This is a genomic window from Microbispora triticiradicis (assembly GCF_005864065.1).
GTDB lineage: Bacteria > Actinomycetota > Actinomycetes > Streptosporangiales > Streptosporangiaceae > Microbispora > Microbispora triticiradicis.
In genome coordinates this window covers 1-55,974 of record NZ_VANP01000007.1, presented here as the reverse complement: position 1 = coordinate 55,974, position 55,974 = coordinate 1, and the positions used below count along the sequence as shown (strand labels likewise).

At 72.0% G+C, this 55,974-nt stretch carries 54 protein-coding genes, 1 tRNA gene and 1 pseudogene (1 of these 56 only partly in view); 29 read left to right on the top strand and 27 right to left on the bottom strand.

Annotated features, from left to right (window positions below; genetic code table 11):
- Together FED44_RS19325 and FED44_RS19320 are read left to right on the top strand one after the other, a co-directional pair.
- A protein-coding gene (locus FED44_RS19325; RefSeq protein ID WP_167521525.1) for an IclR family transcriptional regulator crosses the window boundary here: on the top strand, positions 1–773 show its 3' portion. 1 nt of this gene lie to the left of the window's left edge; the window shows 773 of its 774 coding nt (coding positions 2–774); the start codon is cut by the window's left edge — 2 of its three bases fall inside, at positions 1–2; the stop codon is at positions 771–773.
- Positions 774–940: 167 nt separating this feature from the next.
- The gene (locus tag FED44_RS19320; RefSeq protein WP_138461535.1) at positions 941–3,709 is read left to right on the top strand and encodes a caspase family protein; all 2,769 of its coding nucleotides are present in this window, start codon (positions 941–943) and stop codon (positions 3,707–3,709) included.
- A gap of 412 nt (positions 3,710–4,121) precedes the next feature.
- Here the strand turns inward: FED44_RS19320 and FED44_RS35860 are convergent.
- Positions 4,122–4,215, bottom strand: a tRNA-Sec gene (locus tag FED44_RS35860).
- A gap of 93 nt (positions 4,216–4,308) precedes the next feature.
- On the opposite strand from FED44_RS35860, the gene selD reads away from it, so the two are divergent.
- The 3 genes from selD to FED44_RS35850 are packed head-to-tail and all read left to right on the top strand — an operon-like array spanning position 4,309 to position 5,644.
- Positions 4,309–5,322, top strand: coding sequence for a selenide, water dikinase SelD (selD, locus tag FED44_RS19310; protein ID WP_138461532.1), 1,014 nt, complete (start codon positions 4,309–4,311; stop codon positions 5,320–5,322).
- 29 nt (positions 5,323–5,351) lie between these two features.
- Positions 5,352–5,495, top strand: a complete 144-nt coding sequence (locus FED44_RS35855) for a hypothetical protein (RefSeq protein WP_167521524.1) — start codon at positions 5,352–5,354, stop codon at positions 5,493–5,495.
- Entirely contained in the window at positions 5,495–5,644 is a 150-nt protein-coding gene (locus tag FED44_RS35850; RefSeq protein WP_167521523.1) for a hypothetical protein, read from the top strand. Before FED44_RS35855 ends, FED44_RS35850 begins: the two co-directional genes overlap by 1 nt.
- On the opposite strand, the gene FED44_RS19300 is transcribed toward FED44_RS35850, so the two are convergent.
- Positions 5,641–7,014, bottom strand: coding sequence for a sensor histidine kinase (locus FED44_RS19300; RefSeq protein WP_138461531.1), 1,374 nt, complete (start codon positions 7,012–7,014; stop codon positions 5,641–5,643). The two genes, FED44_RS35850 and FED44_RS19300, sit on opposite strands and share 4 nt — an antisense overlap.
- Position 7,015: 1 nt before the next feature.
- Complete coding sequence (locus FED44_RS19295) at positions 7,016–7,729, bottom strand: response regulator transcription factor (protein WP_279633890.1); 714 nt, start codon at positions 7,727–7,729, stop codon at positions 7,016–7,018.
- Positions 7,730–7,838: 109 nt separating this feature from the next.
- On the opposite strand from FED44_RS19295, the gene FED44_RS19290 reads away from it, so the two are divergent.
- Positions 7,839–8,450 carry a hypothetical protein gene (locus FED44_RS19290; RefSeq protein ID WP_138461530.1) on the top strand — a complete coding sequence of 204 codons (612 nt, stop codon included), beginning with the start codon at positions 7,839–7,841 and terminating at the stop codon, positions 8,448–8,450.
- A 165-nt stretch (positions 8,451–8,615) separates the two neighbouring features.
- Here FED44_RS19290 and nrfD read toward each other — a convergent pair whose 3' ends face one another.
- The 3 genes from nrfD to fdh are packed head-to-tail and all read right to left on the bottom strand — an operon-like array spanning position 8,616 to position 13,509.
- On the bottom strand, positions 8,616–9,539 hold the full coding sequence (gene nrfD, locus FED44_RS19285; protein WP_167521522.1) for an NrfD/PsrC family molybdoenzyme membrane anchor subunit: 924 nt from the start codon (positions 9,537–9,539) through the stop codon (positions 8,616–8,618).
- Between the two features lie 54 nt (positions 9,540–9,593).
- The gene (locus FED44_RS19280) at positions 9,594–10,343 is read right to left on the bottom strand and encodes a 4Fe-4S dicluster domain-containing protein (RefSeq protein ID WP_138461528.1); all 750 of its coding nucleotides are present in this window, start codon (positions 10,341–10,343) and stop codon (positions 9,594–9,596) included.
- The gene (fdh, locus tag FED44_RS19275) at positions 10,336–13,509 is read right to left on the bottom strand and encodes a formate dehydrogenase (protein ID WP_154956582.1); all 3,174 of its coding nucleotides are present in this window, start codon (positions 13,507–13,509) and stop codon (positions 10,336–10,338) included. Before fdh ends, FED44_RS19280 begins: the two co-directional genes overlap by 8 nt.
- A 175-nt stretch (positions 13,510–13,684) precedes the next feature.
- Between fdh and FED44_RS19265 the strand changes: the two genes are divergently transcribed.
- Complete coding sequence (locus FED44_RS19265; protein WP_111701192.1) at positions 13,685–13,987, top strand: hypothetical protein; 303 nt, start codon at positions 13,685–13,687, stop codon at positions 13,985–13,987.
- 69 nt (positions 13,988–14,056) lie between these two features.
- Here the strand turns inward: FED44_RS19265 and FED44_RS19260 are convergent, their stop codons facing one another.
- Both FED44_RS19260 and FED44_RS19255 read right to left on the bottom strand, forming a co-directional pair.
- Positions 14,057–15,037 (bottom strand): alpha/beta hydrolase family protein, encoded by a 981-nt coding sequence (locus FED44_RS19260; RefSeq protein ID WP_138461527.1) that lies wholly within the window; start codon positions 15,035–15,037, stop codon positions 14,057–14,059.
- 47 nt (positions 15,038–15,084) lie between these two features.
- Positions 15,085–15,441: a hypothetical protein gene (locus FED44_RS19255; protein ID WP_138461526.1), complete on the bottom strand. Its 357-nt coding sequence runs from the start codon at positions 15,439–15,441 to the stop codon at positions 15,085–15,087.
- A gap of 85 nt (positions 15,442–15,526) precedes the next feature.
- Between FED44_RS19255 and FED44_RS19250 the strand changes: the two genes are divergently transcribed.
- The 6 genes and pseudogenes from FED44_RS19250 (at position 15,527) to FED44_RS19220 (ending at position 21,526) form a co-directional block, all read left to right on the top strand.
- Positions 15,527–16,060: a helix-turn-helix domain-containing protein gene (locus FED44_RS19250; protein WP_138461525.1), complete on the top strand. Its 534-nt coding sequence runs from the start codon at positions 15,527–15,529 to the stop codon at positions 16,058–16,060.
- 170 nt (positions 16,061–16,230) lie between these two features.
- Entirely contained in the window at positions 16,231–16,569 is a 339-nt protein-coding gene (locus FED44_RS19245) for a YciI family protein (RefSeq protein ID WP_111701188.1), read from the top strand.
- A 146-nt stretch (positions 16,570–16,715) separates the two neighbouring features.
- Positions 16,716–17,897 (top strand): annotated as a pseudogene (locus tag FED44_RS38495) (RNA polymerase sigma factor); the annotation flags it as partial.
- Between the two features lie 12 nt (positions 17,898–17,909).
- Complete coding sequence (locus tag FED44_RS38490) at positions 17,910–19,133, top strand: tyrosine-type recombinase/integrase (protein ID WP_416360972.1); 1,224 nt, start codon at positions 17,910–17,912, stop codon at positions 19,131–19,133.
- Positions 19,134–19,221: 88 nt separating this feature from the next.
- Complete coding sequence (locus FED44_RS19225) at positions 19,222–20,808, top strand: sensor histidine kinase (RefSeq protein ID WP_208759067.1); 1,587 nt, start codon at positions 19,222–19,224, stop codon at positions 20,806–20,808.
- A 55-nt stretch (positions 20,809–20,863) separates the two neighbouring features.
- On the top strand, positions 20,864–21,526 hold the full coding sequence (locus FED44_RS19220; protein WP_279633889.1) for a response regulator transcription factor: 663 nt from the start codon (positions 20,864–20,866) through the stop codon (positions 21,524–21,526).
- On the opposite strand, the gene FED44_RS19215 is transcribed toward FED44_RS19220, so the two are convergent.
- The 4 genes from FED44_RS19215 to FED44_RS19200 all read right to left on the bottom strand — a co-directional run bounded on the left by FED44_RS19215 (position 21,489) and on the right by FED44_RS19200 (position 26,762).
- On the bottom strand, positions 21,489–22,265 hold the full coding sequence (locus FED44_RS19215) for a phosphatase PAP2 family protein (protein WP_138461523.1): 777 nt from the start codon (positions 22,263–22,265) through the stop codon (positions 21,489–21,491). The two genes, FED44_RS19220 and FED44_RS19215, sit on opposite strands and share 38 nt — an antisense overlap.
- Positions 22,266–22,375: 110 nt before the next feature.
- Positions 22,376–24,574 (bottom strand): discoidin domain-containing protein, encoded by a 2,199-nt coding sequence (locus FED44_RS19210; RefSeq protein WP_138461522.1) that lies wholly within the window; start codon positions 24,572–24,574, stop codon positions 22,376–22,378.
- Between the two features lie 151 nt (positions 24,575–24,725).
- Positions 24,726–25,910 (bottom strand): ROK family protein, encoded by a 1,185-nt coding sequence (locus FED44_RS19205; RefSeq protein ID WP_138461521.1) that lies wholly within the window; start codon positions 25,908–25,910, stop codon positions 24,726–24,728.
- Between the two features lie 216 nt (positions 25,911–26,126).
- Positions 26,127–26,762, bottom strand: a complete 636-nt coding sequence (locus FED44_RS19200; protein ID WP_111701184.1) for a mycothiol-dependent nitroreductase Rv2466c family protein — start codon at positions 26,760–26,762, stop codon at positions 26,127–26,129.
- A 223-nt stretch (positions 26,763–26,985) separates the two neighbouring features.
- Here FED44_RS19200 and FED44_RS19195 point away from each other — a divergent pair, with 223 nt between their 5' ends.
- Positions 26,986–27,774: an isocitrate lyase/PEP mutase family protein gene (locus tag FED44_RS19195; RefSeq protein ID WP_138461519.1), complete on the top strand. Its 789-nt coding sequence runs from the start codon at positions 26,986–26,988 to the stop codon at positions 27,772–27,774.
- Positions 27,775–27,802: 28 nt separating this feature from the next.
- Here the strand turns inward: FED44_RS19195 and FED44_RS19190 are convergent, their stop codons facing one another.
- A complete protein-coding gene (locus tag FED44_RS19190) occupies positions 27,803–28,252 on the bottom strand; it encodes a TIGR03668 family PPOX class F420-dependent oxidoreductase (RefSeq protein ID WP_111701182.1) in 450 nt (149 codons plus the stop codon).
- 76 nt (positions 28,253–28,328) lie between these two features.
- On the opposite strand from FED44_RS19190, the gene FED44_RS19185 reads away from it, so the two are divergent.
- Entirely contained in the window at positions 28,329–28,733 is a 405-nt protein-coding gene (locus FED44_RS19185) for a ClpX C4-type zinc finger protein (protein ID WP_165900714.1), read from the top strand.
- 92 nt (positions 28,734–28,825) lie between these two features.
- Here FED44_RS19185 and kynU read toward each other — a convergent pair whose 3' ends face one another.
- Positions 28,826–30,070: a kynureninase gene (kynU, locus tag FED44_RS19180; protein ID WP_138461518.1), complete on the bottom strand. Its 1,245-nt coding sequence runs from the start codon at positions 30,068–30,070 to the stop codon at positions 28,826–28,828.
- Between the two features lie 256 nt (positions 30,071–30,326).
- Here kynU and FED44_RS19175 point away from each other — a divergent pair, with 256 nt between their 5' ends.
- Positions 30,327–31,079 carry a GntR family transcriptional regulator gene (locus FED44_RS19175; RefSeq protein WP_111701179.1) on the top strand — a complete coding sequence of 251 codons (753 nt, stop codon included), beginning with the start codon at positions 30,327–30,329 and terminating at the stop codon, positions 31,077–31,079.
- 127 nt (positions 31,080–31,206) lie between these two features.
- Positions 31,207–31,425 carry a hypothetical protein gene (locus FED44_RS19170; protein ID WP_111701178.1) on the top strand — a complete coding sequence of 73 codons (219 nt, stop codon included), beginning with the start codon at positions 31,207–31,209 and terminating at the stop codon, positions 31,423–31,425.
- Between the two features lie 69 nt (positions 31,426–31,494).
- On the opposite strand, the gene FED44_RS19165 is transcribed toward FED44_RS19170, so the two are convergent.
- Positions 31,495–32,610, bottom strand: coding sequence for a hypothetical protein (locus FED44_RS19165; RefSeq protein ID WP_133306020.1), 1,116 nt, complete (start codon positions 32,608–32,610; stop codon positions 31,495–31,497).
- Between the two features lie 157 nt (positions 32,611–32,767).
- On the opposite strand from FED44_RS19165, the gene FED44_RS19160 reads away from it, so the two are divergent.
- A complete protein-coding gene (locus FED44_RS19160; protein ID WP_111701177.1) occupies positions 32,768–33,298 on the top strand; it encodes a gamma carbonic anhydrase family protein in 531 nt (176 codons plus the stop codon).
- Here the strand turns inward: FED44_RS19160 and FED44_RS19155 are convergent.
- Positions 33,204–34,181: an endonuclease/exonuclease/phosphatase family protein gene (locus FED44_RS19155; RefSeq protein WP_167521521.1), complete on the bottom strand. Its 978-nt coding sequence runs from the start codon at positions 34,179–34,181 to the stop codon at positions 33,204–33,206. The two genes, FED44_RS19160 and FED44_RS19155, sit on opposite strands and share 95 nt — an antisense overlap.
- 25 nt (positions 34,182–34,206) lie before the next feature.
- Positions 34,207–35,451, bottom strand: a complete 1,245-nt coding sequence (locus tag FED44_RS19150; RefSeq protein ID WP_133306019.1) for a mannosyltransferase family protein — start codon at positions 35,449–35,451, stop codon at positions 34,207–34,209.
- Between the two features lie 184 nt (positions 35,452–35,635).
- On the opposite strand from FED44_RS19150, the gene FED44_RS19145 reads away from it, so the two are divergent.
- Positions 35,636–37,078: a hypothetical protein gene (locus FED44_RS19145; protein WP_138461515.1), complete on the top strand. Its 1,443-nt coding sequence runs from the start codon at positions 35,636–35,638 to the stop codon at positions 37,076–37,078.
- A gap of 175 nt (positions 37,079–37,253) precedes the next feature.
- A complete protein-coding gene (locus FED44_RS35845) occupies positions 37,254–37,415 on the top strand; it encodes a hypothetical protein (RefSeq protein WP_165900712.1) in 162 nt (53 codons plus the stop codon).
- A gap of 106 nt (positions 37,416–37,521) precedes the next feature.
- Here FED44_RS35845 and FED44_RS19140 read toward each other — a convergent pair whose 3' ends face one another.
- Positions 37,522–37,803 carry a metal-sensitive transcriptional regulator gene (locus tag FED44_RS19140; protein WP_111701172.1) on the bottom strand — a complete coding sequence of 94 codons (282 nt, stop codon included), beginning with the start codon at positions 37,801–37,803 and terminating at the stop codon, positions 37,522–37,524.
- Positions 37,804–37,978: 175 nt separating this feature from the next.
- Between FED44_RS19140 and FED44_RS19135 the strand changes: the two genes are divergently transcribed.
- Positions 37,979–38,362 carry an anti-sigma factor antagonist gene (locus FED44_RS19135; protein WP_111701171.1) on the top strand — a complete coding sequence of 128 codons (384 nt, stop codon included), beginning with the start codon at positions 37,979–37,981 and terminating at the stop codon, positions 38,360–38,362.
- A gap of 19 nt (positions 38,363–38,381) precedes the next feature.
- Here FED44_RS19135 and FED44_RS19130 read toward each other — a convergent pair whose 3' ends face one another.
- The 6 genes from FED44_RS19130 to FED44_RS19105 all read right to left on the bottom strand — a co-directional run bounded on the left by FED44_RS19130 (position 38,382) and on the right by FED44_RS19105 (position 44,999).
- Entirely contained in the window at positions 38,382–39,458 is a 1,077-nt protein-coding gene (locus tag FED44_RS19130) for a glycosyltransferase (protein WP_111701170.1), read from the bottom strand.
- On the bottom strand, positions 39,455–40,249 hold the full coding sequence (locus tag FED44_RS19125; protein WP_111701169.1) for a hypothetical protein: 795 nt from the start codon (positions 40,247–40,249) through the stop codon (positions 39,455–39,457). Before FED44_RS19125 ends, FED44_RS19130 begins: the two co-directional genes overlap by 4 nt.
- A 160-nt stretch (positions 40,250–40,409) precedes the next feature.
- Positions 40,410–42,518: a (Fe-S)-binding protein gene (locus FED44_RS19120; RefSeq protein WP_138461512.1), complete on the bottom strand. Its 2,109-nt coding sequence runs from the start codon at positions 42,516–42,518 to the stop codon at positions 40,410–40,412.
- A 245-nt stretch (positions 42,519–42,763) separates the two neighbouring features.
- The gene (locus FED44_RS19115; protein WP_208759066.1) at positions 42,764–43,378 is read right to left on the bottom strand and encodes a TetR/AcrR family transcriptional regulator; all 615 of its coding nucleotides are present in this window, start codon (positions 43,376–43,378) and stop codon (positions 42,764–42,766) included.
- Positions 43,379–43,380: 2 nt separating this feature from the next.
- Positions 43,381–44,172 (bottom strand): class I SAM-dependent methyltransferase, encoded by a 792-nt coding sequence (locus tag FED44_RS19110; RefSeq protein WP_138461511.1) that lies wholly within the window; start codon positions 44,170–44,172, stop codon positions 43,381–43,383.
- Between the two features lie 11 nt (positions 44,173–44,183).
- On the bottom strand, positions 44,184–44,999 hold the full coding sequence (locus tag FED44_RS19105; RefSeq protein ID WP_111701166.1) for a sugar phosphate isomerase/epimerase family protein: 816 nt from the start codon (positions 44,997–44,999) through the stop codon (positions 44,184–44,186).
- A 163-nt stretch (positions 45,000–45,162) separates the two neighbouring features.
- Here FED44_RS19105 and FED44_RS19100 point away from each other — a divergent pair, with 163 nt between their 5' ends.
- From FED44_RS19100 to disA, 7 genes are all read left to right on the top strand, one after another.
- Positions 45,163–45,861 carry a class I SAM-dependent methyltransferase gene (locus FED44_RS19100; RefSeq protein WP_111701165.1) on the top strand — a complete coding sequence of 233 codons (699 nt, stop codon included), beginning with the start codon at positions 45,163–45,165 and terminating at the stop codon, positions 45,859–45,861.
- Between the two features lie 76 nt (positions 45,862–45,937).
- Complete coding sequence (locus FED44_RS19095) at positions 45,938–46,318, top strand: MerR family transcriptional regulator (protein WP_111701164.1); 381 nt, start codon at positions 45,938–45,940, stop codon at positions 46,316–46,318.
- On the top strand, positions 46,315–46,629 hold the full coding sequence (trxA, locus tag FED44_RS19090; RefSeq protein WP_111701163.1) for a thioredoxin: 315 nt from the start codon (positions 46,315–46,317) through the stop codon (positions 46,627–46,629). The genes FED44_RS19095 and trxA overlap by 4 nt, the downstream gene beginning before the upstream one ends.
- 60 nt (positions 46,630–46,689) lie before the next feature.
- Positions 46,690–47,094, top strand: coding sequence for an ArsR/SmtB family transcription factor (locus FED44_RS19085; protein WP_111701162.1), 405 nt, complete (start codon positions 46,690–46,692; stop codon positions 47,092–47,094).
- Positions 47,091–47,729 (top strand): SRPBCC family protein, encoded by a 639-nt coding sequence (locus FED44_RS19080; RefSeq protein WP_111701161.1) that lies wholly within the window; start codon positions 47,091–47,093, stop codon positions 47,727–47,729. The genes FED44_RS19085 and FED44_RS19080 overlap by 4 nt, the downstream gene beginning before the upstream one ends.
- 95 nt (positions 47,730–47,824) lie before the next feature.
- Positions 47,825–49,252, top strand: a complete 1,428-nt coding sequence (gene radA / locus FED44_RS19075) for a DNA repair protein RadA (RefSeq protein ID WP_111701160.1) — start codon at positions 47,825–47,827, stop codon at positions 49,250–49,252.
- A 193-nt stretch (positions 49,253–49,445) separates the two neighbouring features.
- Complete coding sequence (gene disA / locus FED44_RS19070; RefSeq protein ID WP_182875130.1) at positions 49,446–50,534, top strand: DNA integrity scanning diadenylate cyclase DisA; 1,089 nt, start codon at positions 49,446–49,448, stop codon at positions 50,532–50,534.
- Between the two features lie 17 nt (positions 50,535–50,551).
- Here the strand turns inward: disA and FED44_RS19065 are convergent, their stop codons facing one another.
- Positions 50,552–51,247 carry a hypothetical protein gene (locus tag FED44_RS19065; protein WP_138461510.1) on the bottom strand — a complete coding sequence of 232 codons (696 nt, stop codon included), beginning with the start codon at positions 51,245–51,247 and terminating at the stop codon, positions 50,552–50,554.
- 175 nt (positions 51,248–51,422) lie between these two features.
- Between FED44_RS19065 and FED44_RS19060 the strand changes: the two genes are divergently transcribed.
- Positions 51,423–52,289, top strand: coding sequence for an A/G-specific adenine glycosylase (locus FED44_RS19060; protein WP_279633888.1), 867 nt, complete (start codon positions 51,423–51,425; stop codon positions 52,287–52,289).
- Positions 52,290–52,317: 28 nt separating this feature from the next.
- On the opposite strand, the gene FED44_RS19055 is transcribed toward FED44_RS19060, so the two are convergent.
- The gene (locus tag FED44_RS19055) at positions 52,318–53,253 is read right to left on the bottom strand and encodes a TIM barrel protein (RefSeq protein ID WP_111701156.1); all 936 of its coding nucleotides are present in this window, start codon (positions 53,251–53,253) and stop codon (positions 52,318–52,320) included.
- A gap of 414 nt (positions 53,254–53,667) precedes the next feature.
- The coding region (locus tag FED44_RS19050) for an ATP-dependent Clp protease ATP-binding subunit (protein ID WP_138461506.1) at positions 53,668–55,974 on the bottom strand (2,307 nt) is incomplete at its 5' end.

Sequence of the window (55,974 nt, the reverse complement as noted above, 5' to 3'; positions counted from 1 at the left end):
TGCGGGACCACGCCGGCGCCGGTTCCGGCCGGGAGCCGGCGGACCTGGCCGGGGCGCCGCCCGGACGCGGCGTGCTCGAAGGGGCGTTCCACCTGCTCGATGTGCTGGCGGCGGCCGAGGAGGGGGCCGGTCTGTCGGAACTCGCCCGCGACGCCGGCCTGCCGAAGGCGACCACCTACCGGCTGCTCCGGCAGCTCGCGGCCCTCGGCGCGGTGCAACGACATGGGCAGCGTTACTTCGTGGGCCGGCGGCTCGCCCGCCTGGCCGACGCCTGGCAGCCCGACCCGCGGCTGCAGGCCGCCGCCCGCGAACCCGTACGCCTGCTGTCCGCGCTGACCACGACCGTCGCGTTCCTCACCGTGCTGGAAGAGGACCGGGTCAGGGTCGTCACGGCGACACGGGGAGACATCACGGAGGTGCCGCCGGTCCTGCCGGGCTCCGAACTGGCCGAGGCGACCGCCGCGGGCCGGGTGCTGCTCATGCACAGGCCGGACGACGACGACGCGCCTGCGGGGTTCACTCCGGCCGAGTGGCGGCGGTCCCGGACGTCCTTCCGGCGGTCGGGCGCCATCGCCGTCGATCACCAGGACGTCCTTCCCGGGATCTGCTGCGTGGCCGTACCGGTGCGGCGGCCGGACGGCGAGGTCGTCGCGTCGGTGAGCGCGCTCACGATACGGCCGGCGGTACCCGCGGGGCTCTCCGAACTCGTGCTGCGCGCGTCGAGGGAGATCACCCGCAACCTCGGCCGTATCGACGCGCGGTCCGCTGAGTGAACCGCGCTGTTCCCTCCGCCGGGTCGCCCGGCCGACACTGCATCGAGCCGGCACCACGTGCGGCCGGCCCGGTCGGGGGCCGGGGTGCGGGTGCCGGGACGAACCGGCGCACCGGCCCCCGTACGGACACGTCCGCGTGCCGGGAACAGTAAGGGGGGATCCGCGACATGGCCGCTGAGACGACCCGGCTGACCATCCGGATCACCGGGGCAGGCGCCCAGGGGGACGCCCAGGGAAACGCGGACCCCCGCGAACTGGAGGACCTGACGGCGCGGCTCCGGGCGGAGCTGCTGGAGATCGACGTGCTGGCGGCCGAGAACGAGGCGGGGGCACCGCCGCCACCCGGAGCCAGGGCCGTCCTGTCGTTCTCCCTCGGCGGCCTGGTGGTCTCTCTTGCGGGTACCGAGCTGCTCGCCGCGGTCGTGAACGCGGTGACGGCCTGGCTGACCCGCAACCAGCACCGTTCCGCGAAGCTGACGATCGACGGCGACGCGATCGAGCTGACCGGTGTGCCGTCCGGCGAGCAACGCCGGCTGACCGATCTGTGGGTGCGGCGGCACGAGGGCGGACGGCAGGGGGACGCCGGCGCCCCCGCCGCCAAACGGACCGCCCTCATCGTGGCCGGAGACGAGTACCGCGATCCAGGGCTGCGCCGGTTGCGCGCACCGGCGCGCGATGCCGAGGCGCTGGCCCGCGTGCTCGGCGATCCCGCGATCGGCGGCTTCCAGGTGAGGACGCTGCTCAACGAGCCCACGCACGTGGTCAGCGAGATGGTCGAGGAGTTCTTCGCCGACCGCGCTCCGGACGACGTGCTGCTGCTGCACTTCTCGTGCCACGGCGTGAAGGACGACAACGGAGAGCTGTACTTCGCCACGCCCAGCACAAAGCTGAACCGCCTGGGGGCGACCGCGGTCTCGGCCGAGTTCGTCAACCGCAGGATGAGCCGCAGCCGGTCGAGGCGCATGATCCTGCTGCTCGACTGCTGTTACGCGGGAGCGTGGGCACGGGGCGCGCTGCCCCGCGCCGGCACGGGCGTACACGTGGAGGAGCAGTTCGGCGGCCGCGGCCGCGTGGTGATCACCGCGTCGAACGCGATGGAGTACGCCTTCGACGGCACCGAGCTCGCCGACACGCAGGAGCAGGCGCCGTCGGTGTTCACCCGTGCTCTCGTGGAAGGGCTGGAGTCGGGGGACGCCGACCACGACCAGGACGGCTACGTCGGCATCGACGAGTTGTACGACTACGTCTACGACAAGGTCCGGAGGACGACACCTGGTCAGACCCCGGGGAAGTGGGCGTTCGACCTGCAGGGCGATCTCTACGTCGCGCGGCGCGCCCGCCCGGTCACCGTGCCCTCTCCCCTGCCGGTGGAGCTTCAGGCGGTCATCGACAACTCCATCCCCAGGGTCCGCGCCGGGGCCGTCGAGGAGTTGCGGCGCCTGCTGCGGAGCAGGCACGAGGGCCTCGCTCTGGCGGCACGCCTGACCCTGGAGGAACTCGCCGACGACGACAGCCGCATGGTGTCCAAGGCCGCCGCCGAAGCCCTCGCCACCGCCAGGAAACCCCGACCGGCACCGGCACCCGCATCCCCTGCACCCGCACCCGCACCCGCACCGCAGCCCCCGCCTTCCGCCCCAGCCTCGGCACCGCAGTCCGCCGCATCCACACCGACATCGCTACCGGCGTCCGCACCTCTCGCCCCAGCCTCGGTACCGCAGTCCGCCGCGTCCACACCGACATCGCTACCGGCGTCCCCGCCTCCCGCGCCGGCGTCGGCCTCCGCAGGTCCCACCCCCACATCCTCCTCGCCGGCCTCGGCGGCACGATCCGCGTTCCCAGCGTCGGCGTCGGTAGCGGCGTCCGTGCCTCCCGCACCGGTATCGGAAGCCCAGCTCGCGCCCCCGGCACCGAAATCGTCATCGCAGTCGGCGCAATCCGCACCGGCATCGGCGACCGTGGTCAAGCCGCCGTCCTCGGACCCGTCCGCGTCATCTGTCTCCGAGGCGGAGACACCGGAGCCGCCCAACCCGTCCGGCGGTGTGACCGGCCCCGGAAACCGCCTCCTCCGAGCCTTCCGGCCGCACGGCCGAGCCTTCGATCTTCGGACGCTCGCCCTCCCCGCGGCCTTCCTGCTGGCGAGCGCGCCGCTCTCCTGGCTGACCCCGGTCGCCGTGATCTGGCAATGGCTACTGGTGGCCGCCGCGCTAGGGACGGGCCTGCTTCCTTCGGACGGACCCGCCCGGGAGATCGCCCGTGGGCTCGCCGCCGGTCTCGGCGCGGTCATGCTGGGTCTGCTGGCGTTCTTCGCGGCCGAGTTCGGCAGCGGCTGGAGCATGTGGATCGCGGCGGCGGGAACCCTGCTCATCCTCGTGGTCGTCATGCTGGAGGACGCGCCGGAAACGGCGCGGTGGTCATGGTTAGGGGACCGCGCCGTCAGCCTGGTCGCCGTGGCGGTGGTCGTGGCCCACTTCGTCTCTCCCGAACGCATCACTCGCGGCGCCGGAGAGACGCCGCAGTGGTGGGGAGCGATGGTGGTGTCGGCCGTCTGCCTCTGCCTGTTCGTCGTCCGCGTGATCGAGCAGCGACGCGACACCCGCGCCCTCATCGCATTCGTCCTCGGCGCCGCCGCGACCGTACTCGTGGTGCTGGACCTTGGCAGGGCCGAGGTGCTCCGCTTCTATCTCCCCACTCTGCTCGTCGTGCTGCTACTCGGCATCCGCCCGGCGAGCGGGCGACCGGAGTTCCTCGCCGCCGCCAGGCTCTCCCTCGTCGCGGGCGTCCTCCAGGGAGTCGCCGACCGAGGTATGGCGAACCGCGACTTCTCGCCCTTCGTCATCCCCTACACGATGGGTCATCTGATCCTCCAGCTCGTCGCGGCCCTCCTGGTCGCGATCGCCGCCTACACGGCGGGGAGAACCCGCTCATCACACGACTGAAGACGCCCCCGCGCCAGCGGTACGGCGAACACGTCCCCCGTACGTTGCCCGATCAAGATTCTTCGGCGAACAGATCCGCGACCGAGGTCGCGCTGACAGCGTGCCGAACCCACGCGTCGAGCAGGCCCGGGTCGGTGCAGGCCGCGGTCGGCGCCGTCCCTGCGTTGTCCCCTGCCTGGCGCCGGGCTCCTCTGACGGAGGTCGCCCGGATCGGCGGAATCACCACGCATGGCCCGGCAGGTTCACCGCTGATCAAGCGGCAGATCCACCACGACATGGACCCGTCACCTGGTCTGAGCTGGCCGTTCACTGCCTCTCGGGTGGTCCGCGCGCCGCGCCAAGTCACGAGGCCCAGCACCTCGCTGGCAGGCGGAGACCGGGGGGAGGCCTGACGTACGAAGGGACATGATGAGCGGAGGTGGACGGGAATCGAACCCGCCAGGCCGAGGACCTCGGCCTCGTCGGTTTTGAAGACCGCGGGGGCCACCAGGCACCCACACACCTCCAGGCAGAAACCTAGCCGGAACGGGGTAGGGACCCGGCGGTGCCCCCACGGCGGCGGCGCGGCGTACGTGAACGACGACCCGGACGGGGGAGGCATGACCGAGACGACGGAACGGGCCGGGTTGCGGCTGACCCAGCAGGCGCACGGTGGCGGCTGTGCCTGCAAGATCCCCCCGGGTGAGCTGGAGAGCATCGTGGCCGGGCTCGTGGCCCCGGATCCGTCGGCGTACGCCAACGAGTTGGTGATCGGGCTGGACGACGGCGACGACGCGGCCGTGGTCAGGATCGAAGGGGGCAGGGCGGTCGTCGCCACCGCCGACTTCTTCACCCCGGTCGTGGACGATCCGTACGACTGGGGGCGGATCGCGGCGACCAACGCGCTCTCCGACGTGTACGCCGTGGGCGGCGAACCGGTCGTCGCGGTGAACCTGCTGGGCTGGCCGAGGGAGACCCTGTCCATGGATCTCGCCCGCGAGGTGCTGCGCGGCGGCCTCGACGTGGCGCGGGCGGCGGCCTGCCACGTCGCGGGCGGGCACAGCGTGGACGACCCCGAGCCCAAGTACGGCATGGCGGTCACCGGCCTGGCCGACCCCGAGCGGCTGCTGCGCATCGACGCGGGCCGGGCGGGAACCCCGATCTCGCTCACCAAGCCGCTCGGCGTGGGCGTGCTCAACACCAGGCACAAGGCGACCGGCGAGGTGTTCCCGCAGGCGGTCGAGGTGATGACGACGCTCAACCGGGACGCCTCACGGGCGGCGCTGGCCGCCGGGGCCCGCTGCGCGACCGACGTGACCGGCTTCGGGCTGCTCGGCCACCTCTACAAGCTGGCCAGGGCGAGCGGCGTCACGGCGGTGGTCGACGTGGCGGCCGTGCCCTACCTGGAGGGCGCGCGGCAGGCCGTACGCGACGGTTATGTCAGCGGCGGCACGCGCCGCAACCTGGACTGGGTGCGCCCGCATCTCGACCCGGGCGGCCTCGGTGAGGAGGACCTGCTCCTGCTCGCCGACGCCCAGACCTCGGGCGGCCTCCTGGTCGCCGGCGAGGTCCCCGGCGCGCCGATCGTCGGCGAACTCGTCCCGCGCGAGGCCGCCGTCCTGCGACTCGCCTGAGATTGGGTCAACCGCCGATGTGTGACGGCGTGGAGGTGATCGCGTCCCAGGCGGCCAAGTGCGGCGTGTCCGGGCGGGTGATCTCGTCGGCGGTGGCCCGCAGCATGGCGTGGACCGCCGCGCGTGCGGTCGGCTGTTCGCGCAGCGCGCGCCTGGGCGGCTCCCCGGAGTGATGGGCGCGGCTCTGCGCGCGTCCATCGACACGATGGCCGAGCGGGTCGTCGACGGCCTCGATCCCGGCGTCCGCGCGGACGAGCTCTTCGAGCTGTTCGACCGCGCGACCCGCGCCGAGCCGTCACCGGCGCAGGGTGACCGGCACTAGCTGGTGCTGTGACCGGCATCGGGCCGGGTGGTCGTCAGGCGCGTTCGCGACGGCGCGCGCACCGCGAGATCACCCAGCGGGTACGCCGCAGGCCTCCCGGACAACGGGAAGACCGCACGCAGCCTCGCGCCCGGGCTGTGCGGGACCACCTGAAGAGTCCCCCCGTGAGCCCGCGCGATATCCCGGGCGATCGGCAGCCCCAACCCTGAGCCTCCCGTGTCCCGGGTGCGGGCGTGGTCCAGGCGGGTGAAACGGTCGAAGACGATGGCGCGGTGTTCCGGGGGGATACCGGGGCCGTCGTCCACGACGTCGAGGACGGCCTGGTCGCCCGGAGCCGTGAGGGTGACGTGGACTGACGTGGAGGCGTGGCGGACCGCGTTGTCGACGAGGTTCGCGACAAGGCGGCGGAGTTGGTCGGCGGAGCCGTGGAGGAGCAGGTCGGGGGTGAGGTCGAGGTACACGTGGACGTCCGGACGAGGGCGTTTGCGGACGGCCTCCTCGGCGACGACCTGGGCCAGGTCCAGTTCCTCGGCCCGCGGCAGGGGTTCGCCGGCGTCGAGCCGGGCCAGCAGGAGGAGGTCGGCGGAAAGGGACTGGAGGCGTGCGACATCGTCCAGTGCCGCAGTCGCCAGCGGCTTCTCGGCGGGCCGGGCCAGCTCCAGCCGGGTTCGCAGGATCGCCAGTGGGCTGCGGAGTTCGTGTGCGGCATCGGCGACGAACTGTCGCTGCGCGTCGACGGAGGTCTGCAGCCGGTCGAGGGTGGCGTTGACGGTACGGGCCAGTGCCGCGATCTCGTCTCGGGTGTCCGGCTCCGGCACGCGTTCGTGCAGGCCGTGCGCGGTGATGTCGGCGACCTTCGCCCTGATCGCGGAGACCGGGTGTAGCACTCGGCCGACCGCCAGCCAGGTGAACAGCGCGACCACCGCGAGGAGCGCCGGAACCCCCGGGATCAGCAGGTTCCTCAGCGTGGTCATCGCCGCCAGCGCGGGTGCCTTGGAAGCTTTTCCGAAGACGGTGACCGGGCCGTCCTCGGTCTCGAACGTCCGCCTGACCACGAGAACGGCCTCATCGGGCACCGGAAGGCCGTCGTCTTCGCCGATTGCGGCCGAGCCCGGCAGCGGTCCCTCCCCGCCCGGCGGCACCGCTCCCTTTTCAAGCGGTGGCACCATTCCCTTTCCGTCCCCCGCGTGACCCGGCCCCGACTCCGCCTTCAGAACTCGCATCTGTTCCTTGGCGTCGTTCGCCGCCAACTCCTTGGTGGAGGCCGTCAGGCTCGAGTCCAGCGCGGCGAAAAGCGCGATGGAGGCCAGGCAGAGCGCCGCCGCCACCGCCGCGGTGGCCGTCAGCGTCGTGCGTAGACGGACGCCCATGTCAGCCCTCCAGCCGGTAGCCAACGCCCCGCACGGTCTTCAGCGTCGTCCGTCCGAACGGTTTGTCGATCTTGCGGCGCAGCGCGCTGATGTAGACCTCGACGACGTTCGAATCGCCGTCGTACGCGAAGTCCCACGCCTGGGCGAGCAGCTCGGCCTTGGTCACCACCTCGCCCGCGTGCCGCGTCAGGCAGTGCAGGATCGCGAACTCCTTGGGCGTCAACGCGATCTGCACGTCCCCGCGACTGCACTTCAGCCCCGCCGGATCGACCCGGAGGTCCCCGGCGGTCAGCACCGTCGGCCGCTCCCGCACCTTACGCCGGGCCAGTGCCCTGAGTCGCGCCAGCAGTACGACGTACGAAAACGGCTTGGTCAGATAATCGTCCGCGCCGGTGTCCAGCGCCTCCGCCTCGTCGTACTCTCCGTCCTTCGCGGTCAGCATGAGGATCGGCGTCCAGTTCCCGGCCTCCCGCAGCTTCGCGCAGACCCCATAGCCGTGCAGCAACGGCAGCATCACATCCAGCACGATCACGTCGTACGAATGCTCGGTCGCCATCCACAGGCCCTCGCGCCCGTCGTGGGCGAGATCGACCGCGAAGCCCTCTTTGGTCAGGCCGTCTTTGAGCAGCTCGGTCAGCCTGCGTTCGTCTTCCACCAGAAGTAGGCGCACGTCGACAGGGTGGAGGTGCGTACCTAAGGCGAACATGAAGATCATCGTTTTCCTCTTCAGGATCGCTTCAGGTGTAGGGGCCCAAACTGCTGAGCGTTCCGTCACCGATCACGGGCAGCCCTCACGGGCAGCCGATCTAGGGAGTGTCCAGAGCATGAAGAAGAGGAGCAGGATCCTCACGGCGGTCGTCATGACGGTGGGCCTCGGCGTCGGCGTCGGCGGCGCCACGGCCGCGTCGGCGACCTCCACCGGTGCCCCGAAGCCGGTGTTCGGCTGCGCCGTGAAGGGCGGGCCGGCGGCTATGGGGGAGGGCAGGACCACCGTCAGGGTCGACCAGGACGGCAAGGTCTTCGTGGACGGCAAGGAGGCCCCGAAGAGCAAGCTGCGCACCCTCTGCACGCAGCCTCCGCTGCCCGGCAAGGGCGTCGTCTGCATCATGAAGAAGGCCGACAAGGGCGGCAAGTTCAAGGGGGAGACGTTCAGAACGGACACGTTCAGGGACGGCAAGGTCTTCGTGGACGGCAAGGAGGCCCCGAAGGGCAAGTTGCGTATCCTCTGCAAGGAGCCCCCGCTGCCCGGCAAGGGCGCCGTCTGCATCGTGCACGTCAAGGGCGACGAGAGCGGCGAGTTCGGCACGAGCGACGAGAAGAGCTACGCCGACGGCAAGCAGGCGCACGCCAAGTGCCCCCCGCCCGGGAAGCCCGGTGAGGGCATGGATGACGTGCGCGCCGGGGACGACGCTCCGGTGGCCGTCACGCCGAACTGACACACGACTCGCCGCAGGCGCTGACCACTCCATGCGAACGTCCCGCCGGCCACCTCGCCGGCGGGACGTCTCCGCCGGTCAGCCGCGTGCGAGCATCCGCCTGTACCGCACTGAGCTACATCGAAGGCCTACGCGTGAACCCGGTGATCGTTTCCAGTCACAGCACTAGCGGCCGGGGCGGCTGGCGTCGAGGCGGTCACGCTGGGGGACGACGGTGTACCTGGGGTCCTTGGCCGAGACGCGGCCCGCCTCCAGCACGCCGAACCGGGTGCACAGGGCACCGGCGGTGATCGCGAGCCCGGACAGCGCGGTGAGGGTCCGGCTGCGCCCGGCGACCGTGGCGAGCAGGCCGCCGCCGAGGGTGAGCGCGCGTGAGGCCCGCATGAGCCTGCCCGCCCTGCCCGTCCGGTACGGCTCGCCGAGCAGGCCCAGACGGCGCTCCATCAACTCGCCGGCCACGACCTCGGTCACGGCGCCGGCGACCGCCGCGGCGCGGGCGGGCCCCGCCTGCGCCCTGGGGGTGGTCAGCATCAGGGCCGCGCCCGCGGAGGCGAGCGCGCTCCCCGAGAACAGGAACGGAAGCTCCCGCATCCCCTCGTGCCACGACGGCACGGCGGTGTCGGCGAGGAGGACGGCCGTGTACGTCGCCATCGCCAGGCCGCTCAGGCCGCTCGCCACCGACGCGGCGTCGCCCACCGGGGTCAGCAGGCCGGTCACCGCCGATCCGGCCGCGACGCCGGTGAGCCCGCTGTGGGCGGCCAGCGTCCAGGAGCCGACGCTCATCGGCGAGGTGAGCTTGAAGACCCGCAGCATGTTCAGGAAGCGTTCCGGCCTGCCCAGTTCGGCGACGAGGAAGACCGTGCCGGCGCTCGCCGCGGTGAAGGCGGCGGCCCGGGCGGCCAGCCCGAGCCGGTCGTGCCCGGCCAGGCGGGCGGCCGCCGCCATCGCGCCCGCCGCGCCGGACAGTCCGCCCAGATACAGGTACGTCGGCATGTGGGGTTCGTGCCAGATGGGCTGCTTGACGACCGGCTGGCCGTAGTACGACCGGAACGGCGCCTCCGGCACCACCTCACCCTGGCCTTTCGGCATCAGATCCTCCCCACCGAATCCACCGAACCCACCGAACCGCACCCACCGAGACGATCACGGCTTTCTCCCGGCGAAGCACACCGCCACGCCGGCGGCGAGGGCGAGCGCGGCGCCGCCGGCCCAGCGCCACATCGCGGGCAGGTCGCGGGTGGTCACCACCGGGTCCGGCGGCAGGCCGTACGTCTCCGGCTCGTCCAGCAGGAGGAAGAACGCGCCCGTGCCGCCGACGCCGTTGTCCGGGCTCTCGCCGTACAGCCGGGCGTCGGTCACGCCCTCGGCGTGCAGCCGTTCGACGCGTTCCTGGGCCCGCTCCCGCAGTTCGTCGAGCGGCCCGAACTGGATGGACTTGGTCGGGCACGCCTTGGCGCAGGCCGGTTCCATGCCGCCGCGCAGCCGGTCGTAGCAGAGCGTGCACTTCCAGGCCCGGCCGTCGTCCTCCCGGCGGTCGATCACCCCGTACGGGCAGGCGGGCACGCAGTAGCCGCAGCCGTTGCACACGTCGGACTGGACGACGACGGTGTCGAACACGGTGCGGAACAACGCCCCGGTGGGACAGACGTCGAGGCAGGCGGCGTGGGTGCAGTGCTTGCACACGTCCGACATCATCAGCCAGCGGCCGTCCTGCTCGACGAACGCGACGTGCCGCCAGGTGCTGGCGCCGAGCGAACCGGTGTTGTCGTAGGAGGTGGCGCGGAACACGAACCCGTCGTCGGGCACGTCGTTCCACTCCTTGCATGCCACCTCGCACGCCTTACAGCCGATGCAGACGGTCGTATCCGTGAAAAAGCCCATCTGCTCAGCCATGGCGGTACCTCTCGATCAGGTCGAGCAGCGCCTGGCCGCGCGGGCGCCGTCCCGGAAGGACGTCGCAGGTGCCGGCCTTGCTCTCCTGGATGTAGACGTTCGGGTCGAGCACGACCGACGCCAGGTCGTTGACGACGTCCCCGGTGATCACGCCGCCTCCGCCGTAGCCCCAGTGGTAGGGCATGATCACCTGGTGGACGGTCCTGCGGTTGATCCGCAGCGGCCGTACCCGGCCGGTCACCAGCACGCGCAGCTCGATCGCGGTGCGGGCGGTGACGATCGTCGCCCAGCCGCCGTTCTCCAGGCCGAGCTCCTCGGCCATCTCCCTGGACACCTCGCAGAACGCCTCGGGCTGGAGCTCGGCCAGGTACGGCAGGGGCCGGCTCATCGCGCCGGTCGTGTGGTGCTCGGTCAACCGGCTGGTGGTGAAGACGTACGGGAACCGGGGCGACAGCGCCGGGTTGTACGGGTTCTCCGGCCGGTCGATGGTCCGGCGGGCCGGGTTGGACTGCTGCCCGTACAACGTGTTGCGCACCGCCGACTCGTGCGGCTCGTAGTGGGTGGGCAGGGGCCCGTCCGACAGGCCCGACGGCACGTACAGCCAGCCCTTGCCGTCCGACTGCATGATGAACGGATCGGTGCCGGCCAGCGCGTGCTGCGCCTTGGCCCCCTCCGGCGGCACGTAGCCGGGCGCCTTGTCCTCCTCGAAGTCCGGCACGTCGGGGCCGACCCACCGGCCCTGCCCGGCGTCCCAGTAGACGTACTTCTTCCGTTCGCTCCACGGGCGGCCCTCGGGGTCGGCCGAGGCGCGGTTGTAGAGGATGCGCCGGTTGGCCGGCCACGCCCAGCCCCATTCGAGCGCGACGGGACCCTGCTCGGTGTGCGGCTTGCGCCGGGCCGCCTGGTTGACCCCGTCGGCGTACACCCCGCAGTAGATCCAGCAGCCGCAGCTCGTCGAGCCGTCCGGCTTCAGCTCGCGCAGCGACGCCAGCGGACGGCCGTCGGCGTCCGCGCCGTTGATCTCCCGCAGCACGGCCTCGGCGGACGGGTCGCGCTGCTCGCCGATCTCGGGATAGTCCCAGGTCAGCTCCATCACCGGCCGGTCGATGTCGTCGTCGCCGAGCCGCCGCCTGATCCGCTTGCCGAGGTGGTAGTAGAACCACAGGTCGCTGCGGCAGTCCTCCGGCGGGTCGAGCGCCTTCTCCCGCCACTGCAGCAGGCGCTGGGTGTTGGTGAAGGTGCCTTCCTTCTCCACGTGGGTCGCGGCCGGCATGAAGAAGACCTCGGTGCCGATCTCCTCCGTCCGCAGCTCCCCGGTCTCGATCTCGGGCGCGTCCTTCCAGAACGTCGCGGTCTCGACCGTCACGAGGTCGCGGACGACCAGCCAGTCGAGGTTGGCCAGGCCGAGCCGCTGCGCCTTGCCGTTGGCGGACCCGACCGCGGGGTTCTCCCCCACGACGAAGTAGCCCTTGACCTTCCCGTCGATCTGGCCCATGACCGTCGAGTAGTGGCCGTGGTCGCCGGTGAGCCGCGGCAGGTAGTCGAAGCGGTAGTCGTTCTCCTCGGTCGCCGCGTCGCCCCACCACGCCTTGAGCAGGCTGACGACGTACGCCCGCCGGTTGCCCCACCAGCCGGTGTCGGAGCCCTCCCGCTCCAGGTAGTCGTCGAGGCCGTCGTGGCGGTGGGCGTGCGGCATCGCGATGTATCCCGGCAGCAGGTTGAACAGCGTCGGGATGTCCGTCGAGCCCTGGATGCTGGCGTGGCCGCGCAGCGCCATGATCCCGCCGCCCGGACGGCCCATGTTGCCGAGCAGCAACTGCAGGATCGAGGCGGCCCTGATGTACTGCACGCCCACCGAGTGCTGCGTCCAGCCCACGGAGTAGACCCAGGCGGTGGTCCGCTCGCGGCCCGAGTTGGCGGTGACCGCCTCGGCCAGCTCGCGGAACCGCTCCGGCGGGATGCCACACAGCTCCTCGACCATCTCGGGCGTGTAGCGGGAGTAGTGCCTCTTCAGGATCTGGTACACGCAGCGCGGGTCGGTCAGCGTCGGGTCGGACGGCGGCGTCGCGCTCGATCCCGCGCCGCGCGCACCGTAGGAGTCGGACCCCGCCGCCTCGGCGTGGTGCAGGCCGCCCTCGGTGAGCTCCTCCTCCTCGGGCCTGTCGCCCTCGTACGCCCAGGTGGACGGGTCGTACCTGCCGGTCTCCTCGTCATAGCCGGAGAACAGGCCGTCGAGGTCCTCGGTGTCGCGGAACTCCCGGTTCACCAGGGTCGCCGCGTTCGTGTACGCGAGGACGTACTCGCGGAAGTCGAGCCCGTTCGACAGCACATAGTTGATCAGCGCCCCGAGCAGCACGATGTCGCTTCCGGCGCGGATCGGCAGATACCGGTCCACCGACGCGCTGGTCCGGCTGAACCGAGGGTCGATGTGGAAGACCTTCGTGCCGCGCTGACGCGCCTCCATCACCCACTGGAACCCCACCGGATGGCATTCGGCCATGTTGGAGCCCTGGATGACGATGCAGTCGGCGTTCGCGAGGTCCTGCTGGGACTGGGTCGCGCCGCCACGCCCGAAGCTGGTCCCCAGACCGGGGACGGTGGAGGAGTGTCAAATGCGCGCCTGGTTCTCCACCTGGATCGCGCCGAGGGCGGTGTACAGCTTCTTCATCAGGTAGTTCTCTTCGTTGTCGAGCGTCGCCCCGCCCAGGCTGGCGATGCCCAGAGTCCTCCTGACCTCTTCCCCCTCGTGCGTCTGCTGCCAGGTCTCGCGCCGGGTCCGCACGACCCGGTCGGCGATCATGTCCATCGCGGTCTCGAGGTCGAGCGGCTCCCACTCGGTGCCGTACGGCCTGCGGTAGAGGACCTTCGTCTGACGGCCGGGGTGGGTGACGAGCTGCTTGCTGGCCGACCCCTTCGGGCACAGCCGCCCGCGCGAGATCGGCGAGGCCGGGTCGCCCTCGATCTGGGTGACCTTCCCGTCCTTCACGTAGACGAGCTGGCCGCAGCCCACGGCGCAGTAGGGGCAGACGGAGCGCGCCACCGTGTCGGCGTCCTCCACCCTGGGGCGAAGGGCGTCCGTACGCGGCGAGCGCGCCGCCCGCCCCCTGCCGTCCTCTCCCTTGAGCTGCCGGATCACCGGCCATCGGGAGAGCCATCCAGCACCCATGACGCCTCTACTGCCCCAGTTGCTCCAGGTTCAATCACGAAGAACTCCCAAAGGTTCCGGGGTGATCGGGTGTAGAGCGCGTACGGGGGGCATTAGGCCCTGATCCGGCGCACTCCGGGGGCGAGTCGTGCCTACGGGAAGACCGCACGGGAAGACCTCCACGCAGAGGACGGCGATGAGCGACCAACCGCCCGAGTGGGCGAGAAACATCGAGAAAGTGGCCGTCGAGGCGGCGCGGGAGTTCGGCGCCGCCGTCGAGCGGGCCGGCCGGGCTCTCGGCCGGGCGGTCGATCAGGCGGGGCGGACCGCCAGGGCGCAGGCGGCGATGGCGGCGGCCTACCAGGCCGACCTGGAAGCCCTGGAGAAGGTGCTGCGCGCCCTGCCTCCCGAGCAGGTCAGGGAGATCTCCGCGGCGGCGGCCGTGGTGGCGGCCACCGCCGACCAGGTCCTGGCCCAGACGCCGAAAGATCCCGACTGAAGATCATGCGCCGGTGTCGCGACGAAGCGGAGGGGCGAAGGAGGGCGCCGGGGTCCCGGCGTGCGGAAGTCAGGAGCGGGCGTCCGGAGAGAGTCGTTCGGTGAGCCATCCCGTCACGATGGCCTTCACCTGCGCGTCGACCGGCTCCCGCGCCTCACGGCGGTAGGCGCGCAGCGACGGCGGACCGGGCTGCCTGCGCAGGATGTGATCGAGGTCGGGGATCACGTGGGTCTCCACCGGTCCCGGGACCGACTCGGCGACCCGGGCCAGGTCGGCGGGGTCCACCTGGAGGTCCTTCTCCCCGGTGACGGCCAGGACCGGGGCGTGGATCCCGCCGAGGTCGGCGGCGGGGTCGTGATCGAGGAACTCCCGGGTCCAGCGCGCGTTGATCCGCACCCCGCCGATCCGGGCGACGTCCGTGGTCGTACGGCGGATCCGCTCGTGGTTCTTCAGCACCTTCGTGACCAGATCGGTGCGGGTCAGCCGCAGCAGCCACCGGACGGCCGCCGGCATCGAGGGCGCCAGGCGCTCCGCCTGCCACCGCAGTGTCTCCGCACCCGGCTTCGCGGACGGGGACAGCAACACCACCGCCGCCACGACCGACCGGGCCCCGGGCCCGTCCCCGGATCCGCTGCCGGGCTCGCGGGGCGGCTCGACGGTCGCGGCCAGGTTCGCCGCGATCAGGGCGCCCTCGCTGTGCCCGGCCACCGCGACCCGGGAAGGATCGATCTCAGGGCGTGAACGCAGCGCGGCGAGCGCCGCGGCGGCGTCGGTCATGCCCTCCAGGAAACCGGTCGCGAGGAACTCGCCCGTGCTGGCGCCGACTCCCCGCTTGTCGTAGCGGTACGTCGCGATCCCGGCGGCGACCAGCGCCTCGGCCAGTTCGCGGGTCACCTTCAGCGGAAGCCGCCGGTGGTCGGAGTCGCGGTCGACCGGGCCGGAGCCCGGCAGGAGCAGGGCGGCCGGGAAGGGGCCGTCCCCCTCGGGCAGCGTCAGCGTGCCCGCGAACCGGTGGCCCGCCGAGTCGAAGGTGAGATCGATGTCGTGCATGTCCTGACCGCGTCTTTCCGTGTCTCCGGTGCGGCTCTCGGAGGTCCTCACGCTTCGGACGGCGTGGGGGCCAGCACGGCGACCACGGCCCGGGGGTCGTCCACGCCGAGCAGCAGCGAGTCGTACCTCTGCCCCTCCAGGTGGATGCGCACCGCCGCCTGGCCGCCGCGCACGTCCACGAACTCCCTGGTGCCGGACCGGTGCCAGGTGCCGAGCTTACGCGCGCCCGGGATGGCGAGACCGGTGCGCAGCCCGCGGGGGGCCCGCAGCGGCACGCCCTCGACGACCTCGACGGACCGGACCGCCGAGCGGGGCACGCGGAGGTCGCCGCGCAACGCGCCGGCCTTCTCCGCTGCGCTCAGGCGGACGGTTACGGCGTCGGCGGTGATGGTCACGGTGCTCATAGGACGGCTCCTTCGTCGCTTCCGTCGTGTACGAGTCCATTGTTATCAACTATGAGAATGATGTCAACCATGAGAACATAGGGCCATGGCCACAGCGGAACTGCTCCTCCACCCCGTCCGGCTGCGCATCGTCCAGGCCCTTCTGGGCGACCGGACCCTGACGACGGGAGAGCTGCGAGCGGAACTGCCCGACGTGCCCACGGCCACGCTGTATCGGCAGGTCGCGGCGCTCGTGGAGGGCGAGATCATCGAGATCGCGGCGGAGCGCAAGGTCAGGGGCACGTTCGAGCGGTCCTACCGGCTGCGTGCGGCGAACGCGATCGTGACCGCGGAGGACGCGGCCGGGCTCGGCGCGGACGACCACCGGCAGGCGTTCATGACGTTCGTCGCGTCACTGCTCGCCGACTTCGACCGGTATCTCGACCACGGCGACTTCGATCTCGGCCGGGACGGGGTGGGCTACCGGCAGACGGCGATGTATCTGAGCGACGAGGAGTTCCGGGAGTTCCTCGGGGACCTGGCCGCGGTCCTGCGTCCCCGGCTGGCCAACCGGCCCGCCCCCGGGCGTGTCCGCAGGCTCCTCTCCACCGTCGTCATGCCCGCCCGGCCCCCCGCGTGATCGCGTACATGCACATTCCCTGTCACATCGATGGAAGAAGGCCTGGTCAGAGGGATGATGATGGTGGTGTCGAATTCGCCCGCGTCCGCGCGACGTGTAGGTGAAGCAGGGCGGACCGGCGATCGGCCCGCACAGAGAACGTCGCACAGTGAACGCAAGGAGACACCACGATGCGGTTCCTCATGACCACCAAGGGCACCTCCCCCGCTCCCGACGAGGCGATGCTGGCCGAGATGGGCGCCTTCATCGAGGAGATGACCAGGTCCGGCGTGCTGCTGGCCACGGGCGGGCTCGAGCCGGGCGGCGTGCGGATGACCTCCCGAGGGGGCGAGGTCACCGTGACCGACGGACCGTTCGCCGAGTCGAAGGAGGCCATCGTCAGCTTCGCGCTGGTCGAGGCCCGTTCCCGTGAGGAGGCGATCGAGCTGGCCCGCCGCTTCTGGAAGATCGTCGGTGACGGCGAGGGCGCCGTCCAGCAGGTGTTCGGCCCGGAGGACGCGCCCCGCTGACGCCGGGCCCGGGTTGCGCGGTGAGCGGCGCGGATGCTCTGATCGATCGGGTGACGTCCCGCGACGCCCCCCTGCGCGACCAAGGCGCTCTGATCGACGCGGTGTGGAAGCTCGAGTCCGCGAGGATCGTCGCCGGTCTCGTACGGATGGTCGGCGATGTCGGCCTGGCGGAGGAACTGGCGCAGGAGGCGGTCCTCGCCGCGCTGGAACAGTGGCCGGAGTCGGGCGCCCCGGACAACCCGGGCGCCTGGCTCATGGCCGTGGCGAAGCGACGTGCCGTCGACCACCTGCGCGGGGAGGACCGGCACGGCCGCGGGCAGGAGCGGCTCGCCCACGATCTCGCCACCCGTCCCGACGGCGATGCCCGCGAGATGGACGACGTGCTGGGCGCGGTCGACGGAGAGGTGGGCGACGACGTCCTCCGGCTCATGTTCGTCTCCTGCCATCCGGTGCTGCCGGCCGAGTCGCGGGTGGCGCTCACCCTGCGGCTCGTCGGCGGCCTGCGCACCGACGAGATCGCCCGCGCCTTCCTCGTCACCGAGGCCGCCGTGGCCCAGCGGATCGTCCGGGCCAAACGCGCGCTCGCCGACGCGGGGGTGCCCTTCGAGGTGCCGTCGGGGCCGGACCGGACGGCCCGGCTGGCGTCGGTGCTGGAGGTCGTCTACCTCGTGTTCAACGAGGGGTACTCGGCCACGGCCGGCGACGACCTGACGCGGCCGTCTCTATGCCTGGAGGCCCTGCGTCTCGGCCGCCTGCTGGCCGGGCTCGTGCCCAGCGAGGCCGAGGCGCACGGCCTGGTCGCGTTGATGGAACTCCAGCAGTCGCGCTCGGCCGCGCGCACCGGGCCGTCCGGGGAACCGGTCGTGCTGCACGAGCAGAACCGGGGACGCTGGGACCGGTTGCTCATCCGGCGCGGCTTCGCCGCGTTGCTGCGGGCGCGGCAGGCCGGCGGACCGCTCGGCCCGTACGTGCTGCAGGCGGCCATCGCGGCCTGCCACGCGGGAGCGGCCACGCCGGAGGAGACGGACTGGCCGCGGATCGCCGCCCTCTACGACGCGCTGGTCCAGGTGCTGCCCACACCGGTCGTCCAGCTCAACCGCGCGGTCGCGCTGGCCATGGCGCACGGGCCGGGCGCCGGTCTCGCGCTGGCCGACACGCTGACCGGCGAACCGGCCCTGGCGAGATACCACCTGCTGCCCGCCGTACGCGGCGACCTGCTGGCCCGGCTCGGCCGGCGCGACGAGGCCCGCGCGGAGTTCGAGCGCGCGGCGTCCCTCACCCGCAACGCCCCGGAACGCGAGGTTCTGCTCCGCCGCGCCGCGAACTGCGCCGGAAGCGCCATGCTCGCCGGGGACGCCATGCTCGCCGGGGACGCCGTGCTCGCCGGGGACTCCGGAGCCAGCGTGCTCGACGGGAGCGTCGGGGGTGCCGTGCTCGGCGGAGGCGCCGGGGGTGCCGTGCTCAGCGGAGGCGCCGTGCTCGCCGGGGACGCTGGGGACGCCGCAGCCGGCGTGCTCGGCGAGGGTGTCGGAGGCGTCGGGGGTGTCGGAGGCGTCGTGCTCGGTGCGGCCGTGCGGGCTTTCCTCGCCCGCCCCGGCCTGACGGCCGGCACCCTGCGGTCGTACGACCAGACGCTCTCACGGCTGTGCCTGCGCCTCGGCGCGGACCTTCCGCTGGCGGACGTGACCCCCCAGCGGGTGGCCGCGGTCTTCACGGCGGAGTGGGGCACGGCGGCGGGCGCGACCTGGAACCGGCACCGCGCCGCGCTGCGGTCGTTCGCGGCCTGGGCCGCCGGGCAGGGACGGACGTCCGCCGACCCCGCCGCCGATCAGGCCACTGGTCGGGCCGCTGACGGTGCCGCTGGTCGGGCCGCCGATGGGGCCGCTGACGGGGCCTCTGATGGTGCCGCTGACCTGGCCGCCGCGCTCGACCGGCGGCCCGAGCCCCGGGGGCGCGTCCGTCCCATCGCCCGGTCGCACCTTGAGGACCTGTGGGCGCGGCCGGACGTCGCACCGCGCGAGCGCGCCCTGTGGATGCTGCTCTACGAGAGCGCGACCCCGGCGGAATGGGCGCTCTCGCTCGACGTGCAGGACCTCGACCTGCCCGGCATGAGCGCCGTGGTGCGCGGCAGGCGGCATCGGATCCGCTGGGAGGCCGGAACGGCCGCGCTGCTGCCGCTGCTGGTGCGGGACCGCCGCCGCGGCCCGCTCTTCCTCACCGACCGGCGGCCGGGCCCGGGCCGCGCACCGGCGGCGGCCGACCTGTGCCCGCACACCGGCCGGAGCCGCCTGTCGTACGAGCGGGCGGAGCACCTGTTCAAGCGGGCCACCGGAGATCTCGACCCCGAGGGCGAGGGATACACGCTGCACCGCCTGCGGCACTCGCGCCTGGCCCACCTCGCGGAGGACGGCTGGACGGCGCCGATGCTGATGTCCCTGTCCGGTCACGCCGGCGCGCGCACCATGCGCGAGTTCGTCCGGGCCGGGCAGCCGGCGGTGGCGACCGCCGACCCGCCCTGCCTGCCGCCGGAGCGTCCGCGCGTGCCCGCCCGGCCCTCCGCGTGATCTCGCACGGTTCCGTCACGGCGTCCCCGCGCCCCGGCCCGCGCGGGGAGTAGCCGGGGCGGTGCGCTCGGCCGATACCGTTGCCAGGGTGTCGAGGAAAGCGTCATACCAGGCATACCAGGCATGTCTGAAGGACGTCCTGCTCTGGGCGGTCCTCGGGCTCCCGGTGATCTGGGCGGGCCTCACGCGGACCCTGGCCGACGCCTACACCTGGCCCGAGGTGTCCGCCGGACTCGCGGCGATCGGCGTGGCCGTCGCGCTCGCCCGGTCCAGGCCGCTGACAGCGATGCTCGTCACCGCCGCGTTGTGGGCCCTCTCGGTCGCCGTCAGAGGGGACCCCACCGTCTTCTTCCTGGCCCTGACGGTGATGAGCTGTCTGGCGGGGACGCGGATGCCCCGGGCCCGGCCCGCCCTGACCGGGCTGACGGCCGCGGCGGTGGCCGCAGCCGTGGTGGTGCCGCTCGTCCGCTGGGACCCCGCTTCGGAGGACTTCCTCCCCTGGGACCTCGGCGCGTGGTTCTTCGCCGTCACCGGAATCGGGCTGTTCGGCCTCGTGCCCTGGCTGGCGGGCCACGCGCGATACCAGGGCCGGGCCCTGGCCCGCGCGGGCTGGGAACGCGCGGAGCGACTGGAACGGGAGCGGCGGATGCTCGCCGAGCAGGCCAGGATGCGGGAGCGGGCGGCCATCGCACGAGAGATGCACGACCTGCTCGGCCATGACCTGAGCCTCGTGGCGCTGCGGATCGGCGCCCTCGAGGTCGCCCCCGGTCTGTCCGGAGACCACCGCGAGGCGGCCGGCGAGGCCCGCAGGGCGGTCACCGGCGCCGCCGAGCGGCTACGTGACATCGTCGCCGTGCTCGGGGACGGCGACGCGGGCCGCGTGGACGACGACCCGACCGGCGAAAGCATAGGCGAACTGGTCCGGCGCGCCGCGGCCGCCGGAATGTCCGTCATGGTGCACGGCACGCCGGAGGAGCGCATTCCCACGCCCGCACGCACCGTCGTACGACAGGTGGTGCGGGAGGGGCTGACCAACGCCGCGAAGCACTCCCCCGGGGCCGAGGTACGGGTGCGGCTCGCGGCCGGGCCGGACGAGACCGAGGTGACCGTCGCCGCCTCGGCACCGGACCGCCCCGGCCGAGGCGTGGCGGGCGGATACGGGCTGCGGGAACTGGCCGAGCGGGTGCGGCTCCACGGCGGCGTCCTGCACGCCGGACCCTCGGGCCCGGGCGAGGGCTTCACGCTCGCCGCGCGGCTGCCGAACGTCACCGCCCCGGCGACGGACCTCCCCGGCCCCCGGCCGGTCGCGCTCGATCTGGCGCTGGCCCGGCGGCGGGCACGCCGTACGCGCCTGGCCGCGGTGCTGGTGACCGCTGTGGCGGTGGCCGGTGTGTCCGCGTTCGTGCTGGGCTTCATGGTCTACGACGCGACGACCTCGGTGCTGCCGCCGGCCGAGTTCGCCGGACTGCGAGTTGGGCAGGCCGAGTCGGAGGTCGCGGCGGTGCTGCCGGCCAGGACCAGGATCGACGATCCGTCGTGGCCCGAGCCGCCGATCCCTCCCGGTTCCCGGTGCCGTTACTACGGCGTCCACCCCGACCCGTTCGGCGAACCGCGGCTCTACCGGCTGTGCTTCGCGGAGGGCCGCCTGGTCGGCAAGGACTTCCTGCCGCGGTGACCGTGCCCGGAACCAGCCGTGCCCGGAACCCGGGGCGGCTCCCTACCATCGAAGGGTGCGCGCGATCCGGGTGGTTCTGGCCGACGACGAGCCGTTGATCCGCGCGGGGGTCCGGGCGATCCTCGCGTCGGACTCCGGCATCGACGTGGTCGCCGAGGCCGTCGACGGGCGCGCTCTGGTGGAGGCCGTACGGGCGCACCGGCCCGAGGTCGCCCTCGTCGACATCCGCATGCCGGGCCTGGACGGGCTCGCCGCCGCGTCGGAGGTGAGCCGGATCGCCCCCGGCACCGCCGTACTGATCATGACGTCCTTCGGCTCGGACGAATACGTGGCCCGGGCGCTCGGCGACGGTGCGGCGGGGTTCCTGCTCAAGACAGGTGATCCCCGGGAGTTCTCCCTGGGGGTGCGCGCGGTGGCGGAGGGCGGGGCGTACCTGTCGCCGCCCGTGGCCGCGCGGGTCATCCGGGAGTTCGCCGGCGATCGGCTGTCACGCTCGGCCGCGGCCCGCGAACGGATCGCCGTGCTGACGAACCGGGAGAGGGAGCTGCTCGCCCTGGTGGGCGAGGGCATGTCCAACGCGGGCATCGCCGCGCGACTGCACCTCGCCGAGGGCAGCGTGAAGACCTACATGAGCACGATCATGGCCAAGCTGGGCGTGCCCAACCGGGTGCGGGCGGCGATCATCGCGCACGAGGCGGGGCTTTCCGGCGCGGGATAGCGGGCCCGGCTTCCGAGCCGCGCTCGTCGCGGGTGACGCGGAGCCGGCCGGCGCGGGTGGTCAGCACCGGCGCGAGAACCGGCCGCCGCCGCAGGGTGGCCACCAGCGCGATCGCCGGGCCCCGCAGGACCAGCAGGACCAGCGGCGCGGTCACCGCGCCGAGCAGCGCCCCCGCCACCACGTCGTGGGGGTAGTGGACTCCCACGAAGACCCTGGAGAAGGCCTCGGCGACCGCGAGCAGCCCGGCCGCCGGCGCCGCCCCGCGCCACAGGGCGGCCAGCGCGACGGCCCCGGCGGCGGCGAAGGTCGCGTGGTTGCTCGGCAGCGACCAGTCGCCGTGCGGAGGACAGGGCGCCACCGTGACGGCCCCGGCCAGGTCCCAGCAGGGGCGGCGCAGCCGCAGCAGGCTCTTGATCCCCTCGCTGGCGAGATACGGCACCAGGACGGCGACCGGGGCGAGCAGCGCCAGCGCCATCCGCCGGTCGTCCTCCCGACGGGCCCGCCACCAGGCCGCCGCGAGGAACACGACGACGAGCGCGGGAACCACGTCTGTGGCCAATTCCATCGAGTGCCGCACCCAGGCGGGAGTGCCCGCGGCGAACGCGACGACCTCCCGGTACCACTCGGCGCTGATGTCCGGCACGTCCTCGATCTCGCCGCCCACCGTCTTCCCTCCGTCGTGCCCGTACGCCGGTCCGTCCGGCCCTTCGACGCTAGGGACGGCCGTGACGGCGGGCACTGGCGGAAAGTCGCCGGTCACCCTCCACTTTCGTCAATGTCCCGCCACCGCCGGGCGCGGCGGACGGCGGGAGGCCGTGAGCCCCCCGCCGCGTCCCGCTCAGCCGGTGATCAGGGGTAGCTGACCACGTTGACCGGTACGGTGGCCGTGCCCTGGGCCGCGCCGCCCGTGTTATTGATCACGTGGGCGATCGTCCCGACGCCGCCCAGCGAGACGGTGAGCAGGTCGTGGAACTTCACGGTGGACCGGGTCGGGGCCTCGAAGCCGCGCTCGGCCACGACCGAGGGATCGGTGCTGAAGTTGCAGTAGCTGCCCATTCCCCAGGCCTCGTGGGTGGTCACCGAGTCGGCCACCTTGTAGGCGGCGTAGCCACGGGTCGAACCGTTCATCCAGGACGCCTGGTTCGGCGGGTCGTACGGCAGTTCGTTCTGGAAGAAGATGGTCCGGCCGCCCTGGCCGTTCCAGATCACCTCGTACTTCTTGTAGTGCTCGACGAACAGGCCGTACGCCGTGACGTTGTCGCCGTTGACGATCAGCCCGGTGTCGGCCGGGTTGGTGTTCCAGCCGACGCCCGCGCCGTGGTCGGCCCGCCACGCCCAGATGTGGTCGATGATCGTGTTGTCGCTGTTCACGACGAGGCTGGTCGTGGCCGAGCCGGGGCCCGCCCCGCCGATGCGGAAGAACACGTCCTGGATCGAGATGGGGTTGCCCGCGTGGCTCGCCGTGGCGCCGTCGGGCCCGACCCGCAGCAGCACCGGCGAGTTGACCGTGCCGGCGTCGAACAGCAGCCCGGCGAGCTTCACGCCGTCGACGTCCGCGACGTTCATCGCGACGACGCCGCCATCGGGGATCAGGGTCGCGTAGCCGAGCCCGAGCACCACCGTGTCCGGCCGGGTCACGTTGAGCGTCTGGCTGAGGTGGTAGACGCCGGGCGTGAACAGCAGGTTGAGGCCCTGGGCCAGCGCCTGGTTGAGCGTGGCCGCGCCGTCGGACGGCTTGGCGACGTAGAACTGCGTGAGCGGGATCGACGTGCCGGGGGTCGCGCCGTTCGCCCAGCTCGCGCCGCTGGAGTTGGTGCGCAGGGACGGGACGAAGACTCGGTAGGCGCCGCCCTGGTCGACGTACAGGTACGGCTTCTCGCGCGTGACGGGGCTCTGCGCCAGGGTGGTGTACGGCGGGTTCGGGAAGCTCTGCGCGGGAGCGCCGACGACGCCGGAGAACACCATGTTCCAGACCCCGTTGGTCCAGCCGCCGATGCTGCTGTCACGGGTGAACCACTGCTGCTGGGAGTACGGCCCGACCGTTCCGTCGATCTTGCTGTCGGCGATGTAGCCGCCGCTGGCCCAGCCGTACCCGTTGGGCGCGAGGTTCAGCCCGCCGCGGACGTGGATCCGCCGGAACGGCGCGGCCTGGGCCACCGCCCAGCGGTCGGTGCCGTTCACCGGCACGACGGCGAGGTTCTCGGCCGAGCGCCAGAAGTTCTGGGTGGCGTTGCCGTTGAACCAGCCCGCGTCGACGGTGATGTCCCCGTTGATCGTGACGTTGTCGGGCGACTGGCCGAGACCGGCGATGGAGGTGTAGAAGCCGATCTGGGCGTTGAGGCCGCTGTAGGTGCCGGGCTTGAACAGTAACGCGTACCGCTGGCCGCCGAACTGGTTCGACTCCTGCTGCCTGAAGATCGTGTCGAGCGTGCTCTGGATGCTCGCGGCGGACATCGACGGGTCGAAGACCCGCACGTTCGGCCCGAGGTCACCGCCCCCGGGAAGGGTGCCGCCGTCGGTGACGACGTTGACCCCGAACTCCCAGAGCGAGTAGCCGTACTGGGTGGCGCGGGTGAGGCCGTACATCCGCACGTAGCGGCCGGTGGCCGCGAGGTCGAGCGTCTGCGTGCCGGCCGCGCCGGTGACGGTCGCGGTGGCGTCCGTCCAGGTCGAGCCGTCGGCCGAGACCTGGATCTTGAACGTCTGGGCGCGGGCGGTCTCCCAGTTCAGGGCCACCCGGCAGATCTGCCGGGAGTCGCCGAGGTCGACCTGGATCCACTGGGGGTCGCTGAACGCGCTCGACCAGCGGGTGCCCGTGGCGCCGTCGAAGGCGGCCGAGGCCGGCGTGCCCGCGTTCTCCGTCGAGGAGGCCGAGGACGGCCGGCCCTGGGCCGCGTTCGCCGTGCCGCACACGGCCGCCGCGGCGCCGTAGGAGGCGGGGAGGACACCGGTCACCGCGGCGAACGTGGACAGCGCGGCGAGACCGGCGGTGACGAGACCGGCGCGCCGGCGCCGGGTACGCGGCCGAAGGCGGGAGGAGGGAGGCATGCGGTCTCCTTGGGGAGCCCCCGGCGGGGGACCTGGGGGATGGAGAGGTTCGGCGGCCTGAGCGTCCGTCCGCACGCTGCTTATGTCAAGACTTATTTCACAGTTAGAAATATCTGCCTTTGCTCCATCACCGGTCACCCTCCACAGGGAGTCAGCCGGCGGCGGTGATCCTGGCCACCTGGGGCGCGTTGAGGAACTCCTCCAGCACGAGCGTGGCGGCGCCCAGCGCGACGGCGTCGGGGCCGAGACGGCCCAGGACGATCGACGTCGCGGCGTACGGCTCGGCCAGCGAGTTGGCGGCCGTGGCGCGGCGGATGCCGGGCAGCAGGCGCTCGCCGAGGCGGGCGCCGACCCAGCCGCCGATCACGATCTTCTCGGGGTTGATCAGGTTGACCAGGTTGGCCAGGCCCACGCCGAGATAGGAGACGGTCTCCTGGATGACCGGGGACTCCGAGGCGAGCAGGCGGTCGAGGTCCTCCTCCCAGTCGCCCTGGGAGGCGACTCCCGCCCGGTCGAGGATCGCCTCGATCCCGACGTACGCCTCAAGGCACCCGCGCCCGCCGCAGCGGCAGGGCCGGCCGTCGGCCACGATCTTCGTGTGCCCCCACTCCCCCGCGCTGCTGCTCACCCCTCTGAAGGTGGTGCCGTCGGCCACGATCGTCGCGCCCACGCCCACCCCGAGCAGCACGATCACCGCTTCGGAGGCCCCCCGGCCGGAGCCGAACCACAGCTCGGCCTGGCCCAGCGTCTTGGCGCCGTTGTCCACGTACAGCGGGAGCGAGGTGCCGCGGCGCAGCAGCGCGCCCAGGGGTACGCCGTCCCAGCCGAAGGTCTTGGCGTGGATGACCCCGTCGGGACCGGGCTCCACGATGCCGGGGACGCCCACGCCGATTCCGAGCACCTGCTCGGGGGAGACGCCCGCGTCGGAGAGCACGACCTCGACTCCCGACAGGATGTGCCGGGCGACCAGTTCGGGGTCGTGCCTGGCCGGCCGCAGTACGTAGTCGACCTTGGCCCGCTCGGTCATCTCCAGGTCGAACAACCCGACCCTGACGTGCGTCTCGGCCATGTCGACGCCCACGGCGAAGCCGTACTCCGGGTTGACCCGCAGCAGGACCCGGGGACGGCCGCCGTCGGACTCCACCTGTCCCGCCTCGACCACGATGTTCTCGGCCAAGAGGCCGGCGGTCATCGTGCTGACCGTCGCGGCGCTCAGACCCGTACGCGCGGTGAGATCGTTGCGGCTGGTCGGCCCGGAGAAGTAGAGCGTGTGCAGCAGCACGGCCCGGTTGCCTCTGCGGATGTCCCGCACCGTCCTGCGCTCGGGCCTCGCCATGACCGACCTCCCCGTCGTCAGGGGTCATCTTAGTTCAGGAGCGAAAACAAGCGGCCGCGCCCTCTTACGCCCTTAACTGTCGCAGCCGCCGGTTGCCCCGCCGTTACGACGGCGTGTCTCCATCGCCTTCTTTCACGGCCTGAACGAAGACGACCGGAACGGCTCCCGGCGGCCCGCCGGGAGCCGCCGTGGAACCCTCCGGAGCCCGTCGCCGGGTCAGTCGAACTGCGGCTTGGTGGTGCGGCTGCGCTTCAGCTCGTAGAAGTACGGGAACCGCGCCATGTCGTAGGCGCCGTCGAAGACGCGCACGGCCTCCTCGCCGCGCGGGATGCGGGTCATCACCGGGCCGAAGAACGCCACGCCGTCGATGTGGATCGTGGGCGTGCCCACCTCGTCGCCGACCGGGTCCATGCCCTCGTGGTGGCTGCGCCGCAGGGCCTCGTCGTACTCGTCGGAGCCGGCGGCCTCGGCCAGCTCTGCGGGCAGCCCGAGCTCGGCGAGCGCCTCCTTGACGACGAGCTCGTAGTCGTCGTTGCCCTGGTTGTGGATGCGGGTGCCCAGCGCGGTGTAGAGGTCGCGCAGCACGCCCTCACCGTGCCGCTCGGCGGCGGCGATGCACACCCGCACGGGGCCCCACCCGCGGCCGAGCAGCTCGCGGTAGGTCTCGGGCAGCTCGTCCCTGCCCTCGTTCAGCACGGAGAGGCTCATCACCCGGAACCGCAGGTCGATGTCCCGGTGCTTCTCGACCTCGAGGATCCACCGTGACGTGATCCACGCGAAGGGGCAGATGGGGTCGAAGTAGAAATCCACCTTGGGACGGCTGTCGGTGCCTGCCTGGCCGGTTGCGCTCATGGACGGACTCCCCTGAAGAGGTTGACGGAGGATCGGGGGGCTTCGCGAGCGTATCCACAGGTGGGACGGACACGGACACGCGCCCCGACCCCTGAAACCTCCGGGCGTCCGCCCTCATTCCCGGCAGGCATTGCCGAGATCCCGCGGAGCCGGACCCGGCGGGTCCGGCGGGACGCCCGGGGGGCCGCCGGGAAATGTCGGCCGGGGTCTCTAGGGTGTCCTCATGGCTCACGACAGCGTGGCGACCAACCGCAAGGCGGCGGCGCTGCGGGCGCTCCATGTGCCCGGCGACCCCGTCGTACTGCCCAACGCCTGGGACGCCGCGTCGGCGCGGGCCGTCGTGGCGGCCGGGTTCCCCGCCGTCGCCACCGGCAGCGCGGCGGTCGCCGCGGCCCTGGGCTACGAGGACGGGCAGGACACCCCGGTCGACGAGATGCTCGCCGCCGTGGCCCGCATCACCCGCGTCGTGTCCGTCCCCGTCACCGCCGACGTCGAGCGCGGTTACGGCCTCGATCCGGCGCAGCTGGTCCGGCGGCTGGCCGCGGCGGGCGCCGTGGGCTGCAACCTGGAGGACTCCGACCCCGCGACCGGGTCCCTGATCGGCGTGGCCGAGCAGGCCCGGTTCCTGGCCGCCGTACGCGCGGCGGCTGCCGAGGCCGGTGCCGACCTGGTGATCAACGCTCGGGTCGACACCTTCCTCCACGGTTCCGGGTCGCCGGAGGAGAGGCTGGCCGAGGCGATCGACCGCGGCCGCCGTTACCTGGAGGCCGGCGCCGACTGCGTCTACCCGATCCTCGCGGGCGACCCCGAGGTGATCCGCGCGCTGGTGCGGGAGATCGGGGGGCCCGTCAACGTGCTCTTCCGGCCGGGCATGCCCGCCATCCGTGATCTCGCGGCCCTCGGCGTGGCCCGGATCAGCTTCGGGTCGGGCGTCCACAGCGCGGCCCAGGAGTTCGCGGCCCGCATGCTCGGCGCGATCGCGCGGGGCGACGACCCCTTCCCGTCCGGCTGATCCGGCTCATCTCACCCGGCGGTCCCGCTCACCCGGCGTACGACCAGCCCGACCAGCGGTCGATCTCGACGAGGATCGCGGGCCCGGCCGGAGGACGTTCGCGATACTGGGCGTACTTCGCGGCGAGCCACGCCGCCGCCTGGTCGCGTTCGGGTCCGTCCTCGACGACGCGGGCCCGCCCGTCGGCCCGCACCCACCACAGCCGCTCCCAGTCCTCCTCGTAGTGGTCGGCGAGGAGGCAGACGCGGGGCTCGTCACGGATGTCGCGCAGGCGCCGCAGGTCCGTGGTGCTCTTCGGCTTGTGGTCCACGGCCGTCACCACCAGGTCCCGGGAACCGGTCGCCTCGGGGTCGTGCCCGCCGTCGTACGCCGTGGCGAACGTCACCGGGACGAGGCGCGGCGCCCCCTCCGCCCCGGCGGTCGCGAGGCGGGCCACCCTTGCCACCGCGAACAACTCGCGGGCCCGGCTCTCGGGCATCCTCACCCGTCCAGGCTACGGCGTCGCTCCGCCGGCGCGGTTGATCGTCTCCAGGAGGCGGCTTATGGTGTGCGCCATGGAGGCATCTGAGTTACTCGAGCGGGCCCGCTCGCGCGCAACCGACCCCGAAGATCCCCTGGAAGTGCTGTCCGCCGCGATCGTGCTGTGCGGCGAACCGGGCGGCGAGGCCGACGCCCTGCTCGACCTCGCCGTACGCCGCGCCCGGGAGGCCGGCGCGTCCTGGACCGCCATCGGCGAGCGGCTGGGCTACGTCCGCCGGTCCGCGCGCAGGCGCTTCACCCCCGCCTTCGCCCACCGGCACCTGGTCAACCGCCGCAAGAAGCGCGAGGCCGCCTGCTCCTTCTGCCGGAGGCCGCCGGGGCCACGGGTCCACATGGTGCACGGCGAGGGCGGGCGCATCTGCGACAAGTGCGTGGCGCTGGCGGGCGACATCGTCGCCGGGCTGGCCCGCCGCCGCTGACGACGCCGCCCGGCGACCCCGCCTTACGCGCCGGTGCACGTACGCGTGACCACGCGAGCGCGGCCCGGCGGCCCCACCGCCGGGCTGTTCCGTCAGGTGACGGTGAGCCGCCGGGCGTAGCGCTCGTCCCGCCACCGTTCCTCGCCGAGCACCTCGGCCAGCGCGGTCGCGGCGTCGTACACGTCCACGTGGCGCAGGTACAGCGGCGCGAAGCCGAAGCGGACGAAGTCGGGTTCGCGGTAGTCGCCGATCACGCCCCGGTCCGCGAGCGCCCGCACCACCGGATAGCCGTGGGGATGGCGGTAGCTGACCTGGCTGCCCCGCCGCTCCGGGTCGCGGGGAGTGGCCAGGGCGAGCCCGAGCCCCGGGGCGACCAGATCGTCGAGCAGGTCGATGAACAGCGAGGTGAGGGCCAGGCTCTTGGCCCTCACCTCCGACAGGTCCACCCGCTCCCAGATGTCGAGCGACGCGTTCAGCGCGGCGTACGAGAGGATCGGCGGGCTGCCGGTGGCGAACCTGCGCACGCCGGGGGCGGGACGGTAGTGCGATTCGAAGTCGAACGGCGCGGCGTGGCCGTGCCAGCCCGACAGCGGGTTGCGGACATCGTCCTGGTGGCGCGGCGCGACGTACAGGTAGGCGGGCGCGCCCGGACCGCCGTTGAGGTACTTGTAGGTGCAGCCGACCGCGAAGTCCGCCTCGCCCACCCGCACCGGCATCGCCCCGGCGCTGTGGCACAGGTCCCAGACCATCAGCGCGCCGGCCGCCTGGACCTGTTGCGTCACCGCCGCCATGTCCCGGGCCGCGCCGGTCCGGTAGTCGACCTGCGAGAGCAGCACGAGCGCGACGCCGTCGTCGAGGGCGTCCGCGAGCGACCGGCCCCGCTCCCCGATGTCACGGATCTCGTACGAGCCGAGCGCCCGGGCGGCGCCCTCCACGACGTACCGGTCGGTGGGGAAGTTGTCGAGATCCGAGACGATCACGCGGCGCTCCGGGCGCAGCGGCAGGGCGGCCGTGACCACCTTGAAGATGTTCACCGAGGTGGAGTCGCCCGCCAGCACCTCGCCGGGCCCCGCGCCGATCAGGGGCGCGATCCGGTCGCCGGTGCTCTGCGGCATGTCCCACCAGCCGGCCGTGTTCCAGCTGGCCCCGAGATGCCTGCCCCACTCGGTCTCGACGGTGCGGGCCACCCGTTCCGGCGTGTGCCGGGGCAGCGCGCCGAGCGAGTTGCCCAGCAGGTAGACGACCCCGGGAGGAAGCGAGAACTCCTCCCGGAAACCTCTCAGCGGGTCCTTAGCGTCGAGATCCTGGCATTCGGCACGACTGACACCCATCGGCATCTCCTCCTTCTCCGCATTATGTCCCGAAATATCCGATCTTGTAGAGCATGTGATGACACAGCGTGGACAGCGGAGCCATACCGGAGAGGACCGTTCCACCGAATGCGGACGGCTATAAACCCCAGAGATCACCACAGCGGCACTATCAGCGCAAAGTAAGCACAAGACGCACCCAAGACTCTGTGCGATCGTGGACAAGACGGGGCAAGTTCTCTGGAGACGCCAATCCCCCGTTGGTGACAGAGGGTGATCAAACGTGACGGAATCCCCGGTGCATCATGAGTCCCCGATCTATCGACGCATCGCCGGCAGGCTGCGCGATCAGATCCTGTCCGGCGCGCTCGGTGATGGGGACCGGCTACCGGGCGAAAACGCGCTCATGAACGAGTACGGCATCGCACGGGCCACGGCGCGGCAGGCGCTCGCCGTGCTGATCAACGAAGGGCTCGCCGTGCCGAAACGAGGATCGGGCGTGTACGTGCGCCTGTTCCGTCCGATCCGCCGCCATGGGTCCCGGCGGCTCTCGCGCGAGCAGTGGGCCCAGGGCCTGGCCATCTGGGACTCCGACACCCGTGGCCGTTCGTACACGGTGGACGAGTTGCGGATCGTGCGCGAGACCGCGAGCGAGCAGGTCGCCCGCGTGCTCGGTGTCGAAGAGGTGTGGGTGCGCCGCCGCCGTTACTCGGTGGACGGCCGACCGGTGCAGCTCGCGGCGTCCTGTTTTCCCGCCGACCTCGTGGAGGGCACGGCGGTCGTCCTGCCCGACACCGGGCCCGGAGGGGTGTACGCCCGCCTGGGTGACCTCGGCCACGCCCCGGTCCACTTCAGTGAGGAGGTGCGGGCGCGAATGCCGCTGCCCGGGGAGACCGAACTGCTGAACCTCCCGGCCGGCACGCCGGTCATCTCCGTCACCCGCGTTGCCTTCGCGGAAGGAGGGGTGGCGGTGGAGGTCAACGAGATGACGCTCGACGCGGCGTCTTATGTACTCCAGTACGACTTCGACGCATAGGTCAAGCGGACAAGTCCGACGATAGGTTGACCTGTCCATCCCGATCATTGATTTCTCTAGAGAAGTCCCGCACCTTGAAGAAAGAGACGTCAAGAACACCGGGCCTACGGCGAGGGAAGGTGGACGGGTGTCCTTTGACCGACGCCTTGCCGAGATCGCTCGGGAGTTCCCGGAGTGGACGATCTGGCGGAGTGACGCCGGCCGGTGGTGGGCCACCCGGCACCGGCCGCTCACTTCGGCCCAGCGGGCGGCCGGATGCGCGATGACCGTCGACGCCGACGAACCCGACGGGTTGCGCGAGCAGTTGCGGGAGCAGGAGGAGTGCGACGCCGCCGCCGATCCATGAGCGCGGAAGCCCCCGACCCGATCGGGGGCGGGGGCTTCCGCTACCAAAGATCAGCGCGCGTTCCGCGGCTCACTTGCCGGCGACCGGCTCCTCGTCGGGGGCGGTGCGGCGGACACGGCCGAGGTCGACGTCGGTGTCCTCCGGCGACGCCGCGAGGTCGTGCCCCATCTCCGCGTGACCGGGTTCGGCGTGCCCGTGGTCGGCGTGGTCCTGCTGCTCGGCGCGTCCGGCGTCCACGACCAGGACGGCCTCCTCCTCGTCGCCCTCGGCCGCGTGGATCCCGGACCCGGACGCGGCGGGCGGCTCCGCACCGGTCGGCGCGGCGATCTCCCGGGGCTGCGACGTGAGGTCGCCCGCGCCGAGAGCCTGGGCCTGCTGCCCGGGCGGCAGCACGGTGGCCTCGTCCACCAGCGGGCCGGCCATCGACTCGCGGTGCATCAGGTCGCCGAGCACCGAGCCGATCTCGTTGAGCCGGCGGACGACCTCCGTGTGGGTGTCGGTCAGGTAGGCCACCCGGCGGCCGGTGTGCTCGTCCAGCGCGTTCACCCGCTGCTGCGCCGCCGCCAGCATGGCCTCGGCCTGCCCGCGCGCCTCGACCAGCAGCCGCTCCGACTCCGTCCGGGCGGCCGTGAGCTGGGCCTCCGACTCGGCGCGGGCGGAGCGCAGGGTCTCCTCGGCCTCGGCGCGGGCCGTGGTCAGCGTCTCGTCGGCGTCCGCGCCCGCCTGCGCCAGCAGCCGCTCCGACGTGGCGGTGGCGTCGGCGACCCGGCGCTCGGCCTCGTCCTGGGCGGCGGACCTGATCGCGTCGGCCTGCTCACGCGCGGACGTCACCAGCCGCTCGGCCTCCGCCGCCGCCCCGTCCCGCAGCCTCCTGGCCTCCGCCTCGGAGGCCTCCTTGTTGGCCGCCGCCTCCTCCTGCGCCAGCTTGAGGATCTGGCTCAGCCGCTCGCCCAGCTCGTCGGGGTTCTGCGGCGACTCGGTCATCTTGCGCCGCGCCTCGGCCAGTTCGAGGCGGCTCTGCTCGGCCTGGTCGATCGTACGCGCGAGCCGTTCCTCCAGGTCCCGGATCTGGTTGCGGGTCCGGACCATGTAGTCGTGGACCTGTCTGCGGCTGTATCCACGCATCACGACTTCGAACGAGTCGTCACTCATCAGGTCGGGAAAGTTGTCGGTCTGGTTCGTCATAAGAAGCCCTGGGGTCGGAGACAACGACGGTAACGCACGCCAGGACACGACTTTCCTGCTATCCGCCGCACATCGCAACCTGAACGCGGCAGCCGGACGGGGAAAAGCGCGGAGCGCCCCGTCGAGCCCGCCGGAGAGCCCATGCGATCATCGTGGCATGCCGTACATAGCCGAGCTGGACGACGACGCGACGCCGATCATCCATCCCGAGGCGTGGGTGGCCCCGGGGGCGGTGGTCGTCGGGAGGGTGCGGCTCGGACGCGGCGCGAACGTCTGGTACGGCTCGGTGCTGCGCGGCGACGACGAGCGGATCGACGTCGGCGACGAGGTCAACGTCCAGGACCTGTGCTGCCTGCACGCCGATCCCGGCGAGCCGGTGATCCTGGACGACCGGGTGAGCCTCGGCCATCGGGCGATGGTGCACGGCGCGCACGTGGAGGCGGGCGCGCTGGTGGGCATCGGCGCGGTCGTGCTCGGCGGAGCGGTCGTCGGGGCCGGGTCCCTCGTCGCGGCGGGGACCGTGGTGCCGCCCGGACGGCGGATCCCGGCCGGCGTGCTGGTCGCGGGCGTGCCGGGGCGGGTGGTCCGCGAGCTCACCGACGACGACCGCGCCTCCTTCGCGCGGACGCCGGACAACTACCTCGCCAAGGCCCGCCGTCACGCCGCGGCCTCGGTTCGGTCCCGATGAGCGTGCCGGCCAGCGCCAGGTGGTCCGAGAGCTCGGGGTCGGTCCTGACGACCTCGGCGCCGCCCGGGCGGTAGTCGGCCTCGCTGGCGAAGATGTAGTCGATCTTCCGGCCGCCGCGGGTCGTGGGGTCGCCGCCCCGGCGTACGGACCTGCAGGCCGGGGCGTCCGCCTCGGTGTAGCCGCCGTCGCCCAGGCCCATGCCGTACACGCCGGTGAGCTGGGGGTCGCCGGGCTCGCGGTTGAAGTCGCCGGTGAGGATCACCGGGGCGCCGCCGGCGTACCCCGCCACCAGCCCGGTGACCTGCCGCGGCGTCTCGGTGCCCGAGATGTGGGTCACGCAGCAGACCGAGCGGCGCGGGCCGACGTCACCCCTGGCGCACAGCAGGCCGCGCGGGTGGACCGTCTCGCCGGGGGTGGCCGGAGCGTGGTCGGCCCGCAGCAGCCGCCGCAGCGGCGGGCCCTGCGTGCCGTTCTTCAGCGCCAGCGCCACGCCGAAGGTCCTGCCGTCGGGCGGGGCCGTGTGCGGGGTGAGGTCGCGCCAGAGCGTCCGGCACCGGTCCTCGCGGCCCGGCCCGCCGCCCCTGGCGTAGCCGTACCAGACGAGGTGGTATCCGGGCAGCTCCCGACGCAGGAGACCGACCTGGGCGTAGCACATCTCGGTGAAGGAGGCGACGTCCACGTCTCTCGAACGGATCAGTGCGGAGACCTGTCCGGCCCAGGTCCGGCGGCGCCGCGGCGTCAGGTCGCGTACGCACGTGCCGGCCCGGTTGCCGGCCGCGCAGACGTTGTAGGTGAGGACGTTCACCCGGTAGGTGTCGGCGGGCGCCGGAAGACCGGCCACCACGATCCCGGCAATCGCCACTCCTGCCACAAACGCCCCCATACGGGAGGAAGCTACTGAGAGCCGATCAACCCGTCCACGCACCTGTGGTGAAATTTCCGACATTGATTGCCATGACTGGCGCGGCGACCGCCAGGTAGGCCATCATCACCCACGGCTTCCTGCTCCCGGCGACGCCCACCGTGACGTAGAGCGGCCACCACAGCAGCGAGGCGCGCCCGATCGACATGTAGAACGACGACATGGCGAGCAGCGCCACCGCCTGTGGCGCCAGATAGGCGACGTCGGCCCAGTTCCGCCGGACCAGCATCCAGAGGATCAGGACGACCAGCACGAGCCCGGCGATGATGTCCTCACGGTACGCCGTGGTGAGGATGGGCTCGTCGATCGATCTGTTCCAGGTGTTGATGAACGCGGTCCAGGGCGCCTCGGGGTAACGCCCCCAGTACTGCGCCTCCGCCGCCTTCCAGGCCATCAGGTCGCCGGTGCGGTGCCACAGATAGAGCATGTACGCCAGCACCGGCAGGCCCGGGACGACCATCCAGGGAGCAGTCCGCCACCCGGTCGAGCGCAGGCCGTTCGCGGAGAAGAGGAACATCACCGCGAGGCCCGCGGCCAGGAAGAGACCGGAGATGCGCACCGACGCGGCGAAGGCGGCGCACAGGGCCGCCGACTCCCACCTGCCGTTGCGGGCCAGCAGCCAGGCCGGGACGGCCAGCGCGAGGAAGGGCGCCTCGGAGTATCCGGCCAGCAGGAACGTGGCGAACGGGCTGAGGAAGAAGGCCAGCACCACCCAGGTGCCGCTGCCCTCGCGGTACGACTCGCCCAGCCGGTGCAGGGCCACCGCGACGACGGCGCTCGCGACGAACGACACCAGCACGATCGCCAGGTCCCAGTTCGGGATGACCAGGTGCAGCGACCGCAGGAACATCGGCAGGCCGGGGAAGAACGCCACCAGCTTCGGCGCGTCCGGCATGCCCGGCGTGCCGTCGTACCCGTACTGCGCGATGGCGATGAAGTTCTCGGCGTCCCAGGGCGTGAGCCGGTCGAGCATCGGCGCCTCGGTGCGTCCCGGGGCCGCGAGGACCATGTAGATGTAGGTCCCGATGTGCCAGAAGAACCAGATCAGCAGAGCCGTGGCGTCACCGGGGCGGCCGGGCCACCGCCATCCGCGGCTCTCCCGCTCCGAGCGCGGTCCCTCCGTCTGCTCACCGGTCGCGGTGCCATCCGGAACGTCCACGGGCGTCCCCTTCGCCGATTCCTCGACAACGCCCTGCTCCCGGTCGGCCCCGGCCTGCTGGATCTCAGTCACGAGCACCTATGCAATACGTCATGGACAGTCCCTGCCAAGGTAAGCATGCCGGGTTTTGTCGTCAGACGGTCAAAAAAGTCGTCGGACCCGGTCCGACCGGCCGCGGCCGGTGAAACTTTCACCGGCGGGCCCCCGGGCCACCTGCCACCGGCACGCGCCCTTACCGGCGATTTACCATGACTGGGTGTACTGGGACGGGTTCACGGCGATGGAGCAGGACGTGCGCGCCGTCGTCGGCGATCCCCGCTGGACGCTTCTTCCCCCGCTCACGCGGGCGCACACGCTCGCCCAGCGCGCGCTGCTGACCCCGGACGGGTCCCGGTGGCTCTTCGGCGCGCATGCCCGCTGGTACCGGCTCGACCGGGTGGACGGCCGCTGGCACCTCTCGGCTCCCCCGCTGCACCCGGCGATCCGGTCCGACGCCCGGCCGCACCCGCCGGGCGTGGCGATCCCGCCCGCCCTGGTCCCGGCCGGGCCCGACTTCGCCTACGACCGCGGGTCCACCCAGGCGTTCGTCGGCCCGGACGTGCCGCACGAGATCACCGAACGGCTCCGGGCGCTGCTGCTCGCCCACCGGGGGCTGCGCCGGGAGGACTTCCCGCTGAGCGGCGCCTACCGGGAGATCTTCGCCCGCGACGTCGCGAGCACGGTGGCCGCCGTGTGGGGCACGATCATGTGGTGCGCGTACGCCCCGGCGTTCGACGGCAACGAGGTCATGCTCTCGATGTTCGGCGAGTTCCTGGCCCGCCCGCTGCCGGGGGACGACTGGGTGCGCTGGCTGCCCCTGGGTTCGCTCGACGCGCTCGTGGCCCTCTACGCGGAGCGGATGCGCTCCGGCGCGCAGCAGGCGGGCCTGCGACTGGCCGGGCTGATGGCCGAGACCGCCACCGTGCTGCGCGCCGACGCCCGGTTCCGCCCGCGCGCCGAGGCGCTGATCGCGATGGCCGAGCCACTGCTCGCCAGCCCCTGGCTGGACCACCACGCCCTCCCCGGCGGCGCCGTACGGCAGGCCTGGCTGGCGCGCTGCCCGCCGCACCTCGTCTCCGCGACGCTCCCCGAGTGGGCGCCCGGCGAGCACTTCCGGCACACGTTGTACGACCTGGTCGAGGCCCTCGCCTACACCGCCTCGCGCGGGATGGACCCGCGGGCCGTGGCGGCCGCGCTGCTCGCCGCGGACGTCGCGGGCGTCTGCGGCGTCTCGGAGCCCGCCTGGGCCCCCGGGTCCTCCGGCACCGCGCGGGTGGTCACCGCCCTGTATCCGTGGATGGACGACGAACAGCGGCAGGCTCTCTATCTCGCGCTCGCCGATCCCGCCCACCCGCTGCGGGGGTGCTGGCCGGCGGGCGGAGTGCTGCCGGCCGCGCTGCTGCCGCCCGACCGGACGACGGCCGCCGCCCTGCTCGGGTCCGCGTACGCGACGGGGCTGGCGTGGTGCGCGCTGACCGGCACGCCCGCGCCGCCCGAGGGCTTCGCGGTGCCCGCCGCCGTGGTCCAGTGCCTGATCCACCAGCGGGACGACCCGCGCCCGCAGGAGCCGCGGGCGGAGCACAGGGCTGACCTGGAGGAGTCCGGGGCCTGGCTGTTCGAAACGTCAAATTCGGATATTTCATCCTTACCTCCGCTTTAGCAATCCCTTCCCTCCATCACCGTCCTTTTCATCGAATCGTGATCTCGGAATCGGGGAAATGGTCACCGAGGGACACGAGGTACGGGTCGGGAATGGTCACGATGGGCCATGTCGCGGTGGAGTACCCGGACGTAACCTCGTGATGGGTGTGGGCTGCGGAAGGAAGGACGACGCGGTGGGGCACGACGATCTGGACTCCCGGGTCCACGACCGTGTCGCGTTGGACGAGATCGCGCTCTACGCCGAGGTACTGGAGGCCGTGAACATCACGGAGAACCGGCTGACCTTGGAAGAGCTCGACAACGCGCTCGGCTTGCGGACTTCGGCGAGCCACTGAAGAACTGAGAGCATGGTCCGTCCCGGGCGTCCTGATGCGCCCGGGGCGGCTTGCTCCGTTGACCCGTACCGGCCCGCCGAGGAGCTGTCGATCCCGCCGGGTCCGTTCAGGACCGTACGAGGCGGGCGATGGCGGCCGAGGCCTCCCTGATCTTCTCGTCGGCCTCCGGACCGCCGCTCTTGACGGCGTCGGCCACACAGTGGCCGATGTGATCCTCCAGCAGGCCGAGGGCCACCGCCTGAAGGGCGCGGGTGGCCGCCGAGACCTGGGTGAGGATGTCGATGCAGTAGGCCTCTTCGTCCACCATCCGCTGCAACCCCCGGATCTGTCCCTCGATCCGGCGCAGGCGGGTGAGGTAGGCCTGTTTGTCCCCGCTGTACCCGTGCATCCTTCAACGATACCCGGCGCGGGTATGAACCGGTGTGCTCCTCCGCGGGCGCCCGGAGCTGCACGATCGCCTGTCCGGGGCATCGTTTGTCATGTGCAATCATGGACGGACGGGTCCCGGCGGCTCCCGGATCCGCCAGGACGGGACGAGCCGAGGCGAACAGAGGCGAGCGCGAGTGGAACGGGGACGGTACGGAGAGCCCGAGACCTTCTCGATGCTCACCGTCCTCCAGGACCACGTCGTCGTCATCCACATGTACGGCGAGCTCGATCTGATCGCGGCTCCCGCCCTGCGCGCCCGCCTCGCCGAGGCGGTCGGGCTGCGCAACCCGCCCCGCATCGTGGTCGACGCGGAGGCCCTCACCTTCTGCGACTCCACCGGGCTGAGCGTCCTCATGGGGGCGCTGCCCGCCGTCCGGTCGGTCGGCGGGGACCTGGCGCTCAGCAACGCGCACGGACGCTTCGCGCGAATGCTCAGGATCACCGGCCTCGACTCGGAACTCCCGGTCCACGACTCCGTCGCCTCCGCCGCCGCCTTCCTCACCGGCCCCGAAGCCTAGGTCGGACTCCCCGTGCCCGTCAGTCGCGGGAGCGGAGGCCGTACATGAGTTCCTCCCAGCGGGCGGCGACGCCGGACGCGGCGTGGCCCGAGGCGCTCTCCAGCGCGCCCGCCGCGAGGGCCATCCGGCGGCGCTCGTCGTCGACGAGGGTGAGCAGCGCGCCGGCGAGTGACTCGACGCCGTCCTCCCCCTCGGCGACCAGCACGCTGTCGAGCCCGGGGCGGAGGAACTCGGCCGGACCGCGCGGCCCGGCGTAGCCGACGACCGGCACCCCGCAGCTGAGCGCCTCGATCACGGCCATGCCCTGGGCCTCCTGCCGGGACGGCGCCACCACGACCGACGCCTTGGCGAACTCTCCGGGCAGGTCGGGGGTCGCGCCCATGAAGTACACGTGATTGTGCAGGGCGAGATCGCGGACGAGGGCGCGCAGCCGCCGCTCCTCCGGACCTCCGCCGTACAGCCGAAGCCGCCAGTCGGGCCGTTTGTCCGCGACGATCGCGAAGGCGCGCACCAGCTCGTCGTACGACTTGCCGGGCACGAGCCTGCCGCCCGCGCTGACGATCCGGTTGTCCATGCGCGACCGCGGCCAGGGCCCCTGCGGCAGGGCGTCCGGGATGACGTGAACCGACAGGTCGTCGTCGAGCAGGCGCGCCCACTCGTCCCGGCGGCCGGGGGTGGTGGTGACCACCGCGTCCAGACGGGGATAGAAGCGGCGGATCGGGCCGGGAACCGAGGGCCTGTTCCACTCCCGGGCGATGCGGACGACTCCGCGCGGCGCGTGCCGGGCGGCCTGCACGCCCAGTGACGGCCGGGTGGTGACCAGGACGTCGGCGCGCAGCCCGCGCAGCGTCCGCCACAGCGCCACCTCGGTGCGCACCTGGCCCCGCGGCAGCAGGTGGTGGACGCCGGGCCGGGCGTCCACGAGCCAGCGCAGCGCCACCCGGCGGTCCACCGGGAAGAACGGCGTCTCCCTGGTGCGCCGGATGCTCACCACCTCCACCTCGTGCCGTGCGGCCAGCCCTCCCGCGAGGTTCAGGACGGCCCGCACGTCGCCGCGCATGCCGTACGCCGACGGGAGCACGAAGGCGACTCTCACACCCCCACCTCCAGGAGCAGGTCGTCGCCGGAGGTGAAGCTGGGCCTGACCGGCACGCCGTCCACGAGGGCGCGCGGATAGTGGACGCGGCGGCGCTTGCCCTCGACGTCGTCTAGGCGGGCGCTCAGCGGCAGCACGCGCTCCAGGCCGTCCACCTCCAGGTACGGCTGCCACGTGCCCTGCGAGCCGGGCGTGGCGGCCAGCACGTCGCACAGCGAGAGCGCGGCGTGGAAGCGGACGCCCTGGACGGTGGCGGAGGACCGCAGGGTCGCGGCCGGGTCGCCGTGCCGCAGCGTGAGCGTGGCCCGCCGTTGCTGGTCGTCGTCGTCGAAACCCGTGTACGCCAGCAGGCCCGTCACCTCGAACCGCCCCTCACGGAACCACACCGCCCGGATGTCCGCGGCCGGCTCCGCCTGGTCTATCTTCAGCGCCAGATATCCGTTACGCGTGCGATAGGCGCGGTACGCGAGGGTGCGCCGCCCGAGCGCGTACGCGTCGAGGCGGTCGAGCGAGAAACCGGGGTCGACGCTCTGGATCCGGGTGCGGGGCCCGTCCTGTTCGAGGTAGGCGTCCCAGCGGCCAGGTTCGAGATCGAGTGGCGCGAGCGAGATCGCGACGCTGGCGTCCCTCGTCTTCCTGCCGGAGGCACCCAGCGTGACGTGCCGTTCCTCACCGGTGCCCCGCTGCCGCAGGACGAGCCGGGTGCCGTCCACGAGCGGCTGTTCGATTGCCAGCCGCAGGGAGAGGACGTCGGCCAGGGTGACCTCCGCGTCGCTGACGACAACACCCACCGTGCCGCCCCCTCCCCGTCGATTGAGCCAACGTTGAGGTTACCGTGATTCTCCTGTTATGTGGAGAAAGCGTTTGCCGACTCTTCACTGAAACATGTATGTATCACTCGTTCTGACGGAGAAACTCCACAAAATGTGCGATCCGTCAGCAAAGAATTCGTTAACCCTGCTTGACGGATTTGATGAGGAGCTGGGCGACGTCGACGACCTCGATCGACTCCTTGGCCTGACCGGCGTTCTTCTTCTCGTTGATCGCGTCGCCGAGCATGACGAGGCAGAACGGGCATGCGGTGGAGACGGTGTCGGGATCGGTGGTCAGCGCCTCGTCCACCCGTTCGGTGTTGATTCGCTTGCCGATGCGCTCTTCCATCCACATACGCGCGCCCCCGGCGCCGCAGCAGAAACCGCGATCCCCGCAGCGGTGCATCTCCTGGGTCGTGACCCCGGGCACCTTGGCCATGATGTCGCGCGGCTGGGCGTACACCTTGTTGTGGCGGCCGAGGAAACACGGGTCGTGGTAGGTGATCTTCTCCTCGATCGGGGTGATCGGCGTGAGCCGGCCCTCCTCGACCAGGCGCGCCAGCAACTGCGTGTGGTGCACCACCTCGTAGTGCCCGCCGAGCTGCGGGTATTCGTTGGCCAGCGTGTTGAAGCAGTGCGGGCAGGTCGCGACGATCTTCTTGACGCCGGCCTCGTTCAGCGTCTCGACGTTCTGCTGCGCGAGCATGCTGAACAGGAACTCCATGCCCAGGCGCCGGGCGGGGTCTCCCGAGCACGCCTCCATCGGCCCGAGCACGCCGAACTTCACACCCGCGATGTGCAGCAGCTCCGCGACGGCCTTGGTGGTCTTCTTCGCCCGGTCCTCCAGGGCCCCGGCGCAGCCGACCCAGAACAGGTACTCCACGTCCTCGGGCATCTTCTCGTCGACGAGGGTGACCTCGAAGTCGAGCTCCTCGATCCAGTCGGCGCGCTTCATCTCGGACATGCCCCACGGGTTGCCCTTGTTCTCCAGGTTCTTGAGCATCACCCCCGCCTCGGACGGGAACGACGACTCGATCATCACCTGGTAGCGGCGCATGTCGAGGATGTGGTCGATGTGCTCGATGTCCACCGGGCACTGCTCGACGCAGGCGCCGCAGTTCGTGCAGGACCACAGCACGTCGGGATGGATGACCCCGTCCTCGCCGACCAGCGGCTTGTCCAGCAGGGCCAGCACGTCCTGCGACAGGCTCTCCTTCTCCTTCTCCCCCGCCAGCAGGTAGGGCGCGACCGCGAAGGCGTGGTCGCGCTGGTCGAGGATGAGCATCTTGGGCGACAGCGGCTTGCCGGTGTTCCACGCCGGGCACTGGGACTGGCAGCGTCCGCACTCGGTGCAGGTGTAGAAGTCCAGGAACCCCTTCCAGGACGTGTCGGCGATCTTGCCGCGGCCGAACACGTCCGTCTCGGGGTCGGCCTCCTCGAAGTCCAGCACCTTGCCGTCGCTGCGCATCGGCTGGGCCGGGCCGAGGCCGTCCGGGCGGCGGGAGAACAGCACGTTCAACGGCGCGGTGAAGATGTGCAGGTGCTTGGAGTTCACCACGATGACGAGGAACACCAGCATGACGCCGATGTGCAGCAGCAGGCCCGCGGCCTCCAGCCCCTCACTGTCGGGCAGGATCTTCGCCACCGCCTGTGAGGCGAAGGCCCCCGACCGGTAGGGGAAGTTGCCGGTGTTGACGGCCGCCCCCCGGAACAGGAACATCGTCCAGATCACATTGAAGATCATGAACAGGATGAGCCAGGCGCCGCCCAGATGCGACCCGGAGAACCGGGAGCCGCGGCCCAGCTTCTTCGGCGAGTTCTTCACGCGGATGACCGCGAAGGCGATCAGCCCGATCAGCGCGGCGACCGCGATGAAGTCCTGCAGGAAGCCCAGCACCGGCCAGGTCCCGATCAACGGGATGCGGAAGTCCGGCGTGCCGGTGACCGCGCCCTGGACGAGCGCGCCGTACGCCTCCAGGTAGACCGAGGCGAGGATGAAGAAGGCCCACATCACGAAGAAGTGCGCGGTGCCCGACGGCGTCCACTTGAGCAGCTTGCGCTGGCCGAACACCTCCACAAGCTGCGCTTTGACCTCCGCGCCGGCGTGCTGCCGGGCGTACTCGATCCGCTCCGGGGCCGGCTGACCACTGGTCGCGAGCCGGTAGAGGAACAGCACACGCCGGCCCGCCAGCGCGACCGCGGCGGCGGTCGCGACGAGGCCGGCTATCGCTATCGCTACCCAGAGCACGAGCCCTCCCGCTTTCAACGTCGGCTGCCACCATAAGCACGCGGCGCCTTCACCGGGACGGCCGGGGGCCGGCCCTGTGGAAAACCCGCTTCCCGCATGGTACCGACGAGTAACATATGCCTGTCACGCCATCGGCGTGGCGCGCGTCACAGCGTTCCCGCGGCACCAGACTAGAACGAAGCTCTACCCGAACGCATGCGGGGCCCCACCTGACCTGCCGGCACCGGTGACGCCTGTCCCGGTGCTCATCCGTCCAGGTAACGCTGCACCACCGGGGCCAGCAGCGCGACGAGTTCCTCGATGTCCGCCGACGCCATCGGCTCCATCCCGAGGATGTACCTGATCATCACCACGCCGAACATCTGGGCGAAGGCGGCCTCGGCCCGCAGCGGCGGGACGCCGAGCGCCTCGGCCACCCGGCCCAGGATCGCGGTGCCGAAGAACTCCCGGATCATGCCGACGGCCTGCTCGTTCACCATCGCCGTCCGCATCACCCCGAGCACCCGCTCCCGCGCCGCGGGGTCCGCCGTCATCGTGAGGATGAAGCGGACGATCCGCTCCCCGATCTCCTCGCGCGGCCCCGCGAGAAGCATGGGGACGACCGTCGAGGGGTCCGCGGGGAGCTCCATGGCCGCGACGAACATGCCCTCCTTGTTGTCGAAATAGTGGTGGAGGAGGGCGGGGTCGACGCCGGCCTCGCGGGCGATGCCCCGGATCGTGGCCTTGTCGAACCCCTTCTCCGCGAAGACCCTGCGCGCCGCGGCCAGGATCTCCCCACGTGTGTCCGCCGTGCCGGGACGCCGGCCCGGCCGCCGCGGCCGCCGGCCGCCTCCCGACACCTCCGGGACTTCGGTGGTCACGGTCAGCCCCTGCGTCCCACCGCGAGGTACACGCGCATGGGCACGGTGAGCCTGCCGCCGGGGAACACGCGGCCGAGTTCGGCGCGCTCCCGGGCGATCAGGTCCGCCACCACGTCGCCGTCCATGCTGGCCATGTAGGAGTGCGTACGCAGGTCGGTGAGGAAGTCCTCCAGCGGCACCGACCTGGTCCAGGTGACCCAGGTCTCGGCCACGTCGAGGCCGGCGCCCGCACCGTCGAGACCGCCGCCCGACATGGCCGCGGCGAGGGGCGGCATGCTCCACCCGGGCAGCACCGGCCCGATGTACCCGGGGCAGGACTCGGCGAGCCGCACCTGGTTGGCCGCCAGCCAGTCGGCCTTGCCGGGGTCCACGCTGTTCCACCATCCCGCGACCGCGCCGCCCGCCCGGGTCACCCGTACGGCCTCGGCGACCGACAGCGCGGGGTCGAGCCAGTGCCACGACTGGGCGTAGGTGACGAGGTCGGCGACACCCGCGCGAAAGGGCAGGTCGTCGCCGTTCGCCAGGATCGCCGGGCAGGTCGTGCGGGCCCGGAGACGGGCCAGCATCCGCTCGCCCCGGTCGACGGCGACGACCCGGGCGCCGCGGTCGAGCAGCCCCCGGGTCGAGATGCCGGTGCCCGCCCCCACGTCGATCACCGTCGCGCCGTCGAGCCGGATGCCCGACAGTTCCTCCAGAGCGAGGTAGAGGGCCTCCGGATAGTGCGGCCTGGCCGCGTCGTACTCCTCCGAGACGCGGTCGAACACCCGGTGGCTGCCGGTCAGCCGTTCGTTCATGAGGCCGTCGTTCATGAGGCGGTCGAGGAGGCGGCGAAGTGGTGCCTGGCGAACGCGAGCGCCTCGGTGAGGTCCTCGATCCGCTCGGTGCGGCTGGCCGCCCTGCGCGTGTTGATCTCCAGGACGATCAATCCGCGGTATCCGCTCCCGGCCAGGCGCTCCAGCATCGGGGCGCACGGCTGCGTCCCCCGGCCCGGGACCAGGTGCTCGTCCTTGTTGGTGGTGCCCAGGCCGTCGGCCAGATGCAGGTGGGCCAGCCGGTCGCCGAGCTTGGTGGCCATCTCCATCGCGTCCGTGCCGGACACCGCCGTGTGGGACAGGTCGAGCGTCACGTCGGGGAAGTCGTAGTCGACCGGGTTCCAGTCCGGCGCGTACGGCACGACCTCGTTGCCCCTCGCCCGCAGCGGGAACATGTTCTCCACCGCGAAGACGACGTCGGTCTCGTCGCGCATCCTCGCCAGGCCCTTCTCGAACTCCTTGGCGTAGTCGCGCTGCCAGCGGAAGGGCGGGTGGACGACGACCGTCCGCGCGCCCAGCCGTTCGGCCGCCTCGCGGGCCCTGCGCAGCTTCGCCCAGGGGTCGCGCCCCCACACCCGCTGGGTCACCAGCAGACAGGGCGCGTGTATGGCCAGGACCGGGATCTGGTAGTGGTCGCGCAGCCGCTGGAGGACCTCGACGTCCTGACTGACCGGGTCCTGTCCCACCATGATCTCTACGCCGTCGTACCCGAGCCTGGCGGCCAGTTCGAAGGCGTCCGGGGTACGTTCCGGGTACACCGACGCGGTCGACAACGCCACCTCGCCGCTGGGCACGCGGATGTCACTCATGAGGCCAGCCTCCCCTGGCGACCCCCGGGCACGATCCAGTCCCGTGGCCGTGGCCGTCCGTTCGCTCCCTGCGCCCGTTCACGGATCCAGCCTAAGCCGCACCCGCGCCGCGCGCCGCTTCGCCACAATCAACTACCCAAGGTCGCGAACTAATGTGGGGCGCATGGCACGGATCGTGAGCGGGGCCGTACCCAGCCCGAACATCTGGAACACCCCCCAGGTCTACGAGCTGGAGAACCGCGCCGTCGGGCCGGCGGGCGCCGTCGAGGCCGCGATGCGGGCCGTACGGCCGTGGGACGGCGCGACGGTGCTCGACATCGGCTGCGGCACGGGCTTCCACCTGCCGGCGCTCGCCGCGTCCGCGGGGAGGGTGGTGGGCGTGGAGCCGCACGGCGGCCTCGCCGCCAGGGCGGCCGCCCGCTGCGCGTCGCTGCCCAACGTCGCGGTGCGCACCGGTACCGCGCAGGCGCTGCCGGTGCCCGACTCGTCGGCGGACGTCGCGATGGCGCGCTGGGCGTACTTCTTCGGCCCGGGGTGCGAGCCCGGGCTGCGCGAGCTGGGACGGGTGCTGCGCCGGGGCGGCGTGGCGTTCGTCGTGGACGTGGACGCCTCCCGCGACGCCTTCGGCCGCTGGTTCCGCCGGTCGCTGCCGTCGTACTCCCCCGAGGCCGTGGAGCGCTTCTGGTCGCGGCAGGGCTGGCGGCGCGAGCCGCTGGACCTGCGCATGACCTTCGAGTCGCGGGCCGACCTGGAGGCGGTCCTGCGCATCGAGTTCACCCCCGAGGTGGCCGAGGCCGCGCTGCGGGAGAGCGAGGGCCTGGAGATCGCCTACCCGAACGTCCTCAGGTGGCGGGAATTCTGAGCTCCGCCCTTGACCTTGTCACCGGCGTCAACCTTTACCGTCGTGCCCGGAGGCGGGCGGGCCGAGGAGGAGACCGATGCGGATCGGCGAGCTGGCCCGGCGCGCGGGTGTGAGCACCCGGGCGCTGCGCTACTACGAGCAGCAGGGCCTCATCCGGTCACGCCGCTCGGCGAACGGCTATCGGGAGTACGACGAGTCGGACGTCCGGCTCGTCACCGAGATCCGCGCCCTGATGGCGGTGGGCTTCACCCTGGAGGACGCCCGGCCGTTCGTGGACTGCCTCAGGTCGGGGCATCCGTCGGGAGGCTCCTGCCCGGAGTCGGTCGCGGTGTACCGGCGCAAGCTGGCCGAGATCGACGACCGGATCCGGGACCTGCTGGCCCGCCGCGCCGAGGTGGCCGCCCAGCTCACCGACGCCTGCCCCGGCTGCCTGGTGACACGACGAGGAGAATCATGATCACGTTGACCGCGGAGAACTTCGACGAGCAGGTGCTGCGCAGCGGCACACCGGTGCTGGTGGACTTCTGGACCGACTGGTGCCCGCCCTGCAAGATGATCGCCCCGATCCTGGAGGAGATCGACGCCGAGCTCGGCGACCGGCTCACGGTGGCCAAGCTCAACGCCGACGACCACCCCGAGATCGCGCGGCGTTACAACGTCCTCGGCTTTCCCACCCTGAACCTCTACCGGGACGGCGAGGTCGTGCGGCAGATCGTCGGTGCCAAGCCCAAGCGCCTGCTGCTCGCCGACCTCGCGGACCATCTGTGATCCCAGGGGCGGCTTATATAAGCGTTGACTTTTATAAGCCGCCCTCGGCATAGTGGGCCCGTGCACGCATTCGACGCGCTGGGGGATCCGGTGCGGCGCCGGATCCTGGAGCTGCTCAGCGATGGGGAGCAGACGTCGGGCGCCGTCACCGCCGCCGTCCGCGCCGAGTTCGGGATCTCGCAGCCCGCGGTCTCCCAGCACCTGCGGGTGCTCCGCGAGTCGGGGCTGACATCCGTACGGGCGGAGGGCACGCGGCGGCTGTACGCCGTCGAGACGGCGCCGCTGCGGGAGATCGACGCGTGGCTCGACCGGTTCCGCGGCTTCTGGCAGCAGCGGCTCGACGCGCTCGACACGGAACTGGCGCGGGGGAAACGGGAGCGGCGGCTCCGGCAGGAGCCCGGCGGCGCCGATGGCCGGCACATGTCCCAGCACGAGGTCCACGACGTAGAGGAAGAGCGGCAATGAGCGACTTCATCGACGAGATCAACGAGGTTCACCGCGCGGTCGGCACGCGCGACCTGGCGGAGGGCGAGGCCCGTACGGTGCTGCTGCGGCGCACCTACGACGCCGCGGTGGAGGACGTGTGGGACGCCTGCACCGACCCCGAGCGGATCGGCCGCTGGTTCCTTCCGGTGACCGGCGAGCTGAAGCTCGGCGGGCACTACCAGCTCCAGGGCAACGCGGGCGGGGAGATCCTGCGGTGCGAGCCGCCGCGGCTGCTGCGGGTGAGCTGGCTGTTCGGCGAGAACCCCGGCTTCAGCGAGGTCGAGGTGCGGCTCACCCCGGAGGGCGGCGAGCGCACCGTGTTCGAGCTGGAGCACGTCGCCGTGGTGCCGGCGGAGTTCTGGGACCGGTTCGGGCCGGGGGCCACCGGAGTGGGCTGGGACCTGGCGCTGCTCGGGCTCGGGCTGCACCTGCGGGGCAACATGATCGACGACCCCTCGGCGTGGGAGCAGTCGGACGAGGCTCGCGCCCTCATGACGCACAGCAGCGCGGCGTGGGGCGAGGCGTACCTGGCCTCCGGCGCGCCGGAGGACGTGGTGAACGCCGCGGTCGCCGGCACCACCGCCTTCTACGTACCGGAGAAGCCGGAGGGCTGAGTCGTGTCCTGCGGGCCGGCTTCGGGGGCGTCTCCGGATCGGCTTCGGGCGGCTTCGGGGGCGGACTGTCGGCGGCGACCGGTAGCCTCCCGCACGTGAGCAGGGCAGCGAAACCGGCGTACCGGTGCGGCGAGTGCGGCTGGACCACGGTCAAGTGGGTCGGCAGATGCGGGGAGTGCCAGGCGTGGGGCACGGTCGAGGAGGCCGGGGCCCGGCAGGGCGTCCACGTGGTCAAGCCGGGTGCGGTCACCGCGCCGGCGGTGCCCATCGGCCAGGTCAAGGCCGAGGTGGTGAGCGCGCGGACGACGGGCGTGCCCGAACTCGACCGCGTGCTCGGCGGTGGCATGGTCCCCGGTGCGGTCGTGCTTCTCGCCGGGGAGCCCGGCATCGGCAAGTCGACGCTGCTCCTGGAGGCCGCCGCCCGCACCGCGCAGGGTGAGACCGTCCTCTACGTGACCGGCGAGGAGTCCGCGGCCCAGGTGCGCATGCGCGCCGACCGCATCGGCGCGATCGAGGACCGGCTCTATCTAGCGGCCGAGACCGACCTGTCCGCGCTGGTGGCCCACGTGGACAAGGTGCGGCCCGGCCTGCTGATCGTCGACTCGGTGCAGACGATCGGCTCGGCCGACGTCTCGGGTGTGCCCGGCGGCGTGACCCAGGTCAGGGAGGTCGCGGGCAACCTGGTCCGCCTCGCCAAGGAGCGGGCCATGACGACCGTGCTCGTCGGCCATGTCACCAAGGACGGCACGATCGCCGGCCCCCGCGTGCTGGAGCACCTGGTGGACGTCGTCCTCCACTTCGAGGGCGACCGCAACTCGCGGCTGCGGCTGGTGCGCGCGGTGAAGAACCGCTTCGGCCCGATCGACGAGGTCGGCTGCTTCGACCTGAACGAGCGCGGGATCACCGGGATCTCCGACCCGAGCGGGCTGTTCGTCTCGCGCCATCCCGAGCCGGTGCCGGGCACCTGTGTCACCGTCACCATCGAGGGCACCCGGCCGCTTCCGGCGGAGCTTCAGGCCCTGGTAGGCCCCACCGAGGCCCCGCAACCCCGCCGCACCTCCTCGGGCCTCGACTCCTACCGTGTGGCGATGGTGCTCGCCGTCATCGAGCGGCGGCTGCGCGCGAAGATCGGCAAGTGTGACGTCTTCACGGCGACCGTGGGCGGGATCCGGCTGACCGACCCGGCCGTCGACCTCGCGCTGATGCTGTCGGTCGTGAGCGCGGCCGGCGACCAGGCGCTGCCCTCGGGGCTCGTCGTGCTCGGCGAGGTCGGCCTCGCCGGTGAGCTGCGGCCCGTACGGGACGTGCGGCGGCGGCTGGCCGAGGCGGCGCGGCTGGGTTTCACCCGGGCCCTGGTGCCGTCCGGCTCGCTGGAGGAGGAATCCCCCCGGCTGGACAACGCGGCGAGCCGCGGCCGCCTCGTGGCGCTGCGCTCGCCGGTCGGCCGCACCACCTCCTTCGCGCCGGGCTTCGAGGTGACGGAGGTCGAGAACGTCTGGGACGCCCTCAACCACATGAGCTGAGCCGGGACGGGGTGCGGTGGGGTGCGCTGTGCCACAGGTGAGCATGACGTCACGCGGGTAAACTGAGGCCCTCATCGAGCCCTCGAGGGGGCTTCGACCGGCCGGCCGCGGAGCGTATCGCGGACCTCGCGCGGCGAGGACCGGTAGACAGACGATCCCACGGAGACGATCGGGCGAGCCCACCGAGGTGCATGTGCTGGACAACGACAAGGCGGCCGACGAGCGCAGACGGGCCGTGCTCGCCACGCTCGCCCCGGGGACGGCGCTGCGCGACGGCCTGGAGCGCATCCTGCGCGGTCACACCGGCGGCCTGATCGTGCTCGGCTACGACCGCACCGTCGAGGACATCTGCACGGGCGGGTTCACCCTCGACGTCGAGTTCTCCGCGACCCGCCTCCGCGAACTGGCCAAGATGGACGGCGCGATCGTGCTCGACGTGGCCCAGCTCAGGATCGTGCGGGCGGCCGTGCATCTCGTGCCGGACCCGGCGATCCCCACCAACGAGTCCGGCACCCGGCACCGTACGGCCCAGCGGGTGGCCAGGCAGACGTCGCTCCCGGTCATCGCGATCAGCAAGTCCATGCGGATCATCGCGCTCTACCTCGACGGCATCCGCTACGTGCTGGAGGAGTCGGCCGCGATCCTGTCCAAGGCCAACCAGGCCCTCGCCACGCTCGAACGCTACAAGATGCGGCTCGACGAGGTCTCCGGCGCGTTGTCGGCCCTGGAGATCGAGGATCTGGTCACGGTCCGCGACGTGGCGGTCGTGGTGCAGCGCCTGGAGATGGTCCGCCGCATCGCCCGGGAGATCGAGGGGTACGTCGTCGAGCTCGGCACCGACGGGCGGCTGCTGTCCCTCCAGCTCGACGAGCTGTTCGCCGGGGTGGAGACCGACCACCGGCAGATCATCCGCGACTACGTCCCCGGCTCGCTCGGCGCGCGCCCGTACGGCGACGGCGACGCGATACGCGAGCTCGACGAGCTGTCCTCCGGCGACCTGCTCGACCTGGCGAAGGTGGCCCAGATCCTGGGCCACCACGGCACCGAGGCCCTCGACACACCGGTCAGCCCCCGCGGCTTCCGCCTGCTGACCCGGGTCCCCCGGCTGCCCGGCGCGATCGTCGACCGGCTCGTCGACCACTTCGGCGGCCTGCAGAAGCTGCTGGCGGCCACCACCGACGACCTCCAGGCCGTCGGCGGCGTGGGCGAGACCCGGGCCCGCAGCGTCCGCGAGGGCCTGTCCCGTCTCGCCGAGTCGTCCATCCTGGAGCGCTATCTCTGACCCGCGTCCCGGCGGAGTCAACGCAGGTGGAAGACGACCTTCGGGCTCTTGAGCCGGCCCGCGTGCGCGGTCGCGACGTACGTCCCGGGATCGGCGGCCGACCGCTTACCGGCGCAGGTGGTGCCCGAGCGGTGGCGGTCCCACCGGACCGTGCGGACGAAGGGGATCCCCCGCTCCAGCGCCTGCCGGTCCACACCGTCTCCCGCCACGCAGTCGGCGGTCGACCACACCCGCTCGCCGCCCGACAGCACCCGCATCTCCAGGGTGCGCGGCCCCACGTCCACCGTGCACTCGACCCTGCCCGTGCTCACGACCGTCAGCAGGAAGGTCGGCGCGGTGTCCTTGCCGTACACGTCCTGCCCGCTCTGCAGGGCGAGCACGAGGTCCTTCTCGTCGCAGGGGTCGCCGGGACGGCGGGGCCTGCCGGGCGTGGGCGAGGCCGAGCCCGGCGCCGACGGGGACGGTTGCCCCGGGATCGCGGCCGAGCCGGCCGTCTTCGCGGGCAGGCCCGCGGGGAGCGAGACCACCAGCCGGTCTGAGGGCGTCGTCCTGACGACGGCGGCGGTGTCGTCCGATCGTCCCGAGGCACTGCTGCACGCCCATGCCACGACCGCCACCACGACGAGCATCCCCGTGAGCACCGACACCCGGCGGCGCCAGTAGACGTCCGCCCCCTCGACGCCCACGTCACCACGGAAAGTGTCCGGATCCATACGGACAGTATGGGGAGACGTGGCGCGGCAGGGGAAACAACGCGCCGTGTCAGGCGCTTTCCCAGGTCATCGGCCTGCCGGTCCTTTCCGGACTTGGACGGCGATGCGCGGCATCGGCCCGGCGGAGAACGCTGCCCTGCCACGCGCGGCGGGGTCGGTCGGTAGGGTCGGGGCTGTGTCAGCCTCCCTGCGTGAACCCATCCTCGACTGGTACGCCGAGCACAACCGCGACCTGCCCTGGCGGCGCCCCGAGGCGACGCCGTGGGGCATCCTGGTGAGCGAGATCATGCTCCAGCAGACGCCCGTCGCCCGGGTGCTGCCCGTGTGGACCGAGTGGATGGAGCGCTGGCCCACTCCGGAGGCGCTCGCGAAGGAGTCCCCCGGCGAGTCCGTGCGGCACTGGGGACGGCTCGGCTACCCGCGCAGGGCGCTCAACCTCCACGCCTGCGCGCGCGCCATCACGACGGACCACGGAGGACGGGTGCCGTCCACGTACGACGAGCTCCTGGCCCTGCCCGGGATCGGCGACTACACGGCCGCCGCCGTGGCCAGTTTCGCGTACGGCGGCAGCCACGCCGTGCTGGACACCAACGTGCGGCGGGTGCTGGCCCGGGCCGTCCGGGGCGAGGAGTACCCGCCGAAGGCCCCCACGGCGGCCGAGCGGCGCCTGGCGGAGTCCCTGGTGCCCCCGGTCGGCGCACCGCGCTGGGCCGTCGCCGTGATGGAACTGGGCGCGCTGGTCTGCACGGCGCGGGCGCCGCGGTGCGAGCGCTGCCCGGTCACCTCCCGGTGCGCCTGGCGGCTGGCCGGCCGCCCCGCCCACGACGGCCCGGCGCGTCAGGGCCAGACGTACGCGGGCACCGACCGGCAGTGCCGGGGACGCCTGCTCGCCGTGCTGAGGGAGGCGCACGGCCCGGTGCCGAAGCAGGCGCTGGACGCCGTCTGGGCCGACCACGTGCAGCGGGAGCGCGCCCTGGACGGCCTTCTCGACGACGGCCTGGCGGAGACGCTGCCCGACGGCACCTACCAGTTGCCCTCCTGACCGGCCGGGCGCCCTCCTGACCGGGTCCTCAGGCGGCGAGCTTCAGGCCGAGGGCGGTGAGGTTGCGGCGAGTCCAGTCGAGCTCGTCGGCGAGCTTCGCGACGAGGGCGGCGGGGCCCTTCGCCTTGGGGGTGGTCCCGTGGTGGGCCTCCACCTCCACGTGCGCGGTGCCGTTCACCGCGCCCGAAAGGATCGCGGTGAGCGTGTCGGCGATCACCGGCTGCGTGCTCGGAATCTCCTGGCCGTGGTCGTGCACGTGGCTCAGCTTGACCACGGGCGCACCCGCGAGGGCGAGCCCGCGCAGCGCCGCGTCCGGCTCCTCCGCGCCGCACGACAGGTGGCAGGCGTCCAGGCAGACGCCGAGGTGCTCGGAGTCGATGTCGCACACACGCGCCAGCGCCTGCTCCGTGGTCTCCAGCACGCAACCGGGCCAGGGCTCGAATCCCACCCGGATCGTCTTGCCGGTGACGCTGTAGAGGCCGCGAAGCTCCCGCGACAGCCGTTCGAGGCGGCGGGAGGCGATGGAGTGCAGGTCGGCGGGCCAGTCACGGCGCCAGCCGATGGGAATCGTGGAGATCCCGCCCGACTGCACGTCGTCCGGCAGCAGGAACGCGAGGATCTTCGCCAGCGACATCGTGTAACGGTAGCGCTCCGGCTTGGCCCAGTCGGGCCCCGGCACGTCCTGGTTGCGCCCGCCGGTGCCGTTCAGGCTGACGCACTCCAGGCCGCGCTCCTCCAGCGAGCGGCGCAGCCGCACGAGTTCGATGCGGTCGGCGACCAGGTGGTCGGCCACGGCGGGGGCGAGCCACAGGCCGATGCCCAGCCGCTCGACGCCCAGTCTCCTGCGCACGGGCACCGCGTATCGCGTGAGGTGGGCGATCAGGTTCTCCAGGTCCTCCGCGGGATGTACGCCCGCGTTGTAGGCCAGGTGAACCAGCGTCCCGTCGTCGTGCAACAGGCGCATCAGTGCCTCCAAGGCTTGTGCACTTCCGGACCGCCATTTCACCCACGAGGGGTGTCCCGACCGCATGGGACGCCGGTCCTCTTATCACCGGGATCCACCCGGCCGGACCGAGCCTCTCCCGTACGCCCGGCCCGCCGCGTCCCTCCCGCAGCGGATCTCAGGTACGTCGCGGGAATGACACGAGTGGCCCGTCATGCGCCTCCGGCATGCCGGTGGCGCAGTCTGACTCTACAAAGTGTAGTACTACGTTCGGTGGTGTGATACCGGTTCTCGTCCACTATGTTGCGCGCGTGTTACCTGGATCGCCGGAGCCCCGGCGGCCGCGGTGCTCCGGAACGCCGAAGGGGCGCCCCTCGCGGAGCGCCCCTTCGGGTGGAACAGGTTGTCCGGGCTGTGCCGGCTGTCGCAGGACGGTCAGCGCTGGACCGTCTCCGCGATCGAGGCCGCCGAGTCCGGCACGGACGGGCTCTTGGCCTCGCCCGTGAAGGTGAACTTGGCGTTGTCGCCCTCACCCTCGATGTCGATCTTGACGACCTGGCCCGGCCGCAGCTCGCCGTAGAGGATCTTCTCCGACAGGGTGTCCTCCAGCTCGCGCTGGATCGTCCGGCGCAGCGGACGGGCACCCATCACCGGGTCGTACCCCCGGTCGGCCAGCAGCTGCTTGGCGGCCGACGTCAGTTCCAGGCCCATGTCGCGGTCCTTGAGACGCTCGGCCACCTGGGCGAGCATCAGGTCCACGATCTGGATGATCTCCTTGGGCGTCAGCTGGTGGAAGACCACGATGTCGTCGACACGGTTGAGGAACTCCGGCCGGAAGTGCTGCTTGAGCTCCTCCTGCACCTTCGCCTTCATCCGGTCGTAGTTCGACTCGGTGTCGTCGGACCGGGCGAACCCGACCCCGATGCCCTTGGAGATGTCCCGGGTGCCGAGGTTGGTCGTCATGATGATGACGGTGTTCTTGAAGTCCACCACCCGGCCCTGGGCGTCGGTCAGCCGGCCGTCCTCCAGGATCTGCAGCAGCGAGTTGAAGATGTCCGGGTGGGCCTTCTCGATCTCGTCGAACAGGACGACCGAGAACGGCTTGCGCCGCACCTTCTCGGTCAGCTGGCCGCCCTCCTCGTACCCGACGTAGCCGGGCGGGGAGCCGAACAGCCGCGAGACGGTGTGCTTCTCCATGAACTCGGACATGTCCAGCATGATCAGCGCGTCTTCGTCCCCGAACAGGAACTCCGCCAGCGCCTTGGACAGCTCGGTCTTACCGACTCCGGAGGGGCCGGCGAAGATGAACGAGCCACCGGGACGGCGCGGGTCCTTCAGACCGGCGCGGGTGCGGCGGATCGACCGCGACAGGCCCTTGATGGCGTCGTCCTGACCGATGATCCGCTTGTGCAGCTCGTCCTCCATGCGGAGCAGCCGCTGCGACTCCTCCTCGGTGAGCTTGAAGACCGGGATGCCGGTGGCGGTGGCCAGGACCTCGGCGATGAGCTCCTCGGTGACCTCGGCCACGACGTCCATGTCGCCGGCCTTCCACTCCTTCTCCCGGCGCTCGCGCTTGAGCTGGAGCTGCTTCTCCTGGTCGCGCAGCGCGGCGGCCTTCTCGAAGTCCTGCGCGTCGATCGCGGACTCCTTCTCACGCCGGACGTTCGCGATCTTCTCGTCGTACTCGCGCAGGTCCGGCGGCGCGGTCATCCGGCGGATCCGCATCCGCGAGCCCGCCTCGTCGATCAGGTCGATCGCCTTGTCGGGCAGGAACCGGTCGCTGATGTAGCGGTCGGCCAGCGTCGCCGCGGCCACCAGCGCGCTGTCGGTGATCGACACGCGGTGGTGCGCCTCGTAACGGTCCCGCAGGCCCTTGAGGATCTCGATCGTGTGCGACAGGCTCGGCTCGGCCACCTGGATCGGCTGGAACCGCCGCTCCAGCGCGGCGTCCTTCTCCAGGTGCTTGCGGTACTCGTCCAGCGTCGTGGCGCCGATGGTCTGCAGCTCACCGCGGGCCAGCATCGGCTTGAGGATGCTGGCGGCGTCGATGGCGCCCTCGGCGGCGCCCGCGCCGACGAGCGTGTGCAGCTCGTCGATGAACAGGATGATGTCGCCGCGGGTGCGGATCTCCTTGAGGACCTTCTTCAGGCGTTCCTCGAAGTCGCCGCGGTAGCGCGACCCGGCCACCAGCGCGCCGAGGTCGAGGGTGTAGAGCTGCTTGTCCTTCAGCGTCTCGGGCACCTCACCCTTGACGATCTTCTGGGACAGGCCCTCCACCACCGCGGTCTTGCCCACACCGGGCTCGCCGACCAGCACCGGATTGTTCTTCGTACGGCGCGACAGCACCTGCATGACGCGCTCGATCTCCTTGTCCCGGCCGATCACCGGGTCGAGCTTGCCCTCCCGCGCGGCCTGGGTCAGGTTCCGCCCGAACTGGTCCAGCACCAGCGACGTCGACGGCGCCGACTCCTGCGGCCCGCCCGCCGCCGCCGGCTCCTTGCCCTGGTAACCGTGCAGCAACTGGATGACCTGCTGCCGCACCCGGTTCAAGTCAGCGCCCAGCTTCACCAGCACCTGCGCCGCGACGCCCTCACCCTCCCGGATCAAGCCCAGCAGGATGTGCTCGGTGCCGATGTAGTTGTGCCCAAGCTGCAACGCCTCACGAAGCGACAGCTCGAGCACCTTCTTGGCACGCGGAGTGAAGGGAATGTGCCCCGACGGCGCCGACTGCCCCTGGCCGAT

Bases quoted from the DNA above. Each gene is read 5' to 3' on its own strand.
- selD (WP_138461532.1), top strand. From the start codon at position 4,309: ATGACCGAGACGACGGAACGGGCCGGGTTGCGGCTGACCCAGCAGGCG.
- FED44_RS19195 (WP_138461519.1), top strand. From the start codon at position 26,986: ATGGCTCACGACAGCGTGGCGACCAACCGCAAGGCGGCGGCGCTGCGG.
- FED44_RS19165 (WP_133306020.1), bottom strand. From the start codon at position 32,610: ATGACGAACCAGACCGACAACTTTCCCGACCTGATGAGTGACGACTCG.
- FED44_RS19320 (WP_138461535.1), top strand. From the start codon at position 941: ATGGCCGCTGAGACGACCCGGCTGACCATCCGGATCACCGGGGCAGGC.
- FED44_RS19255 (WP_138461526.1), bottom strand. From the start codon at position 15,441: ATGAGCACCGTGACCATCACCGCCGACGCCGTAACCGTCCGCCTGAGC.
- FED44_RS19265 (WP_111701192.1), top strand. From the start codon at position 13,685: ATGAGCGACCAACCGCCCGAGTGGGCGAGAAACATCGAGAAAGTGGCC.
- FED44_RS19155 (WP_167521521.1), bottom strand. From the start codon at position 34,181: ATGGGGGCGTTTGTGGCAGGAGTGGCGATTGCCGGGATCGTGGTGGCC.
- FED44_RS19295 (WP_279633890.1), bottom strand. From the start codon at position 7,729: ATGATCTTCATGTTCGCCTTAGGTACGCACCTCCACCCTGTCGACGTG.
- FED44_RS19260 (WP_138461527.1), bottom strand. From the start codon at position 15,037: ATGCACGACATCGATCTCACCTTCGACTCGGCGGGCCACCGGTTCGCG.
- FED44_RS19245 (WP_111701188.1), top strand. From the start codon at position 16,231: ATGCGGTTCCTCATGACCACCAAGGGCACCTCCCCCGCTCCCGACGAG.
- FED44_RS19300 (WP_138461531.1), bottom strand. From the start codon at position 7,014: ATGGGCGTCCGTCTACGCACGACGCTGACGGCCACCGCGGCGGTGGCG.
- FED44_RS19140 (WP_111701172.1), bottom strand. From the start codon at position 37,803: ATGCACGGGTACAGCGGGGACAAACAGGCCTACCTCACCCGCCTGCGC.
- FED44_RS35850 (WP_167521523.1), top strand. From the start codon at position 5,495: ATGGGCGCGGCTCTGCGCGCGTCCATCGACACGATGGCCGAGCGGGTC.
- FED44_RS19065 (WP_138461510.1), bottom strand. From the start codon at position 51,247: ATGGATCCGGACACTTTCCGTGGTGACGTGGGCGTCGAGGGGGCGGAC.
- FED44_RS19205 (WP_138461521.1), bottom strand. From the start codon at position 25,910: ATGGCGAGGCCCGAGCGCAGGACGGTGCGGGACATCCGCAGAGGCAAC.
- FED44_RS19105 (WP_111701166.1), bottom strand. From the start codon at position 44,999: ATGAGTGACATCCGCGTGCCCAGCGGCGAGGTGGCGTTGTCGACCGCG.
- FED44_RS19100 (WP_111701165.1), top strand. From the start codon at position 45,163: ATGGCACGGATCGTGAGCGGGGCCGTACCCAGCCCGAACATCTGGAAC.
- FED44_RS19250 (WP_138461525.1), top strand. From the start codon at position 15,527: ATGGCCACAGCGGAACTGCTCCTCCACCCCGTCCGGCTGCGCATCGTC.
- FED44_RS19055 (WP_111701156.1), bottom strand. From the start codon at position 53,253: ATGCGCCTGTTGCACGACGACGGGACGCTGGTTCACCTGGCCTACAAC.
- FED44_RS19200 (WP_111701184.1), bottom strand. From the start codon at position 26,762: ATGAGCGCAACCGGCCAGGCAGGCACCGACAGCCGTCCCAAGGTGGAT.
- trxA (WP_111701163.1), top strand. From the start codon at position 46,315: ATGATCACGTTGACCGCGGAGAACTTCGACGAGCAGGTGCTGCGCAGC.
- FED44_RS19095 (WP_111701164.1), top strand. From the start codon at position 45,938: ATGCGGATCGGCGAGCTGGCCCGGCGCGCGGGTGTGAGCACCCGGGCG.
- FED44_RS19190 (WP_111701182.1), bottom strand. From the start codon at position 28,252: ATGCCCGAGAGCCGGGCCCGCGAGTTGTTCGCGGTGGCAAGGGTGGCC.
- kynU (WP_138461518.1), bottom strand. From the start codon at position 30,070: ATGCCGATGGGTGTCAGTCGTGCCGAATGCCAGGATCTCGACGCTAAG.
- FED44_RS38490 (WP_416360972.1), top strand. From the start codon at position 17,910: ATGCTCGCCGGGGACGCCATGCTCGCCGGGGACGCCGTGCTCGCCGGG.
- FED44_RS19280 (WP_138461528.1), bottom strand. From the start codon at position 10,343: ATGGCTGAGCAGATGGGCTTTTTCACGGATACGACCGTCTGCATCGGC.
- FED44_RS19110 (WP_138461511.1), bottom strand. From the start codon at position 44,172: ATGAACGAACGGCTGACCGGCAGCCACCGGGTGTTCGACCGCGTCTCG.
- FED44_RS19210 (WP_138461522.1), bottom strand. From the start codon at position 24,574: ATGCCTCCCTCCTCCCGCCTTCGGCCGCGTACCCGGCGCCGGCGCGCC.
- nrfD (WP_167521522.1), bottom strand. From the start codon at position 9,539: ATGCCGAAAGGCCAGGGTGAGGTGGTGCCGGAGGCGCCGTTCCGGTCG.
- FED44_RS19080 (WP_111701161.1), top strand. From the start codon at position 47,091: ATGAGCGACTTCATCGACGAGATCAACGAGGTTCACCGCGCGGTCGGC.
- FED44_RS19185 (WP_165900714.1), top strand. From the start codon at position 28,329: ATGGAGGCATCTGAGTTACTCGAGCGGGCCCGCTCGCGCGCAACCGAC.
- FED44_RS19160 (WP_111701177.1), top strand. From the start codon at position 32,768: ATGCCGTACATAGCCGAGCTGGACGACGACGCGACGCCGATCATCCAT.
- FED44_RS19290 (WP_138461530.1), top strand. From the start codon at position 7,839: ATGAAGAAGAGGAGCAGGATCCTCACGGCGGTCGTCATGACGGTGGGC.